The 54,345-nt window shown below is 62.8% G+C and carries 58 protein-coding genes and 1 riboswitch (1 of these 59 only partly in view); of the genes, 24 read left to right on the forward strand and 34 right to left on the reverse strand.

What is annotated here, in order from left to right; translation table 11 throughout:
• On the reverse strand, window positions 1–480 hold a 480-nt coding region (locus BLU35_RS26480; RefSeq protein WP_143033003.1), incomplete at its 3' end, for an IS110 family RNA-guided transposase.
• A gap of 264 nt (window positions 481–744) precedes the next feature.
• Here BLU35_RS26480 and BLU35_RS26485 point away from each other — a divergent pair.
• Window positions 745–957, forward strand: coding sequence for a hypothetical protein (locus tag BLU35_RS26485; RefSeq protein WP_057251848.1), 213 nt, complete (start codon window positions 745–747; stop codon window positions 955–957).
• Window positions 958–1,003: 46 nt separating this feature from the next.
• Window positions 1,004–1,606, forward strand: coding sequence for a nitroreductase family protein (locus BLU35_RS26490; RefSeq protein ID WP_210185165.1), 603 nt, complete (start codon window positions 1,004–1,006; stop codon window positions 1,604–1,606).
• A gap of 51 nt (window positions 1,607–1,657) precedes the next feature.
• Here the strand turns inward: BLU35_RS26490 and BLU35_RS26495 are convergent, their stop codons facing one another.
• A complete protein-coding gene (locus tag BLU35_RS26495; RefSeq protein ID WP_093235159.1) occupies window positions 1,658–1,975 on the reverse strand; it encodes a potassium channel family protein in 318 nt (105 codons plus the stop codon).
• 314 nt (window positions 1,976–2,289) lie between these two features.
• On the opposite strand from BLU35_RS26495, the gene BLU35_RS26500 reads away from it, so the two are divergent.
• Window positions 2,290–3,966, forward strand: a complete 1,677-nt coding sequence (locus BLU35_RS26500) for a SulP family inorganic anion transporter (protein WP_093235160.1) — start codon at window positions 2,290–2,292, stop codon at window positions 3,964–3,966.
• 1 nt (window position 3,967) lies between these two features.
• On the opposite strand, the gene BLU35_RS26505 is transcribed toward BLU35_RS26500, so the two are convergent.
• From BLU35_RS26505 to BLU35_RS26515, 3 genes are all read right to left on the reverse strand, one after another.
• A complete protein-coding gene (locus tag BLU35_RS26505) occupies window positions 3,968–4,402 on the reverse strand; it encodes a GFA family protein (RefSeq protein ID WP_058329751.1) in 435 nt (144 codons plus the stop codon).
• Window positions 4,403–4,543: 141 nt separating this feature from the next.
• Window positions 4,544–5,917 (reverse strand): ATP-binding protein, encoded by a 1,374-nt coding sequence (locus tag BLU35_RS26510; protein ID WP_093235161.1) that lies wholly within the window; start codon window positions 5,915–5,917, stop codon window positions 4,544–4,546.
• On the reverse strand, window positions 5,917–6,579 hold the full coding sequence (locus tag BLU35_RS26515; protein WP_093235162.1) for a response regulator: 663 nt from the start codon (window positions 6,577–6,579) through the stop codon (window positions 5,917–5,919). Before BLU35_RS26515 ends, BLU35_RS26510 begins: the two co-directional genes overlap by 1 nt.
• Window positions 6,580–6,694: 115 nt before the next feature.
• Between BLU35_RS26515 and BLU35_RS26520 the strand changes: the two genes are divergently transcribed.
• A complete protein-coding gene (locus BLU35_RS26520; protein ID WP_176907447.1) occupies window positions 6,695–7,453 on the forward strand; it encodes a L,D-transpeptidase in 759 nt (252 codons plus the stop codon).
• 185 nt (window positions 7,454–7,638) lie between these two features.
• Window positions 7,639–8,355 (forward strand): L,D-transpeptidase, encoded by a 717-nt coding sequence (locus tag BLU35_RS26525; protein ID WP_093235163.1) that lies wholly within the window; start codon window positions 7,639–7,641, stop codon window positions 8,353–8,355.
• Between the two features lie 48 nt (window positions 8,356–8,403).
• Here the strand turns inward: BLU35_RS26525 and BLU35_RS26530 are convergent, their stop codons facing one another.
• The 4 genes from BLU35_RS26530 to BLU35_RS26545 all read right to left on the reverse strand — a co-directional run bounded on the left by BLU35_RS26530 (window position 8,404) and on the right by BLU35_RS26545 (window position 11,970).
• Entirely contained in the window at window positions 8,404–9,243 is an 840-nt protein-coding gene (locus BLU35_RS26530; protein WP_176907449.1) for a L,D-transpeptidase, read from the reverse strand.
• Window positions 9,244–9,325: 82 nt separating this feature from the next.
• Entirely contained in the window at window positions 9,326–10,315 is a 990-nt protein-coding gene (locus BLU35_RS26535) for a L,D-transpeptidase family protein (protein ID WP_093235164.1), read from the reverse strand.
• Window positions 10,316–10,647: 332 nt separating this feature from the next.
• Window positions 10,648–10,902, reverse strand: a complete 255-nt coding sequence (locus BLU35_RS26540) for a hypothetical protein (protein WP_093235165.1) — start codon at window positions 10,900–10,902, stop codon at window positions 10,648–10,650.
• A gap of 159 nt (window positions 10,903–11,061) precedes the next feature.
• A complete protein-coding gene (locus BLU35_RS26545) occupies window positions 11,062–11,970 on the reverse strand; it encodes an SDR family oxidoreductase (RefSeq protein ID WP_093235166.1) in 909 nt (302 codons plus the stop codon).
• An 87-nt stretch (window positions 11,971–12,057) separates the two neighbouring features.
• Between BLU35_RS26545 and BLU35_RS26550 the strand changes: the two genes are divergently transcribed.
• From BLU35_RS26550 to msrC, 3 genes are all read left to right on the forward strand, one after another.
• Window positions 12,058–12,630 carry a TetR family transcriptional regulator gene (locus tag BLU35_RS26550; RefSeq protein ID WP_093235167.1) on the forward strand — a complete coding sequence of 191 codons (573 nt, stop codon included), beginning with the start codon at window positions 12,058–12,060 and terminating at the stop codon, window positions 12,628–12,630.
• A 99-nt stretch (window positions 12,631–12,729) separates the two neighbouring features.
• Window positions 12,730–13,779 (forward strand): serine hydrolase domain-containing protein, encoded by a 1,050-nt coding sequence (locus BLU35_RS26555; RefSeq protein WP_093235168.1) that lies wholly within the window; start codon window positions 12,730–12,732, stop codon window positions 13,777–13,779.
• A 341-nt stretch (window positions 13,780–14,120) separates the two neighbouring features.
• Entirely contained in the window at window positions 14,121–14,615 is a 495-nt protein-coding gene (gene msrC, locus BLU35_RS26560) for a free L-methionine (R)-S-oxide reductase MsrC (RefSeq protein ID WP_093235169.1), read from the forward strand.
• 17 nt (window positions 14,616–14,632) lie between these two features.
• Here the strand turns inward: msrC and BLU35_RS26565 are convergent, their stop codons facing one another.
• The 5 genes from BLU35_RS26565 to BLU35_RS26585 are packed head-to-tail and all read right to left on the reverse strand — an operon-like array spanning window position 14,633 to window position 18,238.
• Window positions 14,633–15,649 carry a zinc-binding alcohol dehydrogenase family protein gene (locus BLU35_RS26565; RefSeq protein WP_093235170.1) on the reverse strand — a complete coding sequence of 339 codons (1,017 nt, stop codon included), beginning with the start codon at window positions 15,647–15,649 and terminating at the stop codon, window positions 14,633–14,635.
• Window positions 15,646–16,023: a cupin domain-containing protein gene (locus BLU35_RS26570; protein ID WP_093235171.1), complete on the reverse strand. Its 378-nt coding sequence runs from the start codon at window positions 16,021–16,023 to the stop codon at window positions 15,646–15,648. Before BLU35_RS26570 ends, BLU35_RS26565 begins: the two co-directional genes overlap by 4 nt.
• Window positions 16,020–17,123, reverse strand: coding sequence for an alkene reductase (locus BLU35_RS26575; protein WP_093235172.1), 1,104 nt, complete (start codon window positions 17,121–17,123; stop codon window positions 16,020–16,022). The genes BLU35_RS26570 and BLU35_RS26575 overlap by 4 nt, the downstream gene beginning before the upstream one ends.
• A 42-nt stretch (window positions 17,124–17,165) precedes the next feature.
• Window positions 17,166–17,843: an SDR family oxidoreductase gene (locus BLU35_RS26580; protein WP_210185166.1), complete on the reverse strand. Its 678-nt coding sequence runs from the start codon at window positions 17,841–17,843 to the stop codon at window positions 17,166–17,168.
• On the reverse strand, window positions 17,840–18,238 hold the full coding sequence (locus tag BLU35_RS26585; protein WP_093235173.1) for a VOC family protein: 399 nt from the start codon (window positions 18,236–18,238) through the stop codon (window positions 17,840–17,842). Before BLU35_RS26585 ends, BLU35_RS26580 begins: the two co-directional genes overlap by 4 nt.
• Window positions 18,239–18,329: 91 nt before the next feature.
• Between BLU35_RS26585 and BLU35_RS26590 the strand changes: the two genes are divergently transcribed.
• The 3 genes from BLU35_RS26590 to BLU35_RS26600 all read left to right on the forward strand — a co-directional run bounded on the left by BLU35_RS26590 (window position 18,330) and on the right by BLU35_RS26600 (window position 21,045).
• Window positions 18,330–19,247: a LysR family transcriptional regulator gene (locus BLU35_RS26590; RefSeq protein WP_093235174.1), complete on the forward strand. Its 918-nt coding sequence runs from the start codon at window positions 18,330–18,332 to the stop codon at window positions 19,245–19,247.
• Window positions 19,248–19,486: 239 nt separating this feature from the next.
• A complete protein-coding gene (locus tag BLU35_RS26595) occupies window positions 19,487–19,993 on the forward strand; it encodes an RNA polymerase sigma factor (protein WP_093235175.1) in 507 nt (168 codons plus the stop codon).
• Between the two features lie 101 nt (window positions 19,994–20,094).
• Window positions 20,095–21,045 (forward strand): FecR family protein, encoded by a 951-nt coding sequence (locus BLU35_RS26600; RefSeq protein ID WP_093235176.1) that lies wholly within the window; start codon window positions 20,095–20,097, stop codon window positions 21,043–21,045.
• A gap of 37 nt (window positions 21,046–21,082) precedes the next feature.
• Here BLU35_RS26600 and BLU35_RS26605 read toward each other — a convergent pair whose 3' ends face one another.
• A complete protein-coding gene (locus tag BLU35_RS26605; protein WP_093235177.1) occupies window positions 21,083–21,619 on the reverse strand; it encodes a TetR/AcrR family transcriptional regulator in 537 nt (178 codons plus the stop codon).
• Between the two features lie 96 nt (window positions 21,620–21,715).
• Here BLU35_RS26605 and BLU35_RS26610 point away from each other — a divergent pair, with 96 nt between their 5' ends.
• The 3 genes from BLU35_RS26610 to BLU35_RS26620 all read left to right on the forward strand — a co-directional run bounded on the left by BLU35_RS26610 (window position 21,716) and on the right by BLU35_RS26620 (window position 25,923).
• Window positions 21,716–22,090, forward strand: a complete 375-nt coding sequence (locus BLU35_RS26610) for a nuclear transport factor 2 family protein (RefSeq protein ID WP_093235178.1) — start codon at window positions 21,716–21,718, stop codon at window positions 22,088–22,090.
• A gap of 165 nt (window positions 22,091–22,255) precedes the next feature.
• Window positions 22,256–24,661, forward strand: a complete 2,406-nt coding sequence (locus BLU35_RS26615; protein WP_093235179.1) for a TonB-dependent siderophore receptor — start codon at window positions 22,256–22,258, stop codon at window positions 24,659–24,661.
• Window positions 24,661–25,923 carry an MFS transporter gene (locus BLU35_RS26620; RefSeq protein WP_143033004.1) on the forward strand — a complete coding sequence of 421 codons (1,263 nt, stop codon included), beginning with the start codon at window positions 24,661–24,663 and terminating at the stop codon, window positions 25,921–25,923. Before BLU35_RS26615 ends, BLU35_RS26620 begins: the two co-directional genes overlap by 1 nt.
• Here the strand turns inward: BLU35_RS26620 and BLU35_RS26625 are convergent.
• Window positions 25,913–26,221 (reverse strand): hypothetical protein, encoded by a 309-nt coding sequence (locus tag BLU35_RS26625; protein ID WP_093235180.1) that lies wholly within the window; start codon window positions 26,219–26,221, stop codon window positions 25,913–25,915. The two genes, BLU35_RS26620 and BLU35_RS26625, sit on opposite strands and share 11 nt — an antisense overlap.
• A gap of 10 nt (window positions 26,222–26,231) precedes the next feature.
• Complete coding sequence (locus BLU35_RS26630; RefSeq protein ID WP_093235181.1) at window positions 26,232–27,221, reverse strand: GlxA family transcriptional regulator; 990 nt, start codon at window positions 27,219–27,221, stop codon at window positions 26,232–26,234.
• 124 nt (window positions 27,222–27,345) lie between these two features.
• On the opposite strand from BLU35_RS26630, the gene BLU35_RS26635 reads away from it, so the two are divergent.
• Entirely contained in the window at window positions 27,346–27,960 is a 615-nt protein-coding gene (locus BLU35_RS26635; RefSeq protein WP_093235182.1) for an isochorismatase family protein, read from the forward strand.
• A gap of 36 nt (window positions 27,961–27,996) precedes the next feature.
• Here BLU35_RS26635 and BLU35_RS26640 read toward each other — a convergent pair whose 3' ends face one another.
• The 6 genes from BLU35_RS26640 to BLU35_RS26665 all read right to left on the reverse strand — a co-directional run bounded on the left by BLU35_RS26640 (window position 27,997) and on the right by BLU35_RS26665 (window position 34,878).
• Window positions 27,997–29,013 carry a LacI family DNA-binding transcriptional regulator gene (locus BLU35_RS26640; protein WP_162730611.1) on the reverse strand — a complete coding sequence of 339 codons (1,017 nt, stop codon included), beginning with the start codon at window positions 29,011–29,013 and terminating at the stop codon, window positions 27,997–27,999.
• Window positions 29,014–29,134: 121 nt separating this feature from the next.
• Complete coding sequence (locus BLU35_RS26645) at window positions 29,135–30,415, reverse strand: D-tagatose-bisphosphate aldolase, class II, non-catalytic subunit (protein WP_093235184.1); 1,281 nt, start codon at window positions 30,413–30,415, stop codon at window positions 29,135–29,137.
• A 5-nt stretch (window positions 30,416–30,420) separates the two neighbouring features.
• Window positions 30,421–31,362, reverse strand: coding sequence for a tagatose kinase (locus BLU35_RS26650; protein ID WP_093235185.1), 942 nt, complete (start codon window positions 31,360–31,362; stop codon window positions 30,421–30,423).
• 22 nt (window positions 31,363–31,384) lie between these two features.
• Entirely contained in the window at window positions 31,385–32,347 is a 963-nt protein-coding gene (locus tag BLU35_RS26655) for an ABC transporter permease (RefSeq protein ID WP_093235186.1), read from the reverse strand.
• On the reverse strand, window positions 32,344–33,855 hold the full coding sequence (locus BLU35_RS26660) for a sugar ABC transporter ATP-binding protein (RefSeq protein WP_093235187.1): 1,512 nt from the start codon (window positions 33,853–33,855) through the stop codon (window positions 32,344–32,346). Before BLU35_RS26660 ends, BLU35_RS26655 begins: the two co-directional genes overlap by 4 nt.
• 132 nt (window positions 33,856–33,987) lie before the next feature.
• Entirely contained in the window at window positions 33,988–34,878 is an 891-nt protein-coding gene (locus tag BLU35_RS26665; RefSeq protein ID WP_093235188.1) for a substrate-binding domain-containing protein, read from the reverse strand.
• Here BLU35_RS26665 and BLU35_RS35245 point away from each other — a divergent pair.
• Both BLU35_RS35245 and BLU35_RS26670 read left to right on the forward strand, forming a co-directional pair.
• Complete coding sequence (locus tag BLU35_RS35245; protein ID WP_143033005.1) at window positions 34,877–35,113, forward strand: hypothetical protein; 237 nt, start codon at window positions 34,877–34,879, stop codon at window positions 35,111–35,113. The genes BLU35_RS26665 and BLU35_RS35245 overlap by 2 nt on opposite strands.
• A 58-nt stretch (window positions 35,114–35,171) precedes the next feature.
• Window positions 35,172–35,456, forward strand: coding sequence for an acylphosphatase (locus tag BLU35_RS26670; RefSeq protein WP_058322980.1), 285 nt, complete (start codon window positions 35,172–35,174; stop codon window positions 35,454–35,456).
• A 115-nt stretch (window positions 35,457–35,571) separates the two neighbouring features.
• Here the strand turns inward: BLU35_RS26670 and BLU35_RS26675 are convergent, their stop codons facing one another.
• Window positions 35,572–36,252 carry a TetR/AcrR family transcriptional regulator gene (locus BLU35_RS26675; RefSeq protein WP_176907454.1) on the reverse strand — a complete coding sequence of 227 codons (681 nt, stop codon included), beginning with the start codon at window positions 36,250–36,252 and terminating at the stop codon, window positions 35,572–35,574.
• 207 nt (window positions 36,253–36,459) lie between these two features.
• Between BLU35_RS26675 and BLU35_RS26680 the strand changes: the two genes are divergently transcribed.
• A complete protein-coding gene (locus tag BLU35_RS26680; RefSeq protein ID WP_093235189.1) occupies window positions 36,460–37,656 on the forward strand; it encodes a multidrug effflux MFS transporter in 1,197 nt (398 codons plus the stop codon).
• An 84-nt stretch (window positions 37,657–37,740) separates the two neighbouring features.
• Here BLU35_RS26680 and nrdF read toward each other — a convergent pair whose 3' ends face one another.
• The 5 genes from nrdF to BLU35_RS26705 form a co-directional block, all read right to left on the reverse strand.
• Window positions 37,741–38,715 carry a class 1b ribonucleoside-diphosphate reductase subunit beta gene (nrdF, locus tag BLU35_RS26685; RefSeq protein WP_093235224.1) on the reverse strand — a complete coding sequence of 325 codons (975 nt, stop codon included), beginning with the start codon at window positions 38,713–38,715 and terminating at the stop codon, window positions 37,741–37,743.
• A gap of 179 nt (window positions 38,716–38,894) precedes the next feature.
• A complete protein-coding gene (gene nrdE, locus BLU35_RS26690) occupies window positions 38,895–41,048 on the reverse strand; it encodes a class 1b ribonucleoside-diphosphate reductase subunit alpha (RefSeq protein ID WP_093235190.1) in 2,154 nt (717 codons plus the stop codon).
• Window positions 41,018–41,434, reverse strand: coding sequence for a class Ib ribonucleoside-diphosphate reductase assembly flavoprotein NrdI (nrdI, locus tag BLU35_RS26695; RefSeq protein WP_093235191.1), 417 nt, complete (start codon window positions 41,432–41,434; stop codon window positions 41,018–41,020). Before nrdI ends, nrdE begins: the two co-directional genes overlap by 31 nt.
• A gap of 12 nt (window positions 41,435–41,446) precedes the next feature.
• On the reverse strand, window positions 41,447–41,668 hold the full coding sequence (gene nrdH / locus BLU35_RS26700) for a glutaredoxin-like protein NrdH (protein WP_057251814.1): 222 nt from the start codon (window positions 41,666–41,668) through the stop codon (window positions 41,447–41,449).
• 294 nt (window positions 41,669–41,962) lie between these two features.
• Window positions 41,963–42,187, reverse strand: a riboswitch (cobalamin riboswitch).
• 286 nt (window positions 42,188–42,473) lie between these two features.
• A complete protein-coding gene (locus BLU35_RS26705; protein WP_162765052.1) occupies window positions 42,474–42,953 on the reverse strand; it encodes a hypothetical protein in 480 nt (159 codons plus the stop codon).
• Here BLU35_RS26705 and BLU35_RS26710 point away from each other — a divergent pair.
• Complete coding sequence (locus tag BLU35_RS26710) at window positions 42,915–43,859, forward strand: LysR substrate-binding domain-containing protein (protein ID WP_176907455.1); 945 nt, start codon at window positions 42,915–42,917, stop codon at window positions 43,857–43,859. The genes BLU35_RS26705 and BLU35_RS26710 overlap by 39 nt on opposite strands.
• Here BLU35_RS26710 and BLU35_RS26715 read toward each other — a convergent pair.
• From BLU35_RS26715 to BLU35_RS26735, 5 genes are all read right to left on the reverse strand, one after another.
• Window positions 43,817–44,554, reverse strand: coding sequence for an aspartate/glutamate racemase family protein (locus BLU35_RS26715; protein ID WP_065373287.1), 738 nt, complete (start codon window positions 44,552–44,554; stop codon window positions 43,817–43,819). The genes BLU35_RS26710 and BLU35_RS26715 overlap by 43 nt on opposite strands.
• The gene (locus tag BLU35_RS26720) at window positions 44,555–45,382 is read right to left on the reverse strand and encodes an ABC transporter permease (RefSeq protein WP_093235194.1); all 828 of its coding nucleotides are present in this window, start codon (window positions 45,380–45,382) and stop codon (window positions 44,555–44,557) included.
• A gap of 1 nt (window position 45,383) precedes the next feature.
• Entirely contained in the window at window positions 45,384–46,298 is a 915-nt protein-coding gene (locus tag BLU35_RS26725; protein WP_093235195.1) for an ABC transporter permease, read from the reverse strand.
• A gap of 208 nt (window positions 46,299–46,506) precedes the next feature.
• Window positions 46,507–47,805, reverse strand: a complete 1,299-nt coding sequence (locus tag BLU35_RS26730) for an ABC transporter substrate-binding protein (protein WP_093235196.1) — start codon at window positions 47,803–47,805, stop codon at window positions 46,507–46,509.
• A gap of 33 nt (window positions 47,806–47,838) precedes the next feature.
• Complete coding sequence (locus BLU35_RS26735; RefSeq protein ID WP_093235197.1) at window positions 47,839–48,927, reverse strand: ABC transporter ATP-binding protein; 1,089 nt, start codon at window positions 48,925–48,927, stop codon at window positions 47,839–47,841.
• A gap of 421 nt (window positions 48,928–49,348) precedes the next feature.
• Between BLU35_RS26735 and BLU35_RS26740 the strand changes: the two genes are divergently transcribed.
• The 5 genes in view from BLU35_RS26740 to BLU35_RS26760 are tightly spaced (at most 23 nt apart) and all read left to right on the forward strand, a layout consistent with a single transcriptional unit that may run on beyond the window.
• A complete protein-coding gene (locus BLU35_RS26740) occupies window positions 49,349–50,191 on the forward strand; it encodes a metallophosphoesterase family protein (RefSeq protein WP_093235198.1) in 843 nt (280 codons plus the stop codon).
• The gene (locus BLU35_RS26745; RefSeq protein WP_093235199.1) at window positions 50,188–51,354 is read left to right on the forward strand and encodes an ABC transporter ATP-binding protein; all 1,167 of its coding nucleotides are present in this window, start codon (window positions 50,188–50,190) and stop codon (window positions 51,352–51,354) included. Before BLU35_RS26740 ends, BLU35_RS26745 begins: the two co-directional genes overlap by 4 nt.
• Window positions 51,347–52,261 carry a carbohydrate ABC transporter permease gene (locus BLU35_RS26750; RefSeq protein WP_093235200.1) on the forward strand — a complete coding sequence of 305 codons (915 nt, stop codon included), beginning with the start codon at window positions 51,347–51,349 and terminating at the stop codon, window positions 52,259–52,261. Before BLU35_RS26745 ends, BLU35_RS26750 begins: the two co-directional genes overlap by 8 nt.
• Window positions 52,258–53,094: a carbohydrate ABC transporter permease gene (locus BLU35_RS26755; RefSeq protein ID WP_093235201.1), complete on the forward strand. Its 837-nt coding sequence runs from the start codon at window positions 52,258–52,260 to the stop codon at window positions 53,092–53,094. The genes BLU35_RS26750 and BLU35_RS26755 overlap by 4 nt, the downstream gene beginning before the upstream one ends.
• Before the next feature lie 23 nt (window positions 53,095–53,117).
• Window positions 53,118–54,345 carry the 5' portion of an ABC transporter substrate-binding protein gene (locus BLU35_RS26760; protein ID WP_093235202.1) on the forward strand. Its footprint extends 38 nt past the window's final position, so the window shows 1,228 of its 1,266 coding nt (coding positions 1–1,228); it begins with the start codon at window positions 53,118–53,120; its stop codon lies beyond the right edge, outside the window.

Raw genomic sequence — 54,345 nt, forward strand, 5'->3', positions numbered from 1 at the left:
CACCTGCAGCCCATTGCGGCCGATACCCGCGACGATGCCGAACTCGGCGAGATGAGCGCGGACGGCGTTGATGGTCATCGTGCGTTGGCGAATGAACAGCATACGGGTACGATGAAGCATCAGGATTGACTGCTGATCCACTGTTTTGATCGGGACAAACCGCATGTTCGGGCGCGTCACCGCTTCGCAAATGGCCTCGGCATCAGCAGCATCGTTCTTGTTGCGCTTGACGTAAGGTTTCACATAGCCTGGCGGCATCAGCCGAACCTCGTGGCCAAGTTTTGCCAGCTCCCGCCCCCAGTGATGGGCTGTTGCGCAGGCTTCTATGCCCACCAGGCAGGGGTTGAGGCCCGCGAAGAACTGAACAACATAGCGGCGCTTCAGTTGTCGGCGAACGACCACCGTGCCAGTTGCGGAAACGGCGTGCACCTGGAACACCGACTTGGCAATGTCGAGTCCAATCGTGGTAATCTCTTCCATGGATGGCTCCTCCCATGCGGTCCCTAACAACACCGCAAATATGGCACATCGCGATGCCGGCGGAGGAGCCGTCCACAGCATCAAAAGCGGAGCAGTTTTTCAAAAGCGGAGCAGTTTTTCATCTCTCGCTCGCTCTTTGGGTCAGAATTCCTTTAATCCACTATTTAAGTGGATAATCTCGGAGAGGCTCGGTCAGGAATCGAGCTGGCAGAAACGCCTCCGGTCGGTGCAGGTTTGCGTTGATCGGCTGAAATGAGGTCCGAGATGAGTATGCTGCGGCAATTTGAGCGTTTGAGCGCAATTCGCGAGGTCCTGCAGGGCCGTTTGGAACTGCACGAGGCGCGGGACTGTTTTGGCTTCGACGATGTCGAGGACGGCACGGCCAATGAGCTCAGGGACCGCATCGCCGAACTCTCCGATGAAATCTCGACCTTGAGAAGTCGTTGCGACCGATACGAAAGCTTCGGTCGTCAATGACCAACCCGAAAGGCGGCAGCACGTCGCCGATGAATGGACCATCCCCATGACATTGCATGTGAATTCACGCGTCGCGGATCACGCGATCAATCCGCTTTTTCTCGAACGCTGGTCGCCGCGGGCCTACTCGGGCGAAGAGATTTCCGAGGCCGAACTGTTCGAAATCCTGGAGGCCGCCCGCTGGGCGCCATCAGCCTACAATGCCCAGCCCTGGCATTTCGTCTATGCCCGCCGCGGCGGACAGGACTGGGAGAAGCTGCTCGGTCTTCTGAACGAGTTCAACCGCAGTTGGGCAAAAGAGGCTTCGGCCCTCATCTTCGTGCTGTCGAAAACCTCCCTGCTGCCGCCAGGCGCCAGCGAGGAGATGCCTTCCTACACCCATTCCTTCGATACGGGCGCCGCCTGGGGTGCACTCGCCCTGCAGGCGGCCCATTCCGGCTGGCAGGCGCACGGCATGGCCGGCATCGACTACGAGCGCGCGCGGGCCGAACTCGAAGTTCCCGAAAACTACCGCATCGAGGCTGCCGTCGCGATCGGACGCCTCGGCGACAAGGCTCTGCTTCCGGAGGCGCTGCAACAGCGCGAGCAACCAAGCCCGCGCAAAGCCCTCTCCGAAATCGTGTCTGAAGGGCGCTTCGTGGCCGGCTAAGCTTCGGCAGACTTGGACGGGGAGCGGGCAAACTTTGCCGGCCCGCTCTCCTCAGCGATCGTCCGTTTCATCCTTGCTCGTCGCGTTCAGCGCCTGAACGCTGATGGCCGCGACGAGGCCGGTCAGGACGATGCCGGAAAAGCCTATCACCAGAGCCAGCAGCCGTGCGCTCAGGTGTTTGGGCGTGATATCGCCGTAGCCGATCGTCAGCCCGGTGACGAAGGTGAAATAGAGGGCTTCGTCGAGCCGCCATTCCTCGATGCGGCCAATGATGACACCGCATCCGGTCATCACGATCAGGATTGCGGAGAAGATCGGCCAGAGCACCTGAAGTTGCTGGTAGAGATTGGAGAAGAACAGGCGCCGCATTCTTTTCGAATGGCTCCTGCGATGAGATTTCGCCACGCAACCCTCCCTCTCGCCGGGTAGGAAGCCCGCCGTGCTAACGATTCCGTACGCCTGCGACGGTCCGCCTTGGCTTCGCTTCCTGCCGCCGAAATCTCCTCTCGGCCCGGCACCCGCAGTCCTCAAGATATCCGCAAGTCGAGCAGCCTGCCAGCGTCTGCTTTGGTAGGCGACAAGCGATGCCCGAAGTGTGGCTGAGGCGTTCCTTGCAACGGATTTTACCCAGTGCTATCGCTTTAGAATAACTTCATGAAAGCTCCTGCCAGAGGATAGTCCGGATGGCATCGAACGAGCATTCGCCTGTCGGCGACGGTCGCGGTGCCACTGCGGGTTTCCGGCTCGACGTGATTGCAGGTCTCACGGCCGCTGCCGTGGTTCTGCCAAAGGCGATGGCCTATGCCACGGTCGCCGGTCTGCCTGTCAGTGTCGGTCTCTACACCGCCTTCGTGCCGATGATCATCTACGCGCTTCTCGGCACGTCCCGGGTGCTGAGCGTCTCGTCGACCACGACCCTTGCCATTCTCGCCGGAACACAGCTCGGCCTTGCCGTCCCGGATGGCGATCCCGGCAAGTTGATAACGGCAACCGCGACGCTGACGGCGATGACCGGTGGGCTTCTCATCCTGGCTTCGCTTCTCCGCTTCGGCTTCGTCGCCAACTTCATCTCCTCGCCGGTCCTGATCGGCTTCAAGGCCGGCATCGGCCTCGTCATCGTGCTCGACCAGGTGCCGAAGCTGCTTGGCCTTCACTTCACCAAGGAAGGCTTCTTCCGGGATATCCTGAGCATCGCCGGCCATCTGTCCGAGACCTCGCTACTGACGCTTGCAATTGCGGCTGCGGCGCTGGTGGCGCTTCTTGCGATGGAGCGGCTCTGGCCGCATTCGCCGGCGCCGCTTCTGGCGGTGGCTGCAGGCATTGCGCTTTCCTGGTTCGCCGGCCTCGAGGCGCTCGGTGTCTCCACCGTCGGCTTCATCCCGCAGTCTCTGCCTTCGATCACGCTTCCGAGCCTCGGTCTTGCTCAGGAGCTTCTGCCCGGCGCGCTCGGCATCGCCTTGATGAGCTTCACCGAGACCATCGCCGCGGGACGTGCATTTGCCGCCCCCTCCGACCCGCCGATCAGGGCGAACCGCGAATTGCTGGCAACGGGTGCTGCAAATCTAGGCGGTGCATTGTTCGGCGCCATGAGCGCCGGCGGCGGAACTTCACAGACGGCCGTCGTGCGCGCCGTCGGTGGACATTCGCAGGTGGCGTCGCTGGTGACCGCGGCTGCAGCGGCTGCCACGATGCTGGTGCTGGCGCCTCTGCTCGGTCTGCTGCCGCAGGCGGTCCTGGCGGCAATCGTCATCGTCTATTCGATCGGGCTTATCAAACCGGCGGATTTCTGGTCGGTCCGCAAGGTCCGGCGAATGGAGTTTCAGTGGGCGCTGGCGGCCTTCCTCGGCGTGCTGCTCTTCGGGACGCTGCAGGGCATCATCGTCGCGATCGTGCTTTCCTTCATCGGACTGGCCCGCCAGGCGGCATCGGCGAAGGTCTATGTCGTCGGCCGCAAGCGCGGCACCGATCGGCTCCGGCCGCTGTCGCCGGATCATCCTGACGACGAGACCTTCGAAGGGCTGCTGATCCTTCGGCCGGAGGGGCGCCTGTTCTTTGCCAATGCACAGCAAGTGGCAGACCAGGCGCAGATGCTGGTCGCCAAGCACAAGCCCAAGGTTCTCGTGCTCGACATGAGCCGGGTCTTCGATATCGAGTACTCCGCGCTGCAAATGATGATGGAGGGCGAGCGTCGCATCAGCGAACACGGGGTCACCGTCTGGCTGGCCGAGCTGAACCCGGATGTGCTCGCCTATGTGCGGGCCTCCGGTTTTGCCGATCAACTCGGCCCCGATCGCCTGTTCGTCAACACGCGCACAGCCCTTCAGCACTATTTGGCGAGCATCGCTCCGGCTGCGCCCTGATTCACTCCGCGATCAATTCTCCGGTGCCGCCGAATGCCGGGGGGAAATCGCGATACTTGGGTAGGCCGTCCTTCATCGGCAGCACCGTCTCCTGATAGTTGACGTGGAGCGCGGGTTTGAACGGCAGTGTCGGGATGACCGCAGCAAAGACGTCCGTCACGCCCCAGAGCGGATGCTCGGTCATGAGGTGACCGCCGCAGGCCTTGCACCATTTGCGCACACTCGTCGCGGTCTTCTGGTAGCCGACAAGATTGTCCGCGCCCTTGACGATGCGGACCTTCTCCGGCGGCCAAAGCGTGAAGGCATTCACGGGTCCCGCCGACCACGTCCGGCACGAATTGCAATGACAAAAGCCCATGGCGGCCGGATCGCCGCTCACTTCGATCTCGACTGCGCCGCAGAAGCATTTTCCGTTGTAGCTGCCGTTCGCTGCCATGACTTTCTCCTCTCAGTTCGCGCCATCCGGAGATTGGGCTCTCGCCGATGACCGCTGTAAACCATGCCTGAGCGTGTCACGCCTGATCCTGAGGTCAACGCCTCCTTTCGAGCTAGGTTTGTGCTTCGGCCCGGAGGCTGGTCACCGGATGAGGCTTTGCTGTAGCGCGATGCGGGCCGACAAACCGCCGCGCTCCCGGTTGCGGAGCTCGAGCTCCGCGCCGGTACGATCCAGCGCCCGTTCGACGATGCTGAGGCCCAGGCCGCTGCCGACCGATGTCTTGAAGCGGCCGCGGAAGAAGCGCTCGGTCACGTGCGGCATCTCCTCGTCGGGAATGCCGGGGCCTGTGTCGTTGATCACAATGACGAGGCGGCCGGCCGCCATCTCGCAGGTGCAGGAGACTGTTGCGCCAGGCGGCGAATGGTTGATCGCATTTTCCAGGAGGTTGCGCGCCGCCAGGCGAAACAGGTCCGGATCCATCTCGATCTTCACACCCAAGAGGTGCGGGTCGATGGCGACGTCGACCCGGTGAGCCTGGCCGGCGAGTTCGGTCCGAAGATCTGTCAATATTTCACCGACATTGAAGGCCCCTGCTGGCTTGGCAGTCTCGGAGGCCTCGACGGAGGCGATGTCGAGCAGTTGCCGCACCAGCTTGCCGGTCCGGTCGACCCCGGCGACAATCTGGCCGAGCGCCTTCTCACGGATCTCGCCGTCGTCGCTGGCAAGCGCGACCTGGGCTTGCGTCTTGAGGCCGGCCAGAGGTGTGCGCAGTTCGTGGGCGGCAAAGGCGATGAAGTTCTGTTCGCGCTCGCGGGCACCGGCGACGCGGGCGAAGAGGCCGTTCAGCGATTTCAACACCGGGCTGATTTCACGCGTCGTGCCCACGTCTTCGATCGCGTGCAGATCCGAAGCCTCGCGCGCGGCGAGATCGCCCGCAAGTTTCCGAAGCGGTGCCAGCCCGCGCCCGACGCTGAGCCAGATCAGGACGGCGAGCAACGGAATGATCAGAAGGGCGGGAAGCAGCAGGCCCTTGACCAGATCGTTGACCAGCCGGTCGCGGATGCGAAGATTGTCGCCGACGAGGACGCGCACGCCGAGGCTGGCATTCTCAACCGCGAAAACCCGCCAGGTCTCACCGTTGATGACGGTTTCCGAGAAGCCCATCGCATGCGGCGCGAGCGTGGTGTCGGGAGCGCTGTCCGACTTGCCGATCAGCGTGCCGTCCAGCGACCAGATCTGGCAGGAGAGCTGCCGGTCGTAGTGCGGGTGCTCCAGAACCGGAATCTTGATCGCGCTCTGCGCCGCACGGTTGGCGTCACCGTCGCCTTCCTCCTTCATCATGTCGGGGCTGACGATCAGGGAATTCACCATGCGCGCGGCCTCCATCAGCCGCGCGTCGAGCACACGCTCGACCTCGGCGCGCGTGCTGAGGAAGATCCAGACCGTCGCTGACAGCCACAGCAGTCCTGTCGTGATCAACAGTATGGCGAAGAGGCGAGTGCGCAGCGACCGCATCAGCCGGCCCCACCCAGCCGATAGCCGATGCCCCGGACGGTTTCGATCAGGTCGGGGCCGAGTTTGCTGCGCAGGTGGTGGATATGAACCTCGACGGCGTTGCTTTCGATTTCCTCCTGCCAGCCGTAGAGCCTGTCTTCGAGCTTGGTTTTCGAAAAGATGACGCCGGGCTGTGCCATCAGCGTGTGCAGGATCGAATACTCACGCCGCGAGAGCTGCACCGGCTTGCCGGCCTGTTCCACCGATTGCCGGGCGGGATCGAGCCGCAGGCCTGCCCATTCGATCGCCGCCGTCGCGCGGCCGGTAGACCGCCGAGACAGCGCCCGCAACCGCGCGGCCACTTCGTCGAGGTCGAAGGGTTTCCCGAGGTAGTCGTCGGCGCCGGTGTCGAGGCCGGCCACGCGATCGCGAACCGTGTCGCGGGCCGTCAACAACAGCACGGGAGTGTCATTCTGGCTGGAGCGCAAGTCCTTGAGGATATCCATGCCGGAACCATCCGGCAGCATCAGGTCGAGTACGATCGCGTCGAAGCTGTTGGCGGCGAGCGCCGTCGCCGCAGCGTCGGAGGTGCCGACGGCATCGGTGGTAAATCCGGCCAGCGCCAGGCCGACCTTCAGCCCGTCTCTGAGGATATCGTCGTCTTCGACGATCAGGACTCGCATTGCTATTCCTCACATTTTTGAGAGCGGAACTCTTAACTCGCTCCCTTAAGGCAGCCTTAAGGTAGGACTTCCCTCTGAAGCGGCATTGCAACAATCGAATCGTTGAATGCCCGATATGACCGAACCAAACGAGCCCTCTTCATCCACGGCCGATCACAAGACCGGCATCACGCTCACCCGCCGTAGCCTTGTCGTCGGAGCAGCCTCGCTGTTCGTCACTGGTTGCGCGACCGCGCGCCCGACGCCGGCGGTGGTGCTGGCGGCGGCAACACCCGTCCGCGCCGCGGCCGGGCCGGTCGTGCCGCCGATGTACTACGCGATGCCGGATGAAGAGTTTCCGATCCCCGAGGTGAAGGTTGCCGAGGTCGATCCGAAGTTCTGGCGACAGGAGGTGGATTATCCGAGCGGCGAGCGGCCCGGCACGCTCATCGTCGATACGCCGGCGAAGTATCTCTATCATGTACTGCCCGGCGGGAGGGCGATGCGCTACGGCATCGGCGTCGGCCGCGAGGGTTTCGTCTGGTCCGGTCGCGCGATCGTCGCCTACAAGCGCAAATGGCCGCGCTGGACGCCGCCCGACGAGATGGTCGCGCGCCAACCGAAGCTCGCCCCCTACAGCATCGCCAATGGCGGCATGCCGCCGGGGATCAAGAACCCGCTCGGCGCCCGTGCGCTCTACATCCACAAGGACGGCAAGGACACGCTCTATCGCATCCACGGTAGTCCCGAGGCGCATTCGATCGGCAAGGCGGTCTCGTCGGGCTGCATTCGCCTGCTCAATCAGGATGTCGTCTACCTCTACGATCAGGTGCGCGACGGCAGCACCATCGTCGTCATTCCGGATCCCACGAAGGGCGATCTGGCCATTGGCTAAGGCAGCCAACGGAGGTGGCGCGGGAATTCTGCAACACTCTGGAAACGAGTGCTCTCAGCGAGCGGCGATCCACGCCAAAGAATGATTTTCACCACATTTCGGTCACGGTTCGGCCCAACAGCCTCGGGCCTCTCCTCAGAACATTTCCTACCGAAATCCCCAACCTGGAATAGAATAACGTGTCGATGAATTTGTCCCGCCGCTCGCTGCTCGCGGTGATCGCCAGCTCTGTCTTGAGCGCTTGCACGCAGATCCCGAAACCAGAACCGAAGCCGAAGCTGATCGAGCCGATCGCCGGGGACGGTGGCTCGCCGGAGAAGGCAGCCGATGCCTCGGGCGTGGCGACGAAGACCTTCGACTACGCCAAGGCCTATGCGCCGGTGAAGGACGAGGGCTACGACGTTCCGGGCATCCAGTACGGTGAGATCAAGCCGCAGTTCCTGCGCCAGGAAGTGGCCTATGCCACCAACGAGCCGGCCCATTCGATCGTCGTCGATACCCAGACGATGTTCCTCTACTACGTACTGCCGGGCGGTCGCGCCATCCGCTACGGCGTCGGTCTCGGTGCTGCGGGCCGCGCCTGGAAGGGGCGCGCGGTCGTGCACTGGAAGCGCAAGTGGCCGCGCTGGACGGTGCCGGACGACATGGTAGCGCGCCAGCCGCACCTCAAGAAATACGGCATCGACGCCGGCGGCATGGATCCGGGCCTCGACAATCCGCTCGGCGCGCGCGCCATGTACATTTTCCAGAACGGTCAGGACACGCTCTACCGCATCCACGGCTCGCCGCAGTGGCGCTCGATCGGCAAGAACGCATCCGCCGGCTGCGTGCGCATGCTGCAGCAGGACGCGATCGATCTCTACGATCGCGTCAGAGGTAAGACGCCGCTGCTCGTCTTGTGACGCGCTACGCTTTGGCGTAACCTTCCAGCTATCACCGGACGGCTTGCCTCAGAGCGGTTGAGGCGGCGGAAGTCCGTCCGGTCCCATCTGCATGTAGTCCTGCGGCTGCGGCAGTGGCTGCGAATCCGGAAGTGGCTGGGAGTCCGGAAGTGGCTGTATTTCCGGCATCGGCTGCGATTGCACCATGCCACCGCCCGACAGATCGGTGACGACGATCGGCGTGCCGTTTGGCACGCGATTGTAGAGGTCGACCACGTCCTGGTTGATCATGCGCACGCAACCCGAGGATACCGATTTGCCAATGGTCCACCATTCCGGTGAGCCATGGATGCGGTAGAGCGTGTCCTCGCCGTTCTGGAAGATATACATGGCGCGCGCGCCGAGCGGGTTCTTGAGCCCGGGGTCCATGCCCCCGGCCTCGATGCTGAATTGTTGCAGCTCGGGCTGGCGCGCCACCATTTCGTTCGGCGGTTTCCAGCGCGGCCATTCGCGTTTGTACTGGATGACGCCGCGCCCGGCCCAGGCGAAGCCGGCGCGCCCAAGACCGACGCCGTAGCGCATCGCCTGGCCATTCTCGTAGACCCGATAGAGAAAGTGGTTGCCGACGTCGACGACCAGCGTTCCCGGCTTCTCGCCAGTCGGATCGGCGACCATCTGGCGGTAGAAGCGGGGCTCGATCTTCTCGTAGGGGATGGCCGGCAGCGGATAGGGTTCGTTCGGCTTCTCGCCGTACATATCGGCAAGGAAGGCGTTCGTCTCTGGGATAGGTTCCGGCGCATAGGAGCGCGTCACCGTCGGCCGCGTCGAGGCGCAGCCTGCCAATCCGACGGCCGCGAACCCCGCGGAGAGTTGCAGGAATGTGCGGCGGCGGATCTCTCTTTCAGGCATGGAACCCTCGATCGTCCTGTGTTCGCTTCTGGCGATGCAACCGGTCTTTTAGGTCAATTGTGCGTCGCCAGCCGACGAACGATCACAGGCCGGCGTAGGGATCCGCCAGCGCCGCTTCGGGTCGGCTGATAGGATACTTAGTTCCCGAGATCTTCGCTGCCAGCTTTTCGGCGCCGTTTTTCTCAAGGAGCGCCCGGAAGCTCGGATGCATCCCGCCGTCGACATAGGCGTTGAGCGGCGCCGACGTCTGGTTTGCCATCAGGCCCGCGAGCTTCGCGTCCTCCGATTGCAGCTTTGCCACGAGCCCGGCGTCTGGCGCCGTCGCAGCGGCGGGGCAGGCCGCGAGCGGATCGGACGGCTCGCCATCGGCGAATTCGGTGTTGAAGACATAACGGCGACCGCAGGTCGAAACCTTCGGCTGGCGCTTCGTCGTCTCGAAGATGTCGTAGCCCTGCTTGATGTTCTTCCAGAAATCGAAATTCGGATCGCCGCGATACTTGGCCATGTTTTCGGCGGTCATGCGGAAGGGATATGCCTGCACCTGGAAGGTGCCCTGACCGCCGGCAAGCGCGCGCTGGACGACGGAGTAGATCTCGCCGACGCCCTGGTCCGTCAGTGCGTAGCAGCCCGACGACGAGCAGGCTCCATGCACCATCAGCGCTTCGCCGGTGTAGCCGAGCGCCGATTCCAGCCGGTTCGGATAGCCGAGATTGAAGGACAGGAAATACTGCGACTTCGGATTCAGCATGCCGGCCGAGACATGGTAGAAACCTTCCGGCGCCTGGCGGTCGCCCACCTTCGTCTTCGGGCCGAGCTTCCCCGACCAGCGGCACATGGGGTAGGTTTTCAGCAGGGCGTATTGGCCCTGCTTGTTCTGTTTCCAGACTTCCAGTTCGCTTTCCTGCTTGAAGATGCGCACCAGAACCGGGCTTTCCGGCTTGCTGCCGTTCTTCGCCATGGCGGCGATCAGCTTGGCCGGGATCGGCGGCGGTTCGCGCACGTCATCGGCATCGAGCGCCATGCAGCTGGAAAGCGCAAGTGCCATCGCGCCGATCGCCAGAGCATGCCGCATCCGGCGCACCTGCGTGAAAAACTTGCCAGTGGAGGGCGTTTGGGAAGAGGGGCTCTGTATCGTCTCGCGCCGCATGCGGGCTCCTGGCTATGCTGCCGCCGCCCAGCGTCTTGCGTTCGGCGCGGTTACCGACGGCATGCGTTCGACGCACAGCGGGTCGGCTTTAGTTCAGCGATTAAGCGGTGGCAGCCCTGGCTGCAAGCCTTTGTCCTGGGCGCTGGCGATCAACAATACTTGAACGCGCGCCGCCATAGCTGCCCGCCGATTGGGTCGATGTTGAGACAAGATGGTGAATTTTTTCTCAACACGGGCGCCGGATTGCCCCAGGCGCGTCAGCCCCGTGGCTCGCTGCCGGGCGCGTAGACGGTCTTCTGCCTGAACGCAAAAACGTTGCCGCAGCGGCAGCGGACCATGTGCTTGGCGGGGTCGGGAGAGGTGCGCTCGGTCGAAAAGCCCTTGGGCATGACGTCGATGAGAAAGCCGCGATTGCCGCCCTTCGCCTTGTCATTTTCAGAGGCTTCAGCGAAACCGGACGCCCCGCATTTCGCGCATTCCAGCTTTCTCGAATAACGATCCCGCGACGCCATCTTCCATCACACCTGATTGCGCTGCCGCGCCGTTCCGTCGAACCGGGACCTACAGGAGCCGGCCTTTCGGTTCAAGCTCGGCCGCTGTCATGACCGTCATTTCTCGCGCTCTATTGGGCGGGATGCATCGAGAAGCCGCAGCGGCATGCGACATCAGGCTTACCGATATCCAGTGACATCGGCCGGCTTGTTTGCCTCCATCACCTCGCGCATATAGCGCCAGCAATCGGGCCGCGAGCCGTCGAGATCGGTGAAACCGTAAACCTGAGCCAGTTCGCCGCTCGACAGCGACTGGCCGTTCCAACGCGCCTTGTCCGGATCGGCCGCCAGCGCCGCCACGGCGCGGCCGACGAAACGCGGGCTTTCGGAAATGACGAAGTGCGGCTGGACCTTGGTCCCCTCCAGCCAGTTTTCCTCGGTCGCCTGAAAATGCTCCAGCATCATTTCGGAGCGCATCCAGCCGGGCGTGATCGAAACCGAGGTCGCACAGTGCGGCGCCAGATCCTTGGCATGGGCCCAGGCCATGCGGTTGGCCCCCACCTTGGCGAGGTCGTAGAAGGGGGAAATGCGGTAGTGAGTGGCATTGTACTCGGCGGTGCCGTCGGTGACCTCGACGAGCAGCCCGCCCGGCTTCTCGATCATCAGGGGCAGGGCGTAGTGCGCGGTGATCAGGTGGGTGTCGATGCCGAGGCGCAGAAGCCTCAGGCCGTTCTCGAGATTGTGCTCCCAGACGGACTTCTCCCACTCGAACAGGTTTTCTCCGCCCCAGACGTCGTTGACGAGGATATCGAGCCGCCCCTGTTCACGGCGGATGCGCGTGACCAGCGCTGCGACTTCGTCCGGCTGGAGATGATCGACCTGAACGGCAATACCCTTGCCGCCGAGGCTGGTGACGATGTCGGCCGTTTCCTCGATCGTTTCGGGCCGTTTGTATTCGGATTGCTGTTGCCTTGTGGTGCGGCCGGTCACGTAGACGGTGGCGCCGGCGGCGCCGAGTTCCGCAGCGATGCCGCGCCCGCCGCCCCGTGTCGCGCCGGCAACCAGAGCGATTTTTCCTTCGAGAGTCATGGTTTTCCTCCTTGGGGCCGATAGCCGCTGGTGCTTTCTCTTGAACGTGATATATAAATGATTGTTCGGTTATAAATGAGAGTCAAGATGCCACGACCAAAAACGATGCCAGACGAAGAGGTGCTGGTGGCGGCATTCGCGCTGATGCGAGCCGAAGGGCCGGATGGCCTGACGTTCGCGGCGCTCGCCGCAAGCACCGGCCTTTCTGGCGCCACGCTCGTGCAGCGCTTTGAAAACAAAACGAAGCTGATCCAGCGCGCGCTCAACCAGGCCTGGGACGGCCTTGACCGCCAGACGGCGGAGCTGGTGGCGATGGTGCCGAGAACGCCGGAGGGAGCCATCGCGCTGCTCGTCGGCCTGTCCGGCGATTATGGCGCCATCGAATCCTATGCCGACGATCTCCGAATTCTCCGGGAAGACCTACGGGACCCGCTGCTCCGTGCGCGGGGGGCGACGTGGCGCGACGTGCTTTCCGGCGTGCTCGACGAATGTCTTTCGGGATTGCCCGCCGCTGCCCCTGGACTCGGACTCCTGATGGCATCGCAATGGCAGGGATCGCTGCTCTGGTGGAGTTTCGACCCAGAAGTGCCTGTCGCGGAGTTCGTCGAACAGAGCCTGCGGCGTTTCGTTGAGGCCTTTGCAAGGCAACCGACGGCCTGAGGTCAGCGCCACGGCCTTTCAGTCACCCGGTTGTCAAATCGCCGTGAGATGGCCGTGCAGTGGATGACGGCGGCGGAAGATCGTCTTAGATGCTGTTCCATGTTCAGATTTGCTGCCGTTCTCTTCGCCCGGATCGTCGCCTTGGCACTCGTCGTCCTGACGTTGCTCACCTTGCCGGCGGCTGCCCAGGTGGTGGCGCCGGTTTCGACCTTGATGGAAGAACTGGCTTCGCGGCAGGAGCTTGAGCCCCTGAAGACCGTGATCGTCGCGCGTGACGGCAAGGTCCTCGCCGAGCGCGGCTATCGCGGCAACCGCGTGACCGACGCGACCAACATCAAGTCGGCGTCAAAATCGATCATCTCGGCGCTGGTCGGCATTGCGATCGACAAGGGATTGCTCGAAGGGCCGGACCAGAAGATCGCGCCGATCCTGAAGACGGACCTGCCGGCTTCGCCTGATCCGCGCATCAACGACATCACCATCGGCAACCTGCTGTCGATGCAGGCCGGGCTTGGCCGGCTGTCGGGGCCGAACTATGGCCGATGGGTCGCGAGCAGCAACTGGGTGCGTACGGCGCTCGCTCAGCCCTTCGACGACGACCCGGGCGGTGAGATGCTCTATTCCACCGCATCGACCCACCTGCTTTCGGCGATCCTGACGAAGGTCAGCGGCAAGTCGACCCTGGCGCTGGCAAGCGACTGGCTGGGGCTACTCGAGGGTTTTCGCATCGGTGCCTGGGATCGCGATCCCCAAGGCATCTATCTCGGCGGCAACCAGATGGCGATGAGCGCCCGTTCCCTGCTTGCCTTCGGCGAACTCTACCGCAATGGCGGCCGCGCGACCTCAGGCCAGCAGCTTGTGTCATCAGAATGGATCGCAGCATCCTGGCAGCACCGCACCAATTCGCGTTTCTCCGGGGACGAGTACGGTTACGGTTGGTTCGGCCGCCAGATCGCTGGCGAGGAGGTACACTTCGCGTGGGGCTACGGCGGGCAGATGCTCTACATCGTGCCGAGCCTCGATCTGACTGTGGTGATGACCTCGGCCGAGAGCGGACCGTCAGCCCGCAACGGCTACCGCGATGCTCTGCACCTGGTGCTCGGCGAGATCATCACAAGGGTGAAGGCCGCTCCGGAAACGGACGGGTGACAAGCCGCGAGCCGCTTATGCCGGCTGGCGCGTGCCCAACAGCGGCCCCACGATATCGAGCAGGCATTCGATCGCGGACGCGTCCTTCAAATCGTTCCGCGACGCCTCGAATTCTGCGAGTACCATGCCGGCGACCTGGTGTTCCGGGATTGCTGCGAAAGTCCCGTGCGTGCGTATGGAATCGATATATCGGGTTGGATATATTGAGTGTGCGGAGCGATCGCAATTTGCTGCGTTCGAGGTTGGTGGTATTGCTGCACGCGAATGGTCACACAGGAGCGATCGACCATTGCCGCGCCGCCACAGAGCGCCAACGCATGCGAAGATTGAAAGGTAAGACAGTGTTTGCCGCAAAGACAATCGAAGCCGGTGACAAGGCCGAATTCTATCGTGAGCTGGCTGGCCAGCTCGGCGGGCTTCTGCACGACGAGCGTGACTTCATCGCCAATGCCGCCAATCTCTCGGCGCTCATTTTCGATCTGGTGCCGGATCTGAACTGGGCCGGTTTCTATTTCCTGCGGCCGAATGGCGAGCTGGTGCTCGGGCCGTTTCAGGGCAAGGTCGCCTGCGTGCGCATTCCGGTCGGTAAAGGGGTCTGCGGGGCTGCCGCCGCGCAACGGCAGACGATGCTGGTGCCCGATGTGCATGCCTTTCCCGGGCATATCGCCTGCGATGCCGCGTCCCGCTCCGAGCTCGTCGTGCCTCTGCTCAAGGATGGCAGAGTGCTCGGCGTGCTCGATCTCGACAGCCCGAGCCCCAACCGTTTTGATGCCGAGGATCAGGCTGGCCTCGAGGTGCTCGCCGCGATTTACGTCGCGGCGAGCGATTTCAGTTAGATCGGTAGCTGGGTGCGCTAGCCTTCAAAACCTTCGATGACGATCTTGCCCTTGGCAGCACCGGTCTCGATGCGCCGGTGCGCTTCGCGCAGGTTTGCGGCATTGATCGGCGACAGCACCTCGGCAAGCGTCGTTTTCAGCCGTCCGGCATCGATCTCGTCGGCGACGAAGGACAGCAGCCGATGCTGCTCGATCATGTCCGGTGTCTGGTGCATCGGGCGTGCGAACATGAATTCCCAGTGCAGGCTTGCCGCCTTGGTCTTCATGCCCGCCATCGGCATTGGCACGTCGGTGTTGTCGATCGAAACGATGCCCCCTTGAGGCCGGATCAGCTCGACCGCGTCGTCCCAATGGCGCATGTCGTTGAAGATGGCGATGTGGTCGACATGGGAGAAGCCGAGCGCCCTGACCTGGGCAACCAGCGGCTCGCGGTGGCTGACGACGCGGTCGGCGCCGAGTTCCTTCACCCAGGCGATGGTCTCCGGCCGCGAGGCCGTGGCGATCACGGTAAGCCCGGCGCGCTTGGCAAGCTGGATGCCGATCGATCCGACGCCGCCGGCGCCGCCGACGATCAGGATCGACTGGCCACGATCCGCACCGTCGCGGTCGATCCCGAGCCGGTCGAAGAAGGCTTCATAGGCGGTGATCGTCGTCAGTGGCAGGGCGGCTGCCTCGGCGAAACTTAGCGCCTTCGGTTTGCGCCCGACGATGCGCTCGTCGACAAGCTGATATTGTTGGTTCGTGCCGGATCGCGTGAGGTCGCCGGCGTAGTAGACATGGTCGCCGGGCTTAAACAGGGTCACATCCGGGCCGACCGCTTCGACCACGCCGCTGGCGTCCCAGCCGAGCACGCGCGGCGTTTCCTCGATCTTGTCCTTCGGCGCGCGCATCTTCACATCCACCGGATTGACGGCGACCGCATGGACGGCCACCAGAATGTCATGCCCCTTGGGTTCCGGCTTCGGCAGGTCGACATCGAGGAAGCACTGCGGGTCGGAAACTGGGAGATAACGGGTGAGGGCGACGGCTTTCATGGCTTGCTCCTTGTCATGGACGAATGGTCTTGGGCTGTGAATTCGGCGGTGACGAAGACGAGTTCGGCGTCGCCGGTATTGGTCAGATCGTGCGCGAAGGCGGTCTCCGGCGTCAGGTCGCTGAATTGGCGCGTGTCGCCGGTGCGGTAGATCACGTCCGTGACCTTGCCGTCGCCCGAGCGCGAGCGTGCGAAACCATCGGTCAGCGCCGTCCAGAAATAGGGCCGGTCGTGGCGATGGGGACGAAGCGTTTCGCCGGGCTTCAGCCGCAGATGCCAGATGCGCAGGCTCTCTTCCTCTAGCACCAGTTCGGTGCCGATGCGATCGTTGACCAGGGCTTCCGCGCGCTCGTGTTCCGTCAATGGCGCGCTCATGCGGCGTCCTCCAGGGCCGGATAGGTAGAATATCCGTCGGCACTGCCGCCGAAAAGCTTGGTTCCGTCGAAGGTCGCAAGCGACAAGCCTTCCTTCAGCCGGCGCGGCAGGTCCGGATTGGCGATGAAGGAACGCCCGAAAGCGACGATGTCGGCAAGGCCGGCGGTGAGGATCGCCTCCGCTTTCTCCCTGCCGTAACGGCCGGCGACGATGATGCGGCCGGAATAGGCGGCGCGCAGGTCGCGGCGGAAGTCTTCGGGGATATCAGGCGCATCGTCCCAATCCGCCTCAACCAGGTGAATATAGGCAAGGCCGATGCGGTCGATCTCATGCGCGGCCTTCAGGATCGTCGGGATGATCTCGTCGTCTTCCATGTTGCGCTGGGTGATGTACGGCGAAAGCCGGATGCCGACGCGAGCTGCGCCGATTTCCGCGGCGACGCCTTCAGCGACCTCGACCAGGAAACGGATGCGGTTTTCCGCCGGACCGCCATACCGGTCATGGCGCTGGTTGGAGGAGCGGCGCAGGAACTGGTCGATCAGGTAGCCATTGGCGCCGTGGAGCTCGACGCCGTCAAAACCGGCGGCGATCGCGTTGGCGGCCGCCTTCCGATAGTCCTCGACGATGCCGGCGATCTCGTCAGTTTCCAGGGCGCGCGGGACGGGACTGTCGACCATAGTGCCGACGCCGGTTTCCGGATCGACAACCCAAACCTTGGCGTCCGGCGAAAGCGCAGACGGCGCAACCGGACGGCCGTCTTCATGGAAGCTCTCGTGGCTCATGCGGCCGACATGCCAGAGCTGCAGCATGATGCGACCGGCGGCCCTGTGGACAGCCTCGGTCACCAAGCGCCAGCCCGCGATCTGCTCCGGCGAATGGATACCGGGCGTGAAGGAATAGCCCTGGCCCTGGCTCGAAATCTGCGTTGCTTCGGTGACGATGAGACCGGCCGACGCGCGCTGGGCATAGTATTCGGCCATCAGCGCGGTCGGGACGTTGCCCGGCTGGCTGCTGCGCGCCCGCGTCATCGGCGCGAGCGCAATCCGGTTCGGCAGGGTCAACGAGCCGAGGGAGACCGGAGAAAAGAGCGTTGTCTGCATGGGGCGATCCTTTTGCGGGGGAAATGTGGGAACGGGTTTGCGTCAGTTGATGAGCGCGCCGCCTTCGATGTCGATGACGGATCCGGTGGCGAAAGGATTGTCGATGGCAAAGAGGTAGCCGTGGGCGATGTCCTGCGGCTGCCCGAAGCGGCCGGCGGGCAAGGTCGCTGCGGCGCGATCGAACATGGCGTCGCGGGCGTCGCCGGCCATGCCGGCATAGGCCTCGGTCTGCGTCAATCCGGGGCTGACGACATTGACGCGCAGCGGCGCCAGCTCCCTGGCCAGGATCTTCGCCACGGCCTCGAGAGCAGCATTCATCGCGGTCTTGACGAAGGTGCCGGGAACAGTCCGGCGGGCGAGAAAACCTGAGGTGAAGGTGATCGTGCCGCCTGGGCGCATGTACCTGGCGGCTTCGCGGGCGAGCACGATCGAGCCCCAGAACTTGACGTCGAAGGCGGCCTTGGCGGCATGCAGATCGATATCGGCAACCTTGCCGCCGGGGGCGGAAGAACCGGCTGTGACGACCAGATGGTCGATCGGCCCGAGCTTGCGGAAGTAGGCGGCAACGGAAGCGGCGTCGGCGATATCGAGGCCGGTGGCGCGGCTGGCGATCTCGACCCGGCCGGGACGCTGGATCAGCGCCTTGGCAACGGCGGCGCCGATGCCGCTCGTGCCGCCGATGACGACGGAAATTGTATTGTCATTGAATGTCATGGTCATACTCGTGCTCCAGTGGAATGTGGGGGAACGGGTTCGGAAAAGACGGCTTCAAGCAACGGACCGCCGGGCGTGCGCAGAAACAGTCGGCGCTCGCCGATATCGGCAAGGTCCATGGTCGAGTAGGGAATGGCGAGCCGGTCGAGCCTGGCGCGAAAGGCGGTGTAGTTGTCGAGCCGGAAGCCGACGTGGTCGATCGCCTCGGCCCCCCGGTCGAAACTGCTGCCTTGGCTGCCGATGATGTGCACGATCGGTTTGCCGTCGGCGTAGAGCCAGTAGCCCGGGATGCGCCGGATCGCCGCCGGGCGCTCGCCGACGGTCAGATCGAAGACCGTCTCGAAGAATGCGCGCGTGCCCGCGATGTCGCCTGTGCGGATGGTCACGTGGTCGAGATGCATGCCGCGTCTCCTTTCGGGAAGGAATTTAGCTCTTGCGGTGCATCCGGATAATTGGCTTATTTCCAAAATTATATTTCGGAAGAGGCGAAAGATGTTGCTCGACAATCTGGCTCTGTTCCTTTTGATCGTCGAAAAGGGTGGGCTTTCCGCCGCAGGTCGCGAAAAGGGCCTGTCGCCGGCCTCTGTTTCCGAGCGGTTGGCGGCGCTTGAAGCCCACTACGGTGCTGCCCTTCTGAAACGCACGACGCGCGCAATCAGCCTGACGGAGGAGGGGCGCCTGCTGGTCGATGGTGCCCGCCGGCTGCTGGCGGAGGCCGACGAACTCGAGAGCGGAATTCGCTCGGGCGCCCGCATGATCTCCGGTCCGATCCGGCTCAGCGCGCCGGAGGACATGGGTAGACGCTACGTCGTGCCGATCCTCGACCGCTTCCTTGCCGAGCACCCCGACGTGACGGTGGATCTCAACCTTACCGATGGCTACGTCGATCTGGTCGGGCAGGGCATGGATTTCGCCATCCGCCACGGCGTGCTTGCCGACAGTACGCTCCGGTCGCGCTCGCTCGGCGAAAACCGTCGGGTCGTCTGCGCCGCACCCGCCTATCTGGAGGCCAGGGGCCGGCCGGAGCATCCGGACGATCTTTCCCGTCACGACTGCATCATCATGCGCTTCGGTGCCAATCTCGACAGGGAGTGGGCTTTTCAGGTCGATGGCAAGCCGCACAAGGTCATGGTGCGCGGGAGGCGCGTCGCCAATGACGGCGGGGTGGTTGGGGAATGGTGTCGCGCGGGGCACGGCATCGCGCTCAAATCCGTCTGGGACATTGCCGAGGACCTGGCGTCCGGTGCCCTTGTCGAACTCCTGAAGGATTTCTCTATAGGTGGGACGGGATTGCAGATCGTCTATCCGCCGCTCACCGTCCAGCCGCGCCGGGTGCGACTGCTGATAGACCGCATCGCCTCGGAGCTGAGTTCCATCGAGAGTGTTTTGCCGAGCAAGGGACGAACCTGAGCCGCCAATCAGGGGCGCGCCCGCACCAGACGCCGTGGCCTTCGCGCAACAGTCCTTTTCCAATAGACGGCGCGGCCGGTCCTGACGCAGTTTCGGTTCGTCATGCCGCACGTCAGTGCATTGCAGCACACCTCCGCTTCACTTATGAAACATGAGTAACGTATTCAAGATAAGCGGCAGCGACCGGGCCGTACGTTCAGGATGATGGTGCGACAGCCGCACGCTGGAGAGGCAGATTGATGACCGATGCGATGGTGCGGGGGCTTCACGAGCGGGAAGAGGGCAGGATCCGCCGCTTCTTCAGCCGCCGCCTCAGAAACCGCGAGGACGCCGTCGACGCCACCCAGGAGACCTTCATGCGCATGCTGGAGGCATCGCGCTCGACGCTGATCGAGAACCCACAGGCCTATCTGTTCCAGGTCGCCCGCTCGGTCGCGCGGGTCGCGTCCGAGCGAGCAGCGCGGGAGCGAGCGATGTTCGTCGAGGACAGCGAAGGCCTGGAGCATGCGGAGGACAGACCGATCCAGGATCGCATCGTCAACGCCCGCCAGTGCCTGCTGATCATGGCGCGCACCATCCAGGGCCTTCCGAACCGCTGCCAGCAGGTCTTCATCCTCAGCCGCCTGCACGGCTTGAGCAACGGCGCGATCGCCGATGAGCTCGGCATCTCGAGAAACATGGTCGAAAAGCATATCATCCGAGCGCTGCTCGAATGCCGGAAGATGCGCGCCGAGATTATTTTCTGAGCGAACGTCAGGTCAAACCGATCTTTCAACTCTAAGATGATTGAGGCGATTCCCTTGGAGGGTTCGCTTGATGGCATTTTCAGTTCGACCGGAAGACGCGCATGAACGGCAATCGCCAGACCATCGATGACAGCGTTCTGGAAGCGGCGGCGACGTGGGTTGCGAAGTTGCAGTCCGACGACGCGACGGCCGCCGACCGTGCGGCGTTCGAGCTCTGGGTTTCCGCACATCCCGATCACCGGATGGCCTATGAAGAATTGCGGGCGCTCTGGAGCGATCTCGGAGACGTGCCGATCCCCAGCGAGCGCCTCGGTGAATTGCACGCCCAACGCCGCCGTCGGGTCGGCGGTTTCGTCGGGCTCTGTCTTGCAGCGGGTTTCGCCATGCTCGCGCTCGCGACGCCCTACGGCGACCGCTGGCGCGCCGACTTTTACACCGGCGTCGGTGAAATCAGGCGGATCACCCTGGAGGACGGGACCGAAGTCGACATGAACACCGACACGGCCCTCGTGGTTCGCTACGGGCAGGGCCGCAGAAAGGTGCGGCTCCTGCGCGGCGAAGCATTCTTTGCCGTTGCGAAGAACCCGCTTCGGCCGTTTGTGGTCGAAGAGGGAGCGCTGAGCGCGATGGCACTGGGGACCCGGTATTCCGTAGGCACGGCCGGTGCAGAACGAGCCGCCGGCGTCCAGGTGGAGGAGGGCCGCGTTGAGGTCGAGGCGGCCGGCCAGAAAGCGATCCTGGGTGCGGGCGAGGTAGCAACGATCGACAAACAGGGACGCCTGTCCCTGTCGAAGACGGATGTCGCGGCCGGAACGGCGTGGCGCGACGGCAAGCTCGTCTTTTCCCGCCGCCCGCTGCGTGACGTCCTGTCGACCCTCGAGCGCTACCGTCACGGTCGAATCCTGCTGCTCGATGAAGCGGCGGGCGGTCTCGAAGTCTCCGGCATCTTCGATCTGCACGACACCGACGCCGCGCTGCAGGTTCTCGAAGCCAGTTTGCCGCTGCGTGTCATGCGGATTTCGGGCCTGATGGTCGTCGTTCAGTCGCGCTAGGACGGCATCCTGCGGAGAAAATCGTCGCTTGGCGGCATCATATGCCGAGAGCCGCGAGCCGCGCGGTGGCGATGTCGTAGCTTTCCACACTGTCGAGCGCCACGGCCTGGATCAGGGCTCCCTGCAACAGCGCTGTCACGTGTAGTGCGATTGCCTCCGGATTTTCCGCTCCCGAAGACACGGCCGCCCCACGAAGCCATTCATTGCATCCGTCAAAGAAGTCGCGAACCGCAGTCCGCACGGCGGCAGGCAAACTGGCATCCTGCGCCGCCAGGATACCGCACAGGCACGCGCCCTCACCCCCGATCAGGCCGCTACGGAAGACAGCACGCATTGTTTCGAGCTTCAGCGCAAGCGGTCGACCGACCGCCGGGCTGCCCAGCGCCGACAGTACTTTCTCTCTGTAGCGGGCGACGAGAGCAGAGCCGAGGTCCTCCTTGGTCTGGAAGTAGTAGTGGACGCTTGCACTCTTGATCCCGACATCTGCCGCGATTTCCCGGAAGCTGCAGGCGTGGAAACCGCCGCGCCTCATTCGGGTCTCGGCTGAATTGAGAATTGCCGTCCGTATGTCCATTCAAATCCCCGCGGATGCTCCAATAGTGATAGGCCACTGACAAGCGGACCGCAACAGTCTGATCTATCTATCAGTAGATAGAGGGAGGAGTTGAAGATGGAGAGCAAAAAGGAAATTGTGTTGAAGGTGCTCAAGGGCGCGTTTATCGAGCGCGACGTCAGCGTGGTCGAGCGTTACTTTTCGCCCAATTATGTCCAGCACAATCCCGTAATTCCCGACGGGTCCGGGGCAATCGCCGCGCTTATTCCGACCCTGAAGAAGGATCTGTCCTACGAGATCGGCATGGTCGTTGCGGAGGGGGATCTCGTGATGGTCCATGGACGCTATGTCGGCTGGGGTCCGAAACCGCTCGTTGCCGTCGATATTTTCAAGGTGAGGGGTGGCCGGGTCGTCGAGCACTGGGATGTCATGCAAGAAGAGGTTCCCGCCGCGGCGACCGCTAGCGGCAACCCGATGTTCTCGCCGGCCTGACTTATGGGCCTTTAAGCTCAGCTCCCGTTGATTGGGACCAGAAGTCCGACGAAAAAATTCCCCTGGTGACGTCAGGAGATGGTGTCCTGCGAACTCTTATTCAGAAATGGCGGCGCTGCACATGGTTCGAGGCAGCCTGCCCAGGAGTTGAGTAGGGGATCTCGGATGAGAATTATGCAGGGTCGCGGATCACGACGCCGTTCTTTCACACGCCTGGCGCTTGCCGGCGTTTCTTTCATCGCCTGCGCGACGGCGGTCCAGGCACAGGCGACAACGGCTCCGGCCGCGATCATTGCGCCGAAGGCGTTCGCCGTTCCCGCGGGATCCCTCGAAGTGGGCATCCTGAAACTTGGCCAGCAGGCCGACCTGCGCCTTCTTTATCCGAGCATGCTGACGAGCGGAAAGACCACCAGCGGCGTCAGCGGCACGCTGGCGACGGAAGCGGCCGTTGCATCGCTTCTGGAAGGAACCGGGCTTCGCTATCGCTTCGTCGGTGAGAAGACCGTGCAGATCTTCGATCCGTCGGATGCGACGATCACCACCGGTGCCGTCGTCAAGGATGGCGCGACGCAACTCGAAAAAATCACCGCGACCGGTGAGCGGACCGGTGCCGAGGGTATTGTCGAGACCGACGGCTATGTCGCGAAATCGGCGCGCATCGCCACCAAGACCGACACGCCGGTCATGCAGACGCCGCAGTCGATGTCGGTGATCAGCCAGAAACAGTTGCAGGACCTGAAGCCTCAGAACCTGCAGGAGGCGTTGAACTATACGCCCGGCGCCCGCGTCGGCCAGTACGGAGCCGAGCCGCGCTTCGACGCCTTCAAGGTGCGCGGCATCGACCTGACGCTGACCGGCATCTTCCGCGACGGCCTGCGCCAGATTGCCAGCCCGAACGGCCTCTTCCGGCTGGAGCCCTATGGCGTCGAGGCGATCGCCACCCTGCGCGGCCCGGCGGCCTCGATCTATGGCGCCAGCTCGTCCGGCGGCATCGTCGACATCGTGTCGAAGCGGCCGACCAGCGATCCGCTGCGTGAGGTCGAAGTCCAGTACGGCTCCTACGGCCGCGTGCAGGGCGCCTTCGATGTTTCCGGGCCGCTCGATGACGAAGGCACCATGCTCTACCGCATGACCGGCCTTGCACGCGACGGCCGCACGGAGATCGAGGCAGTCAAGGACGATCGTCTGTTCATCGCGCCCGCCTTCACCTGGCAGCCGGACGAGGGCACCAAGTTTACGCTGCTCGGCGAATACATGGATTCGACCACCGGCGGCACCTGGGGCTATCTCAACCGCTACGGGCCGGACGGCAAGTCGATCGGCGCGATCCCGACCTATGGTGGCGACGCCCGCTTCAACGATTTCACCCAGAAGCAGGCGCGTATCGGTTATGAGCTCGAACACGAGCTCTCAGACAACGTCACGCTCTTTCACAAGCTGCGTTACTCCGACATCTCGACGCGGCAGGAGTGGGTATTCGCCAAGTATCCGGGCCTGACCGTCGAGGACAATACCGGCGTTGCCAGCGACACCTATCTGAAGTTCGACTTCGACACCGGCGCCGCAGCACACCAGCTCATTGCCGGCATTGACTACAGCTACATGAAATATACCTCGCAGCAGGGCAGCGGGCCGGACCTCTTCACGGACGATTTCACCTATGTGCCGAAGCTGACCTCCACCCAGAAGCAATCGCAAAGCGGCATCGGCATCTACATCCAGGACCAGATCGAATATGACGCCTGGCGCGTGACCGCGGGCTTGCGTCACGACTGGGTGGATAACAAGTATTCGGTCGACGGTTCTCCGTTCAATCGGGACGACAGCGAAACGACGGCGCGTGCAGCCCTTGGCTATGTGCTGCCGAACGGCATGATGCCCTATGTCAGCTATGGCACCGCCTTCGTCTCCAATCCGGGCGTGATCATCAATCTCGGCGGAACGGATACCCCGGCCATGCCGACGCTCGGCAAGCAGTGGGAAGCGGGCGTCAAATATGAAATCCCCGGCCAGAACGCGACGATCACCGCCGCCGTCTTCAACATCGACCAGGAAAACGCCACGGTCTATGAGACGTCGTCCGGCCTGAACCTTCTGCGACAGCTCGACCTCAAGTCGCGCGGCTTCGAACTTGAAGGCACCGCTTCGCTCGACAATGGCTGGAACTTCATCGCCTCCTATTCCCACAACGATGTCGAGATCACCAAGCTGACCTCGGAAACGCTCGGCAACCAGCTCAACTCCTCGCCCTACCACATGTTCTCGCTCTGGGCGGATTACGAGGTGCAATCCGGCGTGCTCGAGGGACTCGGCGTCGGTGCCGGTGTGCGCTATGTCGGGTCGAGCTTCGGCGACAACGTCCACACGCCGATCCTGAACAACCAGGCGCGCACCTTCGTCGACGCGTCGGTCCGCTACGATCTCGGCGCCGCCAATCCGAACTTCGAGGGCGTGCGGCTGCAACTCAATGCCACCAACCTCTTCAACGAGGTCGAGCAGCTCTGCACCACGGGCTTCTGCTACTTCGACGAAGGCCGCAAGGTCGTCGCCAGCGTGCGCTACCGCTTCTGATGACCGAGCCCTCGGCACATCTGCCAAGGCCATCGCCGGCCGCGATCTTCTTCGCGGTCGGCGGGCTTTATGTGGCGCAGAGCGTGATCGGCGGGCTGACGATGCTTGGCCTGCCGGCGGTGCTCAGAACCCAAGGCCTGCCGCTCGACCAGATCGGCCTCGTCTACCTCACGGTGTTGCCCTGGGCACTGAAGTTCCTCTGGTCGCCGCAGGTGGAGCGCTTTCGCCTGCCGGCGGTTGGCCGCAACCGCTCGGCTGTCATCGTGATTGCCGGCGGCGCACTCTCTGCCACGATGCTCGCGGTGCTGGGCTTGCTCGGGCCGGAGCGGCTTGCTCCGGTGCTCGCCTGCCTGGTGTTGATCGCGCTCTTCACCTCGACGGTCGACATCGCCTGTGACGGCTACGCCGTCGAGACGCTGGCGGAAGAACATCACGGCTGGGGCAATGCCGCCCAGGTCGGCGGCTCCTATGTCGGCTCAGCGATCGGCGCCGGGCTGTTTCTGGTTCTGGTCGATCGGTTCGGCTGGGCGCCGGCCGTTTGGGTGATGGCGCTCGTCGTGCTTTTGCTCGGCCTTCCCTTCCTGTTTGGCCCGGGTTCGCGTCCGACGAGCGCAACGCGCAGCCATGTGCCGTCGCTCAAGGCCGCACTGCGCCGGCCGGAGGTGCGCAAAGGGCTGCTGCTCGCGGCGATCTACGTCTCGGCGCAGAAGTGGGGCCTCGCGATGCTCGGCCCCTTCCTGATCGACTACGGCTTCGACCTCGCCTCCGTCGGCGTCCTCAATGGCGTCGGCAGCATGCTTGTCGGTTTCGGCGGGGCGCTGTTCGGCGGCTTGCTCGTAAGGCTCTGCGGTGCCGCGACAGTACTGATCGGCGCCCTGCTCTTGCAGGTCACGATGCTTGTCGCCTTCGCCTATGTCGGGGCGTCAGCCGATGTCTCGCGGCCGCTGGTAATGGCACTCGCGGTCGCCAGTTCTTCCGGCGTCATGGCGATCGGCTTCGTGGCGCTCTATGCCCAATTCATGGGCTGGGCCGATCCGCGCCAGGCGGGTGTCGACTTCACTCTGTTCCAGTGCATGGACAGCCTCGTCAGCATGGCCGGCGGTCTGGGTGCCGGCTGGATCGCCGAGCGCTTCGGCTATTCCGCCTTTTTCCTTTGCGCCGCCGGAGTTTCAACGGTCGCCGTGCCTTTGCTGGCGCTCCTGTTGCGGCGGCAGCCGATGCGGCGGCCACGCCTGCCGCCGACGCGCCAGCTTAGTAGTTGACAACCGGGAGGTAGATGATCGGCTGCCCGTCACGGACCAGGGCTATGCCCTCATGGCCATAGAGCACGCCCCTATGTTTGCTTCGGCACAGCCACAGTGTGTCTCCCGTCACCATGGCGTCCAGCAAGGGCGCGATCACGACATGTGGGTCGGGAAGCCGGTCTAGTAGGTCTGCGGGCACCTTGCCTGCCATACGTTCGATCGTCCGGACGATCCATTCCCTGAGGTCCTGTGGTGTGGTCTCCCGCACCAGTTCCAGGTCTGCGGGATTGTAGCGCAGTCTGTCATTGCTGCTCATCTCTTTGAACTCATGAAGGATTTGGGGTGGTAGAAGCAATCGCCGTCGTCGGCCGGTTCCGGAACTGCCGGCGATAGCTTGCTGGTGAGATCGAAAGGGCCCGGGTGAAATGTTGGCGGAAGGAGACGGTGGAGCCAAAGCCTGCCATCTCCGCCACATGATCGATGGAACAGGAGCCGGTCTCAAGCAGGCGTTGGGCGACGGCGAGCCGCTGCTGAAGAAGCCATTGGGTGAAGGTCGTTCCCGTCTTCTTGCGGAAATGTCGGGTGAAGCTGCGCAGGCTCATGCCGGCGTGATCCGCCAGCCGTTCGAGCGAAAGCGGCTCATCGAGATGTTCGATCGCCCAGGCGATCGTTGCGCTGAGCGGGTCGCCGCTGCCGGGAGCGGGCAGGGGCGCTTCTATATACTGCGCCTGGTCTCCGTGGCGATGCGGCGCAACCACCGGCCTGCGGGCGATGCGGTTGGCGATCTCCGCGCCGTGGTCGTTGCGCACGATGTGCAGGCAGCAGTCGATTGCGGCCGCCGTTCCGGCCGAAGTCAGGATATCGCCCTCATCGATGTAGATGGCGTTGCGGTTCAGGGCGACGTCGGGATAGGCGCGCTCGAATTCGTCGCCCCAGGCCCAGTGTGTCGAGGCTGCTCGCCCGTCGAGCAGGCCTGCCTCTGCCAGCACGAAGGTGCCGAGGCATAGGCCGACGAGCCGGGCCCCGCGGGCATGGGCAGTGCGTAGCGCGTTCAGCAGGTTTTCCGATGGACGGGTATTCGGGTCATCCCAGGCCGGTACGATGATCGTGTCCGCCTCCGCAAGACTGGAGAGGTCATGCTCCACCTCGATGTGAAAGCCCGACATGGTGCGAACGAATCCGGTCTTTTCGCCGGCGATCAGCAGCCGGTAGCGCGGTGTCCCGAGCTTCAACAGGTCGTCTCCGAAGACGATGCAGGGCACCGAGAGGTGAAACGGGCTGATGCCCGAAAAGGCGATGATGGCGACGGTGTGCATTGCGGTCTGAACCCGGCGAGCCTGAAGTTGGCCGGAACCTATCATATATTGTCGTTCAGGCCACTTTCGCAACATGGGCGTTTTCGCGACTTTCGCAGGCGTCAGATTGCGAAAGGAACCTCCCATGACACACCCGACCATCCGGACAATTGCCGGCGCATCCGCTCCCGAAAACCTCGATCCCTGCAACACAGTCCTGTTGGTGATCGATTTTCAGAACGAATACTTTACGGGCCGCATGCCGATCCCGGATGGGGAGAAGGCACTCGCCAATGCAAAACGGCTGATCGAACGCGCCGACACCGAGGGCATGAAGGTCTACCACGTCAAGCACGTGACGCCGGCCGGCACCCCGGTGTTTGCCGAGGACAGTGCGACGTCTGACTTCCACCGCGACATCCGGCCGGCAGCCAACCATTCCGTGGTCCGAAAGTCGTCGGTAAGCGTGTTTGCCAGTACCGACCTCGGCGAGCAGCTCAAGAAAACCGGAGTCGATACGCTGGTCATCACCGGGCTGATGACCCATGCCTGCGTTGCCGGTGCCGCGCGGGATGCCGTGCCGCTCGGCTTCAACGTCGTCGTTGCAGCGGATGCCTGTGCCACGCGCGACCTCGACACTAGCGACGGCGACGTCGTTCCACATGCCGCGCTGCATCGCGCGTCGCTGGCGACGATCGACGACACGTTCGGCGATATCCTGACGACCGACCAGGTTCTGTCGTTGGTGCGTCGGTCCTGATCTGCCGAACGAAACCCGGTTCGGCCCGGAGAATGCTCAGGCCGAACCGCGCAACATGATCTCGGCGCTGAGCAGAATGCGCTCGTCCTCGGGGAAGGCACCGCCGTCGTCTGAGCTCTCCCCGAGCTTGAAGAGGAGCAGCTCAATCGCCAGCCGCCCAATCTCGTTGTAGTTCTGCGCCACCGTCGTCAGCGGCGGGCAGGTGTAGCGCGACAGCGGATGGTCGTCATGGCCGGCGACGCGCAGATCGGCGTCGGCGTCGCGGCCGACCTTGAGACCCGACTGGAAGGCGGCGGCGATGACGCCGAAGGCGACGCGGTCGTTGGCGCAAAGCACCGTCTGCGTCGGAAAGCCGCCGGCGCCGAGAATGCGCAGCGTCTCGTCGAAACCGAATTTCTCGAAATCCCAGGAGCCGTTCGGCGTCGTCTCGACCAGCGCCGGCTCCATCTTCAGCTGCTGCATCGCCTCCAGATAGGCGTCGCGCCGGGCCAAGGCGTTGTTGTTGACCGGCGGCATGCCGAGATAGCAGGGCGGGCTTCCCGAGCGGCAGAGATAATCGACCATCAGGCGGAAGCTCTGGCGGTTGTCGGTGCCGACGAAAGAGGAGCTGTCGTCAAGCGGCGAGTCCACGTAGATCAGCGGAATGCTCTCGCCGAGGGCGGTCAGGGTCTTGTGGTGTGACTGCACACCGAGCGGCGCGATGATCGCGCCGGCGACGTTCATCGACTTGAAGGTCTCGATCGCGCGCTCCTCCATCTCGGGCCGACCGTCGGAAGAAAGCACGAAGGCGAGGAAACCCGCCTGATTGGCGATATGTTCGATCCGGCGCGTCAACGCCATGTAGAAAGGGTCGGTCGAGTTCGGGACGATAACGCCGAGAATGTTGGTGCGGCGACGGTTGAGATTGACGGCGAAGATGTTCGGGCGAAAGCCCGACTGTTTGATCGCCGCCTCGATAGCATCGCGGGTCTTCTTTCGAACAGAGCCCGGATCATTGAAGTACTTGGAGACCGTGGGCCGCGACAAACCGACGAACTCCGAAAAATCCTCCATCGTCTTGATCTGTCTGTCCACGACCGCAGTACCCCATATTGTTTTGATTTCGTTTATAGGTTCATTTCTCGGGGATAGGCAGTACCGGCTCGGAAATATTCACCGAACATACGGCCAGACGCTAAACGCGACAGGCCACAAAATAATCCTCGAGAACCCTGTCGACCGCGGCAAGTGCCAGCGGTTTTGCTTTGGCGGCCACTTTACCGTCGCGCACCCGTTCGTAACTGCCCGGAAGATACTGGCTGATCAGGGTCTCCGGGATGGTCACTCTATCGAGCAGGGTGAGAAGGTCTTCGACAGCGGTGGCGACCTTCGGGTGCGGCCAGTAATAGCGGATCCGGTCGCTGTAGGAGAAATGCCGCTGCAGCCGCTGGGCTTCCGGCGAGCCGTGATAATACTTGCCCCAGTTCGCCGGCTCCTCGCGCATCACCGTCTCGGTGACCGATGCAAGCGTCTGCTGACGCGCACCGGGGAAGAGGAAGGCGGCGATCTGGTCGAGGCCGTAAAGCGCCTCGCGCAGCGCAAAAGTGAGGCCCGGGCCGACCTTGAGAATGGCGAAACCGTCGGAGACGAGATCGCGAAGCGCATCCGGTGTCTGGTAGTCGGTCGAATGCGCCTCGAAGACGATGCCGTCGAGTTGTCTCAAGCTGGCGCTGAGCTTTGCCGCTTTCTCCCTGTCATAGGCGATGACGTTCTCGTTGCCGAACTCGACGCCCGGCTGGACGACAGCGCCGACCACGCGCTTGAAGGCGTTTGCGGCGCCCGCCGCTTCGAAGGCCCGGCGATGGATGTCGACCGTCTCGATTGCCGCCTCGGGCGCCGTGACCACCAGCGTATCCAGTTCTTCCAGCGCGCCGCCCGGAACCGGGACTTCGGTGCCGATGATATAGACGGGAGCGATACCGTCCTGGGCGCGAATGGCGGCTTCGGCGGCGGCGGCAAGCCGTGCGGCGCGTTCCGCCGTCACTGTGTCTGGAAGGGCCACCGGCTCGCCGGCGCAGCCCATGCTGGTATCGAGATGCAGCTTGGTGAAGCCGGCCTTGGCATAGGCCTCGATCATGGTCACCGCCTTTGCCATCGCGTCTTCCGCGGGCAGGTGCTTCCATGGGTTCGGGCCGAGATGGTCGCCGCCGAGGATGATCTTGTCCTTTGGGAAGGAAACGCGGTCGGCGATGCCGGCGACGAAACGGGTGAAATCGGCGGGCGTCATACCGGTATAGCCGCCGTCCTGATTGACTTGGTTGCAGGTCGCCTCGATCAGGAGCGCTGCATCTTCTTCAAGAGCGCGCAGCATGGCCGCTTCGATCACCAGTGGGTGGGCCGAGCAGACGGAGGGAATGCCGCGTGGACCCGGGCGCTCGCGCCAGCGGGCAATGTCGATCAGAAGGTTCTGTTGCATGGCGGTCAGCCCTTTCGCGCGTTGATGAAAGTTTCGAGATCGGCGCGTGTCGAGGCGCCTTCCATCGGGCCGGAGATCATGACGGCGCGCGCGCCCGAGGCGTTGGCGAATGCCAGCGCTTGGGCGGAACCTGCTCCGTTCAGCCAGAAGGTGACGAAGGTCGCGCTGAAGCAGTCGCCGGCGCCGGTCGGATCAACCTCCTCAACAGCGAAGCCGGGATGCGAGAGCGTGGTTTCGGCGTCGAAATAGCTCGCGCCTTCGGCACCGCGCTTGACGACGATCACCTTGATGCCGGCAGCAAGCAGTTCCGAAACCGCCTCGGCCTCGGTCTTCGCCTTGGTGAACAGGAAGAGCTCCTGCCCGCTCGGCAGGAAGACGTCTGTCCTGGCAAGCACCGCGCGCAGCGCCTCGCGCATGCCGGGGCTATCGAGGATTTCCGGCCTGAGGTTCGGGTCGAAGGACACCGTGCCGCCGGCCGCCTTGATCATCTCGATCGCTGCGATAATGCTCTCCACCACGCTTGGTGCGTAGAGCGACGAGCCCATGACATGCAGATGGCTGCAACTGCGCACCAATGCCCGCGCCGCGTCATCGAGACGGATTGTGCCGCAGGCGCTGTGGCGGATATTGAAGACGAAGGCGCGGCTGCCGTCGGGGCGGTAGCGCACGAAGGCGCTGCCGGTGGTACCGAGTGGATCGACCGCGATGCCGGAGATGTCGACGCCATCGGCCTTCAGGCGGTCGAGATTGACGTGGCCAAAATCGTCGTCGCCGACGCGCGAGATGATCGCGCTCGCTTGGTCGAGTTTGCCGACCTGATCGATGAAGATCGCCGGCGCGCCGGAGGGGTATGGCCCGATCAGTGGGGTGGCCTGCCGGAAACCGTCGCCCTTCTCGGTGGCGATGATCTCCACGAGAATTTCGCCGATCGTCAGTATCTTGTGCATGGGGGTGTTTCTCTTCTGAGGATCAACGCTTTGCCTGTTTGGCGCGCACGTCGAGCCAAACCGCGATCAGGATCACAAGACCCTTGACGATGAGCTGGTAGAAGTAGGGAACGGACAGCATGTTCATGCCGTTGTTCATGACGCCGATGATGAGCGCGCCGATCAGCGTGCCGACCATGGTACCGACTCCGCCGGCAAGCGAGGTGCCGCCGAGCACCGCTGCGGCGATCGCGTCGAGTTCGTAGCTCATGCCGGCATTGGTCTGGGCGGAGAACAGGCGGGAGGACAAGAGCACGCCGCTGATCGCCGCCATCACGCCGGAGATCATGAAGATGGTGATCTTCAGCCGGTCGACCTTGATGCCGGAATAGACGGCCGCCTCACGGTTGCCGCCCGTCAGATAGGCGCGTCGGCCGAAGCTCGTCTTGCTCAGAAGGATGTGGTTGACGAGGAACAGGACGGCGACGACCCAGATGATGATGGGCAGGCCGAGGAAGCTCTCCGTGCCGATGGCGGTCCAGGTCGCATTCTCGATCATCGCCGGCGCGCCGTTGGTCGGCAGGCTGACCATGCCGCGGTAGATGCCCATCGTCGCTACCGTGACGATGAAGGAGGGCAAGAGCAGCTTCGCCGTCAGCACGCCGTTCAGCATGCCCATCAGGGCACCCGCCAGCAGCGTGACGACCAGCGCCGGCGCGAAACCGAGACCGAAGGCGAAACATTGCGCCCCGACCATGCCGGCGACCGCGATGATCGAGCCGACGGAGAGATCGATCTCGCCGAGCAGGATCACCCAGGTCATGCCGAAAGCGGCGATCGCCACCACGGCCACCTGCTGCAGGATGTTCATGAAGTTGACGACCGACATGAAGCGCGGGTTGAGAAAGGAGAAGATGACGCAGAGCATCACCAGCGACAGAAGGATGCCGCCATATTGTTTCAACGCCCGCATGAAGGCGGCCTGGGTCTCGGATTGCTGTGTCATGATTGGAATCCCGTTGCGTGCGCCATGATTGTTTCCGGGTTGAGGTCGGCGCCGGACAGGGTCGCGCCGACGACGCCCTCGTGCATCACGACGACGCGGTCGCTCATTCCGAGAACCTCCGGCAGCTCGGAGGAGATCAGCAGGATCGCCGTGCCCTCGGCCGCCAGCTGGCGGATGATCTTGTAGATTTCAAACTTGGCGCCGACGTCGACGCCACGGGTGGGCTCGTCGAGGATCAGCACCTTGGGCCGCGTCAGCAGCCACTTGGCGAGCACGATCTTCTGCTGGTTGCCGCCGCTGAGCGAACCTGAGGGCGTGTCCAGTGAGTGGGTCTTGATGGCGAGCCGCCCGACTTCGGTGGCAGCGGCGTCGCGCTCGGCGCGCTTGCGGGTGAAGCCGAACGGTCCGGTGAAATCGGCAAGGGCCGCCATCGAGATATTCCAGCCGACGCTGTGGCTGAGAACGAGGCCTTCTTCCTTACGGTTTTCGGTGACGAAGCCGATGCCGCGCGAAATCGCCTCTGCCGGCGAGCGGAAACGAACCGGCTGCCCCTCGAAGCGAACCGTGCCGGTCGCCGCCTTCATGCCGAACAGTGCGTTCATCACTTCGGAGCGGCCGGAACCGACGAGGCCGAAAAAGCCGAGGATTTCGCCGGGGCGGACGTCGAAGGAGATGTCGTCGAACTCGCCATCACGGGTAAGGCTGTCGATCGAAAGAACCGGAGCTGTCTTCGCCGACTGCTCGTGGGTCCGTGGCGGATAGATCTCATCCATGCGACGGCCGACCATCAGCGCGATCAGCGCCTCGATGGTGACGTCGTCGCGATCATGGGTCGAGACATATTCGCCGTCGCGGATGACGGTGATGTCGTCGCTGAGCCGCATGATCTCTTCCATGCGGTGGGAAATGTAGATGACGGCGACGCCACGTTGCTTCAGCCGGGTAATGATCTCGAACAGGATCTCGGCTTCGCTGTCGCTCAGCGACGAGGTCGGCTCGTCGAGAATGACGACCTTGGCCTCGTGGCTCAGCCCCTTGGCGATTTCCACGAGTTGGCGCTGGGCGATCGAGAGATTGCCGACCTTCTCGCTGACGTCGATCGGCAGCCCGAGATCGGCGACGATCGCGCGGGCCTTGGCGACGAGCGCCTTGTCGTTGATGAAGCCGAAGCGGCGCGGCTCGCGGGTGGCAAGAATATTTTCGGCCACCGTCAGGTTGCTGCAGAGGCTGAGTTCCTGGAAGACGATGGCAAGCCCGAGGGCTGCGGCGTCCTGCGGATCGGCCGGCCGGTAGGGGCGCCCATCAAGCGTGATGACACCCGAAGTTGCCTCGTGCACGCCGGCCAGAATCTTCATCAGTGTCGATTTGCCGGCGCCGTTTTCGCCGAGCAGCGTGTGCACCCGGCCGCGCCTGACCTTGAGACGCATGCTTTTCAGCGCCGCGACCTGACCGAAGGATTTGGTGACGTCACTGATCTCGAGGATGGTGTCCGTGGTCGAACCATGCATGGTGGCCTCCATACGACGCCGCGCGTCCCATTCGCGCGCGCAAAGGGCGAGCCGAGGCGCCTCCGGCCATATGCCGGAGCGCTCACTCCTGAGGTTGCCGCCGCCCGGAGGCGGCGGCTGTCCTGGGAGGACTTATTTCGCGGTGTAGACGCCGGGAACGATCGGCTGTTCGGCCGGAACGGTCTCGCCGGCGGCGACCTTGACGGCGGTGTCGACCGCCTGCTTGCCCATCTGGTCCGGGAACTGCTGGATGACGCCTACCATGACCGGATTGGTGTCGACGGCGTCGCGGGCTTCCTTCATGCCGTCAAAGCCGATGACCTTGACCTGGGATTCAAGGCCTGCAGCCTTGACTGCGACGGCAGCGGCGAGTGCTGCATCGTCGCCGAAGCCGAAGATACCGGTGATGTCAGGATTGGCTTGCAGCATGTTCTGGGCGGCGGCGAGCGCTTCGGCGCGGGTGATGCCGGTCTGGATCGCGACGATCTCCATGTCCTTGTGCTTGGCGATCGCTTCCTTGAAGCCGTTGACGCGGTTTACCACCGACTGGACCGTCGGATAGTCGATGACGGCGACCTTGCCCTTGTTGTCGAGGACCTTGGCCATCAGTTCGCCGGCCTTGACGCCGCCGGTGAAGTTGTCGGTGCCGATATGCGAGGTGACGGTGGCGCCATTGGCCGGAACGTCGACGGTGATCACCTTGATTCCGGCCTTCTCGGCCTTCTCGATCGCGGCGCGCACTCCCTGGCTGTCGACCGGTGAGATCACGATGACGTCGACGCCCTTGACGATGAAGTCCTCGACGTCGGCCAGCTGCTTGTTGAGATCCTGGTTGGCGATCGACACTTCGAGCTTGACGTTCTTGGCCTCGGCTTCGGCTTTCATCGCGTCGGCGAGCTCGATGTAGAACGGATGCTGCTGGGTCAGAAGCGATGCGCCGATGCCGTCGGCGAAAGCAGCGGAGGCAAAGAGTGACAGCGCCGTGCCGGCGACGAGCGATTTCAGAATGCGGGACATGTTCATGGTTTCCTCCCTGGAAACGGCGCGGGCCTTCGGTGTTTCAGCCAAGCTGGCGAGGCCCTCCCACCGCCGTCTTGGTGAAGGCGTAAAAACCACAAAACTTTGCGCGCGTCAATTTTTAAAAATACGCAAACAAAAAATAAAAAGCATACCGAGGAAATTTGTTATACCTTCCCACGGTTCATCGCAGCCTGCTGAGCAGCCGCAAGGGCTCCCTCCAACTTCGTTGCGCGGATGACTTGCCTTTGCCCCTCCTCGCGCCAGATAGCGTGGCAAACGGTGACGGAGACGAGATCATGTCTGAGACCAGCAAGACGGCGTTGGTCCGAATCCTCGGGCGGGTACAAGGCGTTAGCTTCAGGGTTTGGGCCCGTGACGAGGCGCAGAAGCTCGGTCTCGTCGGATGGGTTCGAAACGAAGCCGATGGCTCGGTCGCCGCTCTGATCAGCGGCCCGGAGGAGGCAATCACCCTCATGCTCGAGCGCCTGCATGAAGGGCCCCCGGCCGCGTGGGTTTCGAAGGTCGTTGCCGAGTTCGTCGAAGCGCCGGAAGGCGTCAGCGGCTTTCGGATCACCAGATAGGCATTCGTGCCTCTAGTGATGCTGCCTAATACAGGTTGAGCTTCAGTTCTCCTGCCGCATCAGAGCGTGCGCGGCTGTCGCAATGGGCACAGCCCTGCGGCGATCGTGCGCGATATCAATGTTGCGCTTCGAGACTGCTCGTTCTCTGCTCGCGGCCATAGGCACGGAGAAACGTCCTGACCGCCTTATGGGCGCTGACTTCCAGTTCCGCTTCGCTCGGGGCCTCGCCGAAAAGCCCGCCCATCTGCGAGTCTGCCTTGATCAGCGCGATGAACTGCCGGGCGGCGAGGTCGAAGTCATCGATGTCGAGCGGTGCTGAGTGGGCGAGCCGGGCAAAGAGTGCGGCCAGCGCCCTGTCGGTCTTGCCCGGTCCCTGTTCGCGCCAGAACTGGAAAAGATGTGGATAGCGGTTGCCCTCCGTCGCGATCAGCTTCTGGATGAACTTGGCATCCTGATTGCAGATGCAGTTCTTGTTGAGGCGGACGGCGAAGGCGACAAGTTCGTCTTCGAGATTGTCGGCGGTTTCAGGGAAGGTCGCGAGGATCGAAAAGAGCACGCCATTGGCGCGATCCATAATGTCCTGGATCACCGCCATGAACAGCGTCTCTTTTTCGCGGTAATGGTTGTAGATGGTCTGGCGCGACACGCCGGCTTCGGCGGCGATCTCGTCGATGGCCGCGCCGGAAAAGCCCTCCCGGCAGAACACCTCGGCTGCCGCCTCCAGGATCGAGACGCGTTTCGCCAGCTGTCCTTTTTGCACGCGGGGGTCCGGCGAGGCGAAGTCGTGTTTTTTCATGGACTGAAGATAAGGCCCATTGACGATTTAGACAATGCTGTCTAATTTTACATCTGTGTCCAAATTAATGGACAAAGTAGTCAGCGCAGGATGCGTCTCCCAAACGTTCGATCCTGGCACGACCGTCATCTTTCGAGTTTCAATCCGGGCGGCAGCAATGCCGGCCTCGTGCCGGAGCGTTGTCGCCATTTCTGAAAGATCATTGCCATGACAGCGTCCTTCCTCCGCACCGCCATCGTCCTCGGTCTGATTTCGGCGATCGGTCCCTTCGCAATCGACATGTATCTGCCGGCCCTGCCGTCGATCGGCAAGGATCTCGCGGCCGAGAACGGCGTCGTGCAGCTCAGCCTGCTGGCCTTCTTCATCTCCTTCGCTATTTCGCAGCTGGTCTACGGGCCGCTTTCGGATATCTGGGGACGCAAGGCGCCGCTCTATCTCGGCATCGGCCTCTTCACCGTTGCCAGCGTCGGCTGCGCGCTCGCAACCGACATCGAAACGCTGATCGCCTTTCGCTTTCTGCAGGGTATCGGTGGCGCTGCCGGCATGGTCATTCCAAGGGCCGTCGTCCGTGACATGCACACCGGCGTCCAGGCGGCACGGCTGATGTCGCTCTTGATGCTCGTCTTCAGCATTTCGCCGATCCTGGCGCCACTTGCCGGCAGTGCGGTGATCCAGTTCTACGGCTGGCGCGGCGTCTTCTATGCCGTGATGATCGCCGCCTTCATCGGCTTGATCCTGCTGTCGACACAGTTGCAGGAGACCCGGCCGAAGAAGGACCGCGCCGACAGCAGCCTCGCAAGTGCGCTTGCCGCATACCGCCTGCTGCTTTCCGATCGCAACTTCCTGACGCTCACCTTCATCGGCGGGCTCGGGATCTCGGGCTTCCTGGTCTATCTCGCCAACTCGCCCTTCGTGCTGATCGACCACTACGGGCTGACGCCGACGCAATACAGCATCGCCTTTTCGATGAACGCCGTGTCGTTCTTCGCCGTGTCGCAGGCGACCGGCTGGCTCGGCGAGCGCTTCGGCCTCGTACGCGTGATGCAGATTGCCGTCAGTGCCTTCGCGCTCACAATGGTCAGCATGTTCGTCGTCATGAGCCTCGGCTTCAACCAGTTGCCAGTCATGGCCGCCTTCCTGTTCGTCGGCTACGGTGTCCTCGGCCTCGTGATCCCGACATCGGCGGTGCTGGCCCTTGAGGACCACGGCGAAATCGCCGGCACCGCATCGGCGCTGATGGGCACGCTGCATTTCGTCACCGCCGCCGTCGCGATGGTTGTCGCAAGCTTCTTCTTCGACGGAACCGCCCTGCCGATGGCCGGAGCCATCACGGCTTGCGCGCTTGCCGCCTTCCTGCTGACGCAGGCAACGATCGGCCGCAGCCGGGTGGTCGCGGCGGAATAACCACACCCCTTTGATGCGCGGAGCCGCCCAAAGACATCATGTCCTCGGGCGGTTCTTCATGTTCCCGCAGGTGCCTGGGGCTTCTCAGAAATCCCAGTCCTCGTCTTCGGTCGCGACCGCCTTGCCGATGACGTAGGAGGAGCCGGAACCGGAGAAGAAGTCGTGGTTCTCGTCGGCGTTTGGCGACAGCGCGGAGAGAATGGCCGGATTGACCTTGCAGGCCTCAGCCGGGAACAGCGCCTCGTAGCCGAGGTTCATCAGCGCCTTGTTGGCGTTGTAGTGCAGGAACTTCTTCACGTCCTCGGTAAGCCCGACGCCGTCATAAAGGGTTTCCGTGTATTTCGCCTCGTTGTCGTAGAGTTCGAGCAGCAGGTCGAAGGCGAAGTCCTTGATTTCCTGCCGGCGTTCCTCGGTCAGCCTTTCCAGGCCGCGCTGGAACTTGTAGCCGATATAGTAGCCGTGCACCGCCTCGTCACGGATGATCAGCCGGATCATGTCGGCGGTGTTAGTGAGCTTGGCGCGGCTCGACCAGTACATCGGCAGATAGAAACCGGAATAGAACAGGAAACTTTCGAGGAAGACGCTGGCGACCTTCTTCTTGAGCGGATCGGCGGAGGCATACTGCTCCATGATCAGCGCCGACTTCTTCTGCAGGAACTCGTTTTCCTCCGACCAGCGGTACGCATCGTCGACATCGGGCGTCGGGCACAGCGTCGAGAAGATCGAGGAATAGGAGCGCGCGTGCACCGCTTCCATGAAGGAGATGTTGGAAAGCACCGCCTCCTCGTGCGGAGTGATGGCATCCTCCATCAGCTTGACGGCGCCGACGCCGTTCTGGATCGTGTCGAGCAGCGTGAGGCCGGTGAAGACGCGGATGGTGAGCTTCTGCTCCTCCGGCTTCAGGGTCACCCAGGAGGGGATGTCGTTGGAGAGCGGCACCTTCTCCGGCAGCCAGAAATTGCCGGTAAGCCGGTTCCAGACCTCCAGATCCTTGTCGTCCTCGATGCGGTTCCAGTTGATGGCGCGGATGCGGCTCGCTGGCTTGGTGTTCATGTTCATTTCGTTGTCCTCTCGGGCGTGGACGCCCCTCATTCCGCCTGCCGGCACCTTCTCCCCGCTTGCGCGGAGAAGGCATATGCCGCGCCATCTCGCAAATCTGGGCCGTCAGTGTGGCAGGTACCCTCTCCCCGCAGGCGGGGAGAGGGTTAGGGTGAGGGGCACTTAATGGGAACGCGGCGCTACAACGCGCAGGAAACGCAGCCCTGGACCTGCGTGCCCTCAAGCGCCATCTGGCGAAGGCGGATGTAGTAGATCGTCTTGATGCCCTTCTTCCAGGCGTGGATCTGCGCGCGGTTTATGTCGCGCGTCGTCGCCGTGTCGCGGAAGAACAGGGTCAGCGACAGGCCCTGGTCGACATGCTGGGTCGCAGCCGCATAGGTGTCGATGATCTTCTCCGGCCCGATCTCGTAGGCGTCCTGGTAATATTCGAGGTTGTCGTTGGTCATGAAGGCGGCCGGATAGTAGACGCGGCCAATCTTGCCTTCCTTGCGGATCTCGATCTTCGAGACGATCGGGTGGATAGAGGAGGTCGAGTGGTTGATGTAGGAGATCGAGCCCGTCGGCGGCACCGCCTGGAGGTTCTGGTTGTAGAGACCGCCTTGCATGACCGCCTGTTTCAGCTCCCGCCAGTCTTCCTGCGTCGGTATGGAAATGCCGGCCGCTTCGAACAGGCCCTTTACCTTTTCGGTCGCCGGCAGCCATTCGCTAACCGTATATTTGTCGAAATATTCGCCGGACGCATATTTCGAGTTCTCGAAGCCCTTAAAGCTCACGCCCTTCTCGACCGCCAGCCGGTTGGATGCGCGGATGGCGTGATAGGTCACCGTGTAGAAATAGATATTGGTGAAATCGATGCCTTCCTCCGAGCCGTAGAAGATGCGCTCGCGGGCGAGGTAGCCGTGCAGGTTCATCTGGCCGAGCCCGATCGCGTGGCTGTCGTCATTGCCCTTCTCGATCGAAGGCACTGACGAGATGTGGCTCATCTCAGAGACGGCGGTGAGCGCGCGGATCGAGGTCTCGATCGTCTGGCCGAAATCCGGACTGTCCATCGCCGCGGCAATATTCAGCGAGCCTAGGTTGCAGGAGATATCCTTGCCCATCTTTGCGTAGGAGAGGTCGTCGTTGAATTCGCTCGCCTCGCTCACCTGCAGGATTTCCGAACAGAGGTTGCTCATGGTGATACGGCCGGCAATCGGGTTCGCCCGGTTCACCGTGTCCTCGAACATGATGTAGGGATAGCCGCTCTCGAACTGGATTTCGGCGATAATCTGGAAAAAATCGCGCGCCTTGATCTTCTGCTTGCGGATGCGCGCGTCCTCGACCATCTCGCGATACTTCTCGCTGACCGAAATCTCGGTCAACGGCACGCCGTAGACACGCTCAACGTCATAGGGCGAGAACAGGTACATGTCCTCGTTGTTGCGGGCGAGCTCGAAGGTGATGTCCGGGATGACGACGCCGAGCGAAAGCGTCTTGATGCGGATCTTCTCGTCGGCATTTTCCCGCTTGGTATCGAGAAAACGCATGATGTCGGGGTGATGGGCGTGGAGATAGACAGCACCTGCTCCCTGGCGGGCGCCAAGCTGGTTGGCATAGGAGAAGCTGTCTTCCAAGAGCTTCATCACCGGGATGATGCCGGAGGACTGGTTTTCGATCTGCTTGATCGGTGCCCCCATCTCTCTAATGTTGGTGAGCGACAGCGCCACGCCGCCGCCGCGCTTGGAGAGCTGCAATGCGGAATTAATCGCGCGGCCGATGCTTTCCATATTGTCCTCGACCCTAAGCAAGAAGCAGGAGACGAGCTCGCCGCGTTGCTTTTTGCCGGCATTGAGGAAGGTCGGCGTCGCCGGCTGGAAACGGCCGGAAATGATCTCGTCGACGAGATCGCGGGCAAGTCCCTCGTTGCCGCGCGCAAGCGTCATCGCCACCATGCAGACGCGATCCTCGTAGCGCTCCAGGTAGCGCGTTCCGTCAAAGGTCTTCAGCGTATAGGAGGTGTAGTATTTGAACGCGCCGAGGAAGGTCGGGAAGCGGAACTTCTTCCCATAAGCGTGGTCGTAGAGATCTCGCACGAAGTTGAAGGAATACTGATCCAGCACCTGCTGTTCATAGTAGCCTTCGGTCACCAGATAATCGAGCTTCTCCCTGAGGTTATGGAAGAAGACGGTGTTCTGGTTGACGTGCTGGAGGAAGTACTGCTTCGCCGCCAGCCGGTCCTTGTCGAGTTGGATGCGCCCCTCTTCATCATAGAGGTTCAGCATCGCGTTCAGCGCATGATAGTCCAGCGCCGCTTCCGTCGCCTTCAGGGGGCGTTCGAGTGTTGAGACGTCCAAAATCGTTCCATCCCGTTTCTGACATTGGCGACGTCCTCCTCGGTCCCGAGAAGCTCGAACCGGTAAAGGTAGGGCACCTGGCACTTGGCCGCGATGACGTCGCCGGCGATCCCATAGGTCGCGCCGAAATTGCTGTTGCCCGCAGCAATGACACCGCGGATGTGAGAGCGGTTGCCCGCATCGTTGAGGAAGCGGATGACCTGTTTCGGTACGGCACCCCGGCCGTCGTCGCCGCAATAGGTGGGCACGACCAACACGAAGGGCTCGGAAACCGTAAGTGAAGCCTTACTTTCCTGGAGCGGTATGCGCGCTGCGCGAAGGCCGAGCTTTTCGACGAAGCGATGGGTGTTTTCCGAGCGGCTGGAAAAATAGACGATCAGGCCCACCGCCTGTCTCCTCTAGGAGAGCGCGCTGATCTTGTCGGGGCGAAAACCCGCCCAGTGTTCGGGGCCGGCGACGACGACGGGAAGCTGCATGTAGCCGAGGCCCTTGACCGTTTCGAGCGCGTCTTGGTCGATGGAGATATCAATGACCTCGTAGTTGACGCCCTGGCGATCGAGCGCCCGATAGGTCGCGGTGCATTGGACGCAGGCGGGCTTGCTGTAGACGGTAACGTTCATTTCTTCCTCGTTTGGTCGGCTGGATGAGAGCATGAGAAGGCGCACGGACACGCAACCGCGATCCGGCGAAATGCAGGGCTGTCATGGCTGTGGCTCGCTCGGATCTGGACGCCCGGGCATGCCTCTTCGTCAGCTGCGCGGGAAACCGCGCCTCTTGATTGGCGAGCGATAGAATTTCAATGACGCGGACATGACTTCACCCCGAAGCTTTCGACAGGCTGCCGGGGAGATGTCGAGACGATCAGGCAGGCTCATCCTGCCGCACGCAACTCAACTCCTCCGGACACCCCGCCCGTGGACGTTTTGCTCGAGGCAGGTCTCCTGGCTCACGGGTCTCAGCTTCCATCCCGACCTTCCCGAGGCCTCATGCCTCAGTGGTCCAATTCCGGACAGTCGCTCGCCGTCTACAGTTGCGGGGGCAGCTACGGCATAGCCTGGCGAAAACTCGCCGACGCACCGTATTCCCGTCTTAGCTCTCAATCCCTGCGAATCGAGAGAACCTCGAACACTAGATATAGTAGTTCATCGCAAATCTGCGTCAATAGGTACGAGGTGCCTGAAGCCGGGGAGAGAAGGTGATTTCTTTCGCCGTGTGGATAACAAGGAGTAAACGGCGGGATGCGGCGAAACTTGTGGGTGGAGAGCTCGGCTTCGAGCCCGGCGCTCGCTCCGTTGCCGATCACTTGCGAAGAGGCTCCGGCACGTCGCTTTTAGAAACGCCACGCCGGATCTCTCCCGAATTCGGTCCACGTGCTGGCAGGTGGCAGATCACGACAACTGCGCTGTCTCTTGCCTCTGCGCTCAGTCAATCGCAGAGCGACATGCTTACGTCTTTGTTTTCTCCGGGCTGGGCTCGAGGCGAAGCCCTTGCCATTTGCGGCGCGTCGCCGCAATCCCGCTCCGGCGAGGGCGGTGACTTGCGCGGATTGCCGTCCGTCGGCCAATGCCACGGATCGGCAATATCGCCGATGTGCGCCCGGACGGTCTCGTGATCCCGCGTCAATCCGATATCCTTCAGCTGGAATTCGCTGAACGTATCGATGTCGATGGTCGGGTTGAGTGCGTTGCCGGCCCAGTTCAGGGCATGAAGGATCGTTGATCGCACTGCGCTAAGCATTGCTATCCTCTTTGTTTTTGCTGTTGTGTTCGCGAAAAAAGTGAGGATTTTTGCTGCTTCGCGCAAAGCGATTTCTCGCATGCTGGCATAAAGAATGCTTATCTCAGGGCCATGAGCAAGATTCCTCCCATGAGTGCCGTGCGCGCCTTCGAAGCGGCCGCCAGACATCTGAGCTTCACCCGCGCCGCCGACGAGCTCGGCATGACGCAGGCGGCGGTCAGCTACCAGATCCGGATCTTGGAGGAGCGCATCGGCACGCCGCTCTTCGTTCGTCTTCCGCGTGAGGTGCGGCTGACGGCGGCCGGGCGGCAGCTGGCGCCGAAGGTGACCGAGGCGATCGATCTTCTCGGGGCTGCGTTTTCCGAGATCGCCGACAAGACCGAGCACCACCTGCACATTTCCGTGCTACCGACCGTCGTCTCGAGCTGGCTCGGCCAGCGGCTCGCCTCGTTTCAGACGGCCCATCCGAACATCAGCATCCGGGTGCACATGTCGACCGAACTGATCGACTTCAAGCGTGATGCGATCGACCTCGTGGTGCGCAGCGGCAACGGCGACTGGCCCGGCAACGACGTGTTTCCGCTCTTCCCTATCGATTACATGCCGGTCTGCACACCGTCCTTCCTGGAAAAGCACCAGCTCAAGGAACCGTCCGACGTTCTACGCGTGCGGCGTTTCGGCAACGCCAGCTGGTGGCGGCGATGGATGATCGAAACCGGCGTGGAACCACCGGCGAGCAACGGCACCGAACTGATCTTCGACGTTCAGGCGATGGACGTCGCCACGACACTTGCGGATCACGGCATTGCCATCGCCGTCTCGACCTTCCTGCTGGAGGAACTCAGAAACGGCAAACTCATCCGGCCGTTTGACCATGTGGTGCAGGACGGCCGGGCCTATTGGCTGGTCTACCCGCAGAGCCACCGGCGGCAAAAGAAGATCCAGGCCTTTCGCGAGTGGATCATTGCCGAGGCCGACGCATCGAATGCGCTGCTGGCGACCGTCGTGGGCGATTCCAGGTCGGCATCACCTCAAGCCGGGGTCGGAGCGAGCGCGCTCGTGAAACCTGAATAGGGCTTGCTGAGCGGCGACGCATAGGCCCCGCGCTTGCTCGTCATAAGTCCCTGTGACACGAGTGCTTCCGCCTGCTTGACCGCGGCCGAAACGCCGTCGATGACAGGGACGTCATAGTCCGCTTGGAGCGCCCGGGCGAGATCGGCCATGCCGGCGCAGCCGAGCACGATCGCTTCTGCGCCATCCTGATTGAGCGCCAGCTCGATCTCGCGCCGGAGTTTGGCGAGCGCGTCTGATGCCTTGTCCTCCAGTTCGAGCACCGGGATGTTGGCGGCGCGGACCCTTGCCCGGTCGCCCATGCCGTAATGCCGGACGAGATTCTCGATCAGCACCCGTGACCGTTCGAGCGTGGTGACGACGGTGAAACGTTGCGCCAGCATGGCAGCGGTCGCGACGGCGGATTCGCAGAGCCCCACCACCGGTATGCGGGCGAGCGCACGGGCTGCCTCCAAGCCGGTGTCGTCGAAGCAGGCGATGACCGCGGCATCGGCGCCTGCGGCCTCGCCGTCGCGGATTTCGGCGAGCAGGCCCGGCAGGGCGACGGCGCCGTCATAATGCCCCTCGATCGAGGCCGGTCCCGATCTGGAGGTGCGCGCGAGAATTTCCGTGGCAGGGTTGACGACAGTCCGAGCGGCCGCGGCTGCTTTGGCCGTCATCGACGCGGTGGTGTTGGGATTGATGATCAGGATGCGCATCTAGCCTAGCTCAGCTTTGCCTGGTGGCCTCGCAAGTGTCAGAATGACTGCGAGCGCGACGAGGATGATGGTGAAGGAGAAGAGGGTGGTGACCGTGCCGAGCGCATAGAGCACCGGCGTCGTCACATTCGTAGTCATGCCGTAGATCTCGAGTGGCAGAGTGTTGTAGCTGCCCGAAGTCATCAGCGTGCGGGCGAATTCGTCGTAGGAGAGCGTGAAGCCGAAGAGGCCTACGCCGATCAGGCTTGGCGCGATCATCGGCAGGAGAACGTGCTGGAAGGTCTGCCAGGACGTCGCCCCTAGATCGCGCGCCGCTTCTTCGTAGGCCGGTGAGAACCGGTTGAAGACCGCAAACATGATGAGCACGCCGAAAGGCAGTGTCCAGGTGAGATGCGCGCCGAAGCCGGAGGAATACCAGGCGGGCTTCAGGCCGAACTGCTGGAAGACGACGCCGATGCCGAGCGAGATGATGATCGACGGCACGACGAGACTTGCGACGGTGAGATAGAAAAGCGCGGTTGCGCCGCGGAAGCGTCGGCGGAAGGCAAGGCCTGCAAGCAGGGCGACCACGACGTTGACCGCCATTACCATCAGGCCGAGCGTAAAGGAGCGCCGGAATGAGGCGCCGAAGTTGCCGACCGCCTGCCGTTCGAACAGGTTGTAGAACCAGTGCAGCGATAGGCCGTTCAGCGGAAAGGTCAGGCCGCCGTCCGGTCCCTGAAAGGAGAGGATCAGCACGGCCGACAGCGGGCCGTAGAGAAACAGCACGAACAGCGTGAAGAAGATTGCGAGCAGGTAGAATTCCTTGCCGCGTCTCTCGTGGTTCATGTCAAAGCTCCTTGCGGATGTCGACGACGCGCAGGATCGCGGCGACCATGATGAGCACGACGATCAGAAGCACCACGGCATTGGCGGCCGCTGCCGGATATTGCAGCAGCGACATCTGGTTCTTCATCATCAGCGCGACGGAGGCGCTCTGGCCACCGGACATGACCTGCACCGTTGAGAAATCCGCCATGACGAGCGTGACGACGAAGATAGAGCCGATCGCGATGCCCGGCTTGGCGAGCGGCAGGATGACGTTCCAGAGGATCTGGCCGCCGGAAGCGCCGCAGTCGCGCGCCGCCTCGATCAGCGATCGATCGATCCGCATCAGCGTATTGAAGATCGGCGTGACCATGAACAGCGTGTTGAGATGCACCATGGCAAGCACCACGGCAAAGTCGGAGTAGAGCAGCCACTCGATCGGCTGTGGGATCAGGCCGAGCTCGATCAGGGTCGAATTGACAAGGCCGTTGCGGCCGAGCACCGGGATCCAGGAAATCATGCGGATGATGTTCGAGGTCAGGAACGGCACAGTGCAGACGAGGAACAGCACCATCTGCATGGTCGTTGTGCGGACATGGAAGGCGAGGAAATAGGCGACCCAGAAGCCGATTAAGAGTGTCAGCGCCCAGACGAGGACGGTGAATTTCAGCGTGTTGAGATAGGTCTTCCAGGTGACCCACGAGCCGAGCGTATCGGCGTAGTTCATCGTCAGGAAGTCCGGATAGAGACCGGCGAAGTCATAGTCCCAGAAGCTGACGACGATGATGGTCAGGATCGGCAGCACGAAGAAGAAGCCGAGGATCAAAAGGAGAGGGGTTGCCTGGAGATGGGAGGCCAGCGCGCGCGGAGCGCCCCGGCGACGGGATGCCTTCTCTGTCCTGATTTCCCCTGGCTGGGACGTCGCAAGTGTCGCCATCGTCGTTCCTCTCTCAATTTCTGCGATCGGGGTCCGCCCCTCATCCGCCTGCCGGCACCTTCTCGCCGCTTGCGGGAGAAGGGAGATGCGTCGCCGTCCGGCTCATTCTTGACCGCCAATGTGCACGCTCGGCCGGCTGATGTGGCACGTCCCCTCTCCCCGACTGCGGGGAGAAGGTTAGGGTGAGGGGGCGCTTCCGCGCCGGCGATTACGCCGCGATGAACTCGTTCCAGCGCTTGATCATGTAGCGGTCCTCGTCCATCACAGAGTTCCAGCAGGCGACCTTGCCCATGCGTTCCTCGAACGAGCCGCCGTCGCGCACCGCACCTGCTTTCTCCATGATCTTGCCCTCCGGCGAAAGGATGTCGCCTTGGGCGGGCTTGCCTTCCACCCAGAAACCCCACTCGTCCTCGGACATGAAGCCCTTGGCGGTCTCCATCGCGGCGGAGTAGTAGCCCTGACGGTTGAGGTAGGCGCCGACCCAGCCGGAGAGGTACCAGTTGATGTACTCATAAGCCGCGTCGAGCTGTGCGCCCTGGAGATGGGCGGCAAGCCCGAGGCCGCCGCCCCAAGCGCGATAACCTTCTTTCAGCGGCTGGTACTTGCAGGCGATGCCCTTGGAACGGACGGCGGCGACGGCCGGCGACCACATGGACTGGATGACGACTTCGCCCGAAGCCATCAGGTTGACGCTCTCGTCGAAGGACTTCCAGAAGGCACGGAACTGGCCGTCCTGCTTGGCCTTGATCAGGAAGTCGATCGTCTTGTCGATCTCGCCCGTGGTCATGTTGCCCTTGTCGGCATATTTGATGTTGCCGAGCGCCTCCATGATCATCGCGGCGTCCATGATGCCGATCGAAGGAATGTTGAGGATCGCGGTCTTACCCTTGAACGCCGGGTCCATGATGTCGGCCCAGGTCGAGATCTCGCGCCCGACGAGATCGGGGCGAATGCCGAGCGTGTCGGCGTTGTAGATCGTCGGGATCAGCGTCATCCAGTCGGTCGGCGACTTGGCGAAGGTCTTGGAATCTTGCGCCTCGACGAAGCCGACGGTGTGCGGTGCGGTCCCCTGGGCGACCACGCTTTCGGGTTTCAGCTTGCCGTCGATGAACAGCGGCACGACCTTGTCGAAGTACTTGATCTTTTTCACGTCCATCGGCTGCATCACGCCGGCTGGGAAGACCTTCTTGGCAATCCAGTATTCGATGTCGGCGATGTCGTAGGAATCGGGCTGGGTCACCGCACGCTGGGCGGCGGCGTCGGAATCGGTCGCCGTCATTTCCAAGGTGATGCCGAGGTCCTGTTTGCACTTCTCGGCAATCGCATTGATGTTGGAAACGCCGGTGCCGAACTGGCGAAGCGTGATCGGGTTCTGGGCCCAAATGGTCGGGAAGCCGGTGATGGCACCCGATCCGGCGATGGCGCCGACGGCGGCAGCGCCGGTCTTCAACAACGATCGGCGTGTCAGGCCGGCGCCAGGCTTTTCGGTTTTAGTTTCAGTCGTCATGTGAAGTTCCCCTTCTTGTGATGGTTGATTAGCTCATGCGGAAAGGCGGCCGAGGGGGACGACGTCCTCCAGGGTCCAGCTCAGGGACACCGCGTCACCGACCGCGACAGGCTTCCTGAAATAGTCAGCGTCGCTGACGATCAGCGCGAAGTCGTCGCTGCCGGCACCGATGGCGGTGAGCTTCACCGAGGCTCCGCGATATTCGATGTTGGAAACCACTGCCTGGAAGCCGAGTCCCTTCTCGCTCGGCGGATCGAGCCGCACACGATCGGTGCGGATGCCGATATCGATCGCCCGGCCGACTTCCTGGGCGATATCGCGCACCGAAAAGACCTGACCCTCCGCCGTCTCCATCTCGACGATGTTGTCGGTGATCGACCGGACTTTTCCAGAAAGCACGTTGTGGTCGCCCATGAAGCGCGCGACAAAGGCGGTGGCCGGCCGTTCGAACACCGTGCGCGGGGCCGCGGCCTGCTCGATCCGGCCGTTGTTCATCACCACGATCAGGTCCGCGAGCGCCATTGCCTCTTCCTGGCTGTGGGTGACGTGCACGAAGGTGATGCCGAGCGTCTTCTGCAGCTTCTTGAGTTCCGCACGCATGCGGATCTTCAGGAATGGATCGAGCGCCGACAACGGCTCGTCGAGCAGCAGCGCTTCCGGCTCGGTGATGAGGGCACGGGCAAGCGCCACGCGCTGCTGCTGGCCGCCGGAAAGCTGGGCCGGACGCCTGGAGGCATAGGCCTCCATCTGCATCAATCTCAGCATGTCGAACGCCCTGGTGCGGCGGGTGTCGCGGTCGACGCCCTTCATCTTCAGGCTGAAGGCAACGTTGTCGACGAGGTCGAGATGCGGGAACAGCGCATAGGATTGAAACATCATCGCCGTGCTGCGCCTGGCCGGCGGAAAATCGGTGACGACGACATTGCCGAGGCGCAGGTCTCCCGAAGAGATGTTCTCATGGCCGGCGATCATGCGCAGCGTCGAGGTCTTGCCGCAGCCGGACGGACCGAGGAAGCAGCAATAGCTTCCGGCGGGGATTTTCAGGCTGATGGAATGTACGGCGGTGGTCGAGCCGTACATCTTGGAAACGGATACGATATCGATCTCTGCGGCTTTCGACATGAGCGTTCTCCTTGCACCAGAGAAGAAGCATCAATCGTGCCAATTTCGTTCGCCGAGCCTAAGGCTATGTTTTCGCGCGAGAATGGCCGTTTCGGTTGCCGGCTGCAGTCGTTATCGGTTTAGGGCGACTGCTCACGAATTGAGCTTTTCGTCGTCAATATGCGCAAATTATTGTATACAATAGTATGAAATTTTGAGCACAACGACCGCGACGCTTCCATCGGGACGCGCAAGGGTGAACTTCGCGACCGGTTGGGCTTTCCTGCAGGTGACGCTTTCATGGAGAAACTGAAAATCAGCTGAGAACGACTGTTACCAAACTGACATGGCAAGCCCCTAAAGACTGCGGCCAACCGCATCGGAGGGGAGAGAAATCCCTCCGATGAGCACGCCTTGAAGCCATCGTCGGAGGCCCGTTCCCATGAAGATCGTCCAGATCAGCGACACCCATCTCAGCCCCTCCAAGAGCCATTTCAACAACAATTGGGAGCCGGTTCGCGCCTGGATCGAGGAAATGGCGCCTGATCTCGTCATCCACACCGGCGACCTCACGATCGACGGCGCCGACCGTGAAGACGACATCACCTTTTCGCTGGGCCTGATCAACCGGCTCTCGGTGCCGGTGCTGGTCGTTCCCGGCAATCATGACGTCGGCCATCTGCCGGGCTCGCACCAACCGGTCGACCCGGAGCGTCTTGCCCGCTGGCGCCGACTCGCCGGCCCGGATTACTGGGTCTCCGATCACGGTGATTGGCGGCTGATCGGGCTCAATAGCCTGCTCTTCGGTTTCGAAGACGAGGAAGAGGAAAAGCAGTTCGCCTGGCTGGAGGAGCAGTTGCTCAGCCGCGATGGGCGCCAGGTGGCGATCTTTGCTCACAAGCCGCTCTTCGTCGATGACCCGAAGGAAGGCGACACCGGTTATTGGGGCATCCGTCCTCGCCAGCGCCAGCGCCTCTTTGATCTCTTCGCCGGCGCCGACGTGGCGCTACATGCGAGCGGCCACCTGCATTGGGCCTGGACGGGCGAACACGCCGGAATGTCGCTCGTCTGGGCGCCGCCGACCTCCTTCATCATCGACACCCTGGAGCGGCCGATGCCGGGCGAACGGCTGGTCGGTGCCGTCGTGCACACGTTCAGCGAAGCCGGCGTCGTGAGCGAGATCGTTGCCGTTCCGGGGCTCGTCAGCCACGTGCTCGATCCGATCGTCGAGGAGGTCTATCCGCTCGCCGCCAAGAAGAAGCTTAAGGTGGAGGCGGCGCAATGAGCGTGCTTTCGCTTCGCGGCATCACCAAATCCTATGGCGGCAACGCCATTCTGAAGGGTGTCAGCCTGGAGGCGGAGGCAGGCGAGTTCATCGCGCTTGTCGGTCCTTCCGGCTGCGGCAAGAGCACGCTTCTTCGAATCGTGGCCGGGCTTGATCACGGCGATACCGGCGAGATCGTCATCGGTGGCCGCAGCGTCGTGCGCAAGGCTGCGGCCGATCGCAATGTCGCGATGGTGTTTCAGTCCTATGCCCTCTATCCGCACCTGACCGCCGGAGAAAATATCGCTGTGCCGCTCGCCATGCGGCGGCTGACGGCGGCGCAGCGCCTTCCCGTCATCGGCAATCTTATGCCAGGGCAGAAGCAGATCCGCACCGATATCCAGCGCCAGGTCAAGGAAATGGCCGGCGCGCTGAAGATCGACCATCTGCTCGACCGCAAACCGGGCCAGATGTCCGGCGGCCAGCGTCAGCGCGTGGCGCTTGCCCGCGCCATGGTGCGCCGCCCCGCCGTCTTCCTGATGGACGAGCCGCTCTCCAATCTCGACGCCAACCTGCGTGTCCATGCCCGCGGCGAGATCGTCGATCTCCACCGCCGCGCCGGCGTCCCGACGCTCTATGTCACCCACGACCAGTCGGAAGCGCTGTCGATGGCCGATCGGGTCGCCGTCATGATCGGCGGCAATCTGCTGCAATTGGCGAACCCGAAGGAGATCTACGACAACCCCTCCCATGTCGAAGTCGCGCGCTTCCTCGGCCAGCCGAAGATCAACGTGGTGGAAACCCGCGCCGATGCCGCCGGCATCGTCCGCTTCGGTGATCTGGTGCTGATAGCGAACCGGGGGCAGGCACCTGACGCGCCGGTGAAGCTTGCAGTCCGCCCGGAATTCGTTCGCTTTAGTCCGCAAGGTGCCGGCCGGCTGAGCGCGCGGGTCGAGCGGATGGAATTCCTCGGCTCGGAAGTGATCGTCCATGCCCGCCTCGACGCGATCGGCGAGGTGATGACCTCCAAGTCGGCGCCTGCCGAGGCCGCATCGCTTGCCATCGGCCAGCCTGTCGACGTCGAGATCATGCCCGAACGCGCAATGCTCTTCGATCACGAAGGTGCGCGGCTTCCGGCCGAACCGCTTGCTGTTGCGGCGACGCGGGAGAAGATTCATGGCTAGCGTCGCGACCTTCGAAACCGCACTCGCCGAGCCCGCGACGCGCGAGGCCCGCATCGCCTGGCTGCTCGCGCTTCCGGCGATCCTCCTCCTCTTTCTCTTCATCCTGCTGCCGACGCTTGCGGTGATCGTGCTCGGTTTTACCGATTTCGAGCTCGGCTACGGCAGCTTTCGTTTTGTCGGCTTCGAGAATTACGCCGAACTCTTCGGCGACCGCACCTTCCGCCGGTCGCTCTGGAACACCGCGGTCTACACGGCGATCGTCACGCCGGTCTCGATCGTTCTGGCGCTTGCGATCGCCATGCTGATCGAGGCGGAAACCAAGGGCCGGGCTTTCTTCCGCACGGTTTATTTCCTGCCGGTCGCCTCGCTGCTCGTCGCCATGGCGACCGTTTGGCAGTTCCTCTTCCATCCGACCATCGGCCCGATCAACACCTTCCTTGCCCTCTTCGGCCTTGCCGGCCCCAACTGGCTCGGCGCTTCGGGCACGGTGCTCTACGGCCTCTCGATCATCGGCGTCTGGCAGTCGGTCGGCTTCAACATGGTGCTGTTCCTCGCAGGTCTCACCGCCATTCCGCGGGAGCTTTATTCAGCAGCCGAAGTCGACGGTGCCAAGTCCTGGCTCGACCGCTTCCGGCTGGTGACCTGGCCGATGCTCGGGCCGACGACGCTGTTTGTCACCACCATCAGCATCATCAATTCGGTGAAGGTCTTCGAGACGGTGAAGACGCTGACCGAGGGCGGGCCAAACAAGGCATCGGAAGTGCTGCTCTTCACCATCTACCAGGAGGGTTTCGTCTACCTGCGCGTCGGCTATGCCTCGGCGATGACCGTCGTCTTTCTCTTGATCCTCGTCGTCCTGATGTTCCTGCAGTACCGCGTGCTCGACCGGAAGGTGCACTACGCATGATCACGAACGCTCTTTCCGTCGCCCGTATCGTCCGCCTCGCGGTCCTGTCGCTTGGCGCGCTGCTCTTCCTCGCGCCCTACATCTTCATGGTCTCGACCGCGGGCAAGGGGCAAAGCGAGATCTTCTCCTCGTCGCTGTCGCTGATCCCGGAGCAGTGGTCCTACATCGAGAACTTCTCCAAGGCTCTGTCGCGCGTCTCGATGACGACCCTGCTTTTCAACGGCGTTGTCGTCTGCGCACTGATCTTCGTCATCCAGATCGTCGTCGCCATTCCGTGCGCCTATGCCATGGCGAAGCTGAAGTTTCGTGCGGCCCGCGCCATGATGGTGCTGGTCATGCTCGGACTGCTGGTGCCGATCCATGCGACGGCGCTGCCGATCTATGTCGCCTTTGACAAGCTCTCGGTGCTGAACAGCTACGCAGCACTTGTGGCGCCGTTCTCGATCTCGGTCTTTGCGATCTTCCTGTTCCTGCAGTTCTTCCGCGCCATGCCCGACGACCTGATCCATGCGGCAAGGCTCGACGGCATGTCGGAGGCGGGCATCGTCGCCCGTGTCATCGTGCCCAACGCCTGGCCGGCGATCACCGCTTTCGCGATCTTCTCGGTGGTCGCCCATTGGAACGATCTCTTCTGGCCGCTGATCGTCGTCACGAACCAGGATTACGCCACCCCGCCGCTCGGCCTTCTCTTTTTCCGCGCGGCTGAAGCCGGCGACGACTACGGCGCGCTGATGGCCGCGACCCTCATCATCACCCTTCCCCTCGTGACGGCATTTCTGCTGGCGCAGAAGCGTTTCGTCGAGGGCATCACCATGACCGGTCTCAAAGGCTGAACGGTCCAACCTGGAGCACAACCATGAACCATCTGAGACAGCTTTTCACTGCGGCTGCCGCATCGCTGATGCTCGCAGCCCCTGCCTACGCCGAGACCCAGCTTACGGTCCACTATCCGATGCCCGGGTTCTTCAAGGACGTGATGGACACGATCTCGAAGAAGTTCATGGAAGAAAACCCCGACATCAAGATCACCTTCGCCAACCCGTCGGCCACCTATGAGGAAGGCATCCAGACGATCATGCGTCAGGCGGGCACGGCCGAGATGCCCGATCTGACCTTCATCGGCCTCAACCGCCTGCGCATGGTCAACGAGCGCGACATCCCCGTCGATCTCGGCCCGTTCATTGCCAAGGACGGCAATATGGCCGAGCAGGGCTTTTCAGAAAACATCCTGAAGCTCGCCCAGGTCGGCGGCAAGCAGGTGGGCCTTGCCTTCGCCACCTCCAACCCGATCATGTATTACAATGCCGATCTGGTGCGCAAAGCTGGCGGCGACCCGGACAGCCCGCCGAAGACCTGGAACGAGGTCATCGCGCTCGGGGCGAAGATCAAGGCGCTCGGCGACGGCAACGAGGGCATCGACTTCCGCTGGCAGGGCGACGACTGGATGTTCTCCGCACTGCTCTTCGGCGCCGGCGGCGACATGCTGAGTGCAGACGAGAGCAAGGTTGCCTTCAACGGGCCGGAGGGCCAGAAGGCCGTCGACGTGCTCGACCGCATGGTCAAGGAAGGTGGGCTGCCGGTTCTGACCAAGCAGGCTGGCGAGCAGGCCTTCGTTGCCGGCAAGATCGGCTTTGCGTTCCAGACGACCGGGGCGCTGCGCAACACGATCAAGAATGTTGGCGGCAAGTTCGACCTGCGCACCGCGCACATTCCGCTGATCGATCCGGTAAACGGCAAGCTGCCGACCGGCGGCAATGCCGTCGTCATCCTGACGCACGATGCCGAAAAGCAGGAAGCCGCCTGGAATTTCGCGAAGTTCGCCGCCGGCCCCTATGGCGCCTCCGTCGTCGTTCCCGGTACCGGCTATGTGCCGAACAACGAGCTCGCCGCCAAATCGCCGGAGTATCTCGCCAACTTCTACAAGGAAAACCCGCTGTTCCGCGCCGGTCTCGAGCAGATGCCGCTGATGCGCCCCTGGTATGCCTTCCCCGGCAGCAACGGTGTGAAGGTCACGCAGACAATCGTCGAGAACCTGTCGCGCATCATCGAGCAGACGGCCACGCCGAAGGAGGCGCTGGACGAGG

It is taken from the genome of Sinorhizobium sp. NFACC03 (assembly GCF_900103435.1).
GTDB lineage: Bacteria > Pseudomonadota > Alphaproteobacteria > Rhizobiales > Rhizobiaceae > Ensifer.

Excerpts from the sequence above, each read along its gene's own strand:
- BLU35_RS26485 (WP_057251848.1), top strand. The coding sequence starts at position 745 with ATGAGTATGCTGCGGCAATTTGAGCGTTTGAGCGCAATTCGCGAGGTC.
- BLU35_RS26490 (WP_210185165.1), top strand. The coding sequence starts at position 1,004 with ATGACATTGCATGTGAATTCACGCGTCGCGGATCACGCGATCAATCCG.
- BLU35_RS26495 (WP_093235159.1), bottom strand. The coding sequence starts at position 1,975 with ATGCGGCGCCTGTTCTTCTCCAATCTCTACCAGCAACTTCAGGTGCTC.
- BLU35_RS26500 (WP_093235160.1), top strand. The coding sequence starts at position 2,290 with ATGGCATCGAACGAGCATTCGCCTGTCGGCGACGGTCGCGGTGCCACT.
- BLU35_RS26505 (WP_058329751.1), bottom strand. The coding sequence starts at position 4,402 with ATGGCAGCGAACGGCAGCTACAACGGAAAATGCTTCTGCGGCGCAGTC.
- BLU35_RS26510 (WP_093235161.1), bottom strand. The coding sequence starts at position 5,917 with ATGCGGTCGCTGCGCACTCGCCTCTTCGCCATACTGTTGATCACGACA.
- BLU35_RS26515 (WP_093235162.1), bottom strand. The coding sequence starts at position 6,579 with ATGCGAGTCCTGATCGTCGAAGACGACGATATCCTCAGAGACGGGCTG.
- BLU35_RS26520 (WP_176907447.1), top strand. The coding sequence starts at position 6,695 with ATGACCGAACCAAACGAGCCCTCTTCATCCACGGCCGATCACAAGACC.
- BLU35_RS26525 (WP_093235163.1), top strand. The coding sequence starts at position 7,639 with ATGAATTTGTCCCGCCGCTCGCTGCTCGCGGTGATCGCCAGCTCTGTC.
- BLU35_RS26530 (WP_176907449.1), bottom strand. The coding sequence starts at position 9,243 with ATGCCTGAAAGAGAGATCCGCCGCCGCACATTCCTGCAACTCTCCGCG.
- BLU35_RS26535 (WP_093235164.1), bottom strand. The coding sequence starts at position 10,315 with ATGCGGCATGCTCTGGCGATCGGCGCGATGGCACTTGCGCTTTCCAGC.
- BLU35_RS26540 (WP_093235165.1), bottom strand. The coding sequence starts at position 10,902 with ATGGCGTCGCGGGATCGTTATTCGAGAAAGCTGGAATGCGCGAAATGC.
- BLU35_RS26545 (WP_093235166.1), bottom strand. The coding sequence starts at position 11,970 with ATGACTCTCGAAGGAAAAATCGCTCTGGTTGCCGGCGCGACACGGGGC.
- BLU35_RS26550 (WP_093235167.1), top strand. The coding sequence starts at position 12,058 with ATGCCACGACCAAAAACGATGCCAGACGAAGAGGTGCTGGTGGCGGCA.
- BLU35_RS26555 (WP_093235168.1), top strand. The coding sequence starts at position 12,730 with ATGTTCAGATTTGCTGCCGTTCTCTTCGCCCGGATCGTCGCCTTGGCA.
- BLU35_RS26565 (WP_093235170.1), bottom strand. The coding sequence starts at position 15,649 with ATGAAAGCCGTCGCCCTCACCCGTTATCTCCCAGTTTCCGACCCGCAG.
- BLU35_RS26570 (WP_093235171.1), bottom strand. The coding sequence starts at position 16,023 with ATGAGCGCGCCATTGACGGAACACGAGCGCGCGGAAGCCCTGGTCAAC.
- BLU35_RS26575 (WP_093235172.1), bottom strand. The coding sequence starts at position 17,123 with ATGCAGACAACGCTCTTTTCTCCGGTCTCCCTCGGCTCGTTGACCCTG.
- BLU35_RS26580 (WP_210185166.1), bottom strand. The coding sequence starts at position 17,843 with ATGACCATGACATTCAATGACAATACAATTTCCGTCGTCATCGGCGGC.
- BLU35_RS26585 (WP_093235173.1), bottom strand. The coding sequence starts at position 18,238 with ATGCATCTCGACCACGTGACCATCCGCACAGGCGACATCGCGGGCACG.
- BLU35_RS26590 (WP_093235174.1), top strand. The coding sequence starts at position 18,330 with ATGTTGCTCGACAATCTGGCTCTGTTCCTTTTGATCGTCGAAAAGGGT.
- BLU35_RS26595 (WP_093235175.1), top strand. The coding sequence starts at position 19,487 with ATGACCGATGCGATGGTGCGGGGGCTTCACGAGCGGGAAGAGGGCAGG.
- BLU35_RS26600 (WP_093235176.1), top strand. The coding sequence starts at position 20,095 with ATGAACGGCAATCGCCAGACCATCGATGACAGCGTTCTGGAAGCGGCG.
- BLU35_RS26605 (WP_093235177.1), bottom strand. The coding sequence starts at position 21,619 with ATGGACATACGGACGGCAATTCTCAATTCAGCCGAGACCCGAATGAGG.
- BLU35_RS26610 (WP_093235178.1), top strand. The coding sequence starts at position 21,716 with ATGGAGAGCAAAAAGGAAATTGTGTTGAAGGTGCTCAAGGGCGCGTTT.
- BLU35_RS26615 (WP_093235179.1), top strand. The coding sequence starts at position 22,256 with ATGAGAATTATGCAGGGTCGCGGATCACGACGCCGTTCTTTCACACGC.
- BLU35_RS26620 (WP_143033004.1), top strand. The coding sequence starts at position 24,661 with ATGACCGAGCCCTCGGCACATCTGCCAAGGCCATCGCCGGCCGCGATC.
- BLU35_RS26625 (WP_093235180.1), bottom strand. The coding sequence starts at position 26,221 with ATGAGCAGCAATGACAGACTGCGCTACAATCCCGCAGACCTGGAACTG.
- BLU35_RS26630 (WP_093235181.1), bottom strand. The coding sequence starts at position 27,221 with ATGCACACCGTCGCCATCATCGCCTTTTCGGGCATCAGCCCGTTTCAC.
- BLU35_RS26635 (WP_093235182.1), top strand. The coding sequence starts at position 27,346 with ATGACACACCCGACCATCCGGACAATTGCCGGCGCATCCGCTCCCGAA.
- BLU35_RS26640 (WP_162730611.1), bottom strand. The coding sequence starts at position 29,013 with ATGGAGGATTTTTCGGAGTTCGTCGGTTTGTCGCGGCCCACGGTCTCC.
- BLU35_RS26645 (WP_093235184.1), bottom strand. The coding sequence starts at position 30,415 with ATGCAACAGAACCTTCTGATCGACATTGCCCGCTGGCGCGAGCGCCCG.
- BLU35_RS26650 (WP_093235185.1), bottom strand. The coding sequence starts at position 31,362 with ATGCACAAGATACTGACGATCGGCGAAATTCTCGTGGAGATCATCGCC.
- BLU35_RS26655 (WP_093235186.1), bottom strand. The coding sequence starts at position 32,347 with ATGACACAGCAATCCGAGACCCAGGCCGCCTTCATGCGGGCGTTGAAA.
- BLU35_RS26660 (WP_093235187.1), bottom strand. The coding sequence starts at position 33,855 with ATGCATGGTTCGACCACGGACACCATCCTCGAGATCAGTGACGTCACC.
- BLU35_RS35245 (WP_143033005.1), top strand. The coding sequence starts at position 34,877 with ATGGTTTCCTCCCTGGAAACGGCGCGGGCCTTCGGTGTTTCAGCCAAG.
- BLU35_RS26665 (WP_093235188.1), bottom strand. The coding sequence starts at position 34,878 with ATGAACATGTCCCGCATTCTGAAATCGCTCGTCGCCGGCACGGCGCTG.
- BLU35_RS26670 (WP_058322980.1), top strand. The coding sequence starts at position 35,172 with ATGTCTGAGACCAGCAAGACGGCGTTGGTCCGAATCCTCGGGCGGGTA.
- BLU35_RS26675 (WP_176907454.1), bottom strand. The coding sequence starts at position 36,252 with ATGAAAAAACACGACTTCGCCTCGCCGGACCCCCGCGTGCAAAAAGGA.
- BLU35_RS26680 (WP_093235189.1), top strand. The coding sequence starts at position 36,460 with ATGACAGCGTCCTTCCTCCGCACCGCCATCGTCCTCGGTCTGATTTCG.
- nrdF (WP_093235224.1), bottom strand. The coding sequence starts at position 38,715 with ATGAACATGAACACCAAGCCAGCGAGCCGCATCCGCGCCATCAACTGG.
- nrdH (WP_057251814.1), bottom strand. The coding sequence starts at position 41,668 with ATGAACGTTACCGTCTACAGCAAGCCCGCCTGCGTCCAATGCACCGCG.
- BLU35_RS26710 (WP_176907455.1), top strand. The coding sequence starts at position 42,915 with ATGAGTGCCGTGCGCGCCTTCGAAGCGGCCGCCAGACATCTGAGCTTC.
- BLU35_RS26705 (WP_162765052.1), bottom strand. The coding sequence starts at position 42,953 with ATGTCTGGCGGCCGCTTCGAAGGCGCGCACGGCACTCATGGGAGGAAT.
- BLU35_RS26715 (WP_065373287.1), bottom strand. The coding sequence starts at position 44,554 with ATGCGCATCCTGATCATCAATCCCAACACCACCGCGTCGATGACGGCC.
- BLU35_RS26720 (WP_093235194.1), bottom strand. The coding sequence starts at position 45,382 with ATGAACCACGAGAGACGCGGCAAGGAATTCTACCTGCTCGCAATCTTC.
- BLU35_RS26725 (WP_093235195.1), bottom strand. The coding sequence starts at position 46,298 with ATGGCGACACTTGCGACGTCCCAGCCAGGGGAAATCAGGACAGAGAAG.
- BLU35_RS26730 (WP_093235196.1), bottom strand. The coding sequence starts at position 47,805 with ATGACGACTGAAACTAAAACCGAAAAGCCTGGCGCCGGCCTGACACGC.
- BLU35_RS26735 (WP_093235197.1), bottom strand. The coding sequence starts at position 48,927 with ATGTCGAAAGCCGCAGAGATCGATATCGTATCCGTTTCCAAGATGTAC.
- BLU35_RS26740 (WP_093235198.1), top strand. The coding sequence starts at position 49,349 with ATGAAGATCGTCCAGATCAGCGACACCCATCTCAGCCCCTCCAAGAGC.
- BLU35_RS26745 (WP_093235199.1), top strand. The coding sequence starts at position 50,188 with ATGAGCGTGCTTTCGCTTCGCGGCATCACCAAATCCTATGGCGGCAAC.
- BLU35_RS26750 (WP_093235200.1), top strand. The coding sequence starts at position 51,347 with ATGGCTAGCGTCGCGACCTTCGAAACCGCACTCGCCGAGCCCGCGACG.
- BLU35_RS26755 (WP_093235201.1), top strand. The coding sequence starts at position 52,258 with ATGATCACGAACGCTCTTTCCGTCGCCCGTATCGTCCGCCTCGCGGTC.